Origin of the sequence: Cyanobacterium sp. uoEpiScrs1, from assembly GCF_947331815.1 — a bacterium.
Taxonomy (GTDB): domain Bacteria; phylum Cyanobacteriota; class Cyanobacteriia; order Cyanobacteriales; family Microcystaceae; genus Rippkaea.
Genome location: NZ_OX373462.1, coordinates 749,727 through 807,397 on the forward strand (window position 1 = coordinate 749,727; position 57,671 = coordinate 807,397).

The following is a 57,671-nucleotide window of genomic DNA, read 5'->3' on the forward strand; positions in this document are numbered from 1 at the left end:
TGAATTGCCTCAGCCACTTCTTGAGTGGTAACAGTACCGAAAATAGCTTCTCCTTCCCCAACTTGTTTACGGATGGTAAAACGTCCAATAGTTGCCAGGGCTGTTTTACGTGCTTCGGCTGTTTGTTTTTCAGCTAGCAGACGTTGTCTTTCTTTTTCTTTGCGTTGTTCTACCTGTCTGAGAATACCTGATGTTGCTCTAATTCCCAGTCCCTTGGGAATTAGATAATTGCGAGCATATCCTGGGGCAACTTCTACGAGATCACCCGTATTTCCCAATTTATTGATGGATTGATTCAATACAATTTGAATGCGTTTGGCCATGGTTCCCTCTATGTCTTGAGCAAAATTTATTTAGTAACCATAACCCATCATTATACAACTAATTGGTTACTAATTACAAGTTAGATACTAGTCTCCAAGACAAATTTGCCCTAATCTCTCACGAACTTTGATTTTCTCTTTGTATTACTAAATAATTGTATACTTTAAAAAGGTTTTGACAATCTAACCCCCTTAACAAGTTATGCTATTTCGTCAACTCTTTGATGGGGAGTCCTCGACTTATACTTACCTCATTGCTGATCACACTACAAAAGAAGCGTTGCTGGTTGATCCAGTATTAGAACAAATTGAACGCGATCATCAACTTTTAGAAGAACTAGGATTAACCCTCAAATACTGTTTAGAGACCCATATTCATGCAGATCACATCACAGGAACGGGAAAACTAAAAGAAATAACAGGGTGTTTGGGGATTGCTCCAGATAACTCTCGAGTTGTGTGTGCTGATCGCTTTTTAAAAGACCAAGAGACATTACAAGTTGGCGATATTATCCTAGAGGCAATCGCCACTCCTGGACACACAGATAGTCATTTAGCACATCTAGTCAATAAAACTCACTTATTGACAGGAGATTCTTTATTCATTAGGGGATGCGGACGCACTGACTTTCAAAGTGGAGATGCCGCAACTCTTTATGACTCAGTAACTCAGCGACTCTTTACTTTATCTGATGACACATTAGTCTATCCTGGTCACGACTATCGGGGTCATACCGTTTCTACTATTGGAGAGGAAAAAAAATGGAACTCTCGTTTTGTAGGACGGGATAAAACCAACTTTATTGCCTTTATGAATAATCTTAATTTACCCAATCCTAAAAAGATAATGGAAGCTATTCCTGCCAATAAAAATTGTGGAAAAATTCCATAAAAAAACTAGTTTTCTAGATTTCTCTAAAAAATAAAGTTTATCCTCAAAATTATAGAAGCAGATTTACATATAAAACATTCTACTACTTTATGTTTTTTTGTTTGGTTTAAGAATTGTTTTGTAATTAAATATTATTCTGCTAACCAATACAACAAGTTTACGCAACTATCTTTATATCATAAAGTCTGTGTTTTTGAGTTGTAGTACTTATATAAATTACAATATTTTTATAGCAGCTAATTGTTTAGTTAATAAAAAATTTTTAGAAAGAATTATCAAATAATCATAAAATCAGAAAAATGAATCACATTATTATTACTAAATAATATTTTGTAAAAAAACAAAAATTCAGAAGATAATAAACACAAAATCAATTGCTTATAATCTCAATTATTACACTCCTAATATTTTAATGAATGATATTTAACCCTTTTTTTATTTAATACAATGTAACTGTAGTTTAAGTTTATTGCCTAATAAGTTAAAATCTATTAGCCTGTATTCTATTAGTAAATAAATACTAATAGAATGTATACTGATTATCTTAATAAATTTCTTGTAAAAATTACAATATTTTTTGTTAACACTAAATAAATTTATTTTCTAAAATTGTGTTTATTGATAAAGAAATAAAACCAGCAAACTAAAATAACTGATTATAACAACTATATAAGATACTTAAAGGTTTAACTTATTATTATAATTTTTCTACAAAGCTACCTATATTACAAATATCATACGATTAAATCTTAGCTTTTTTGCTAAACATAAACAGGTAATTTTCATAAAATAAACAATAGTTATTTTGATAAAAACTACTTGTATTTGATAAGGGTTTATATTTAAAAACCAACTTAAAATATACACTATACAAGAATATAAAAAGCATATAAAGTACTACAAAGACAATTTTGCAGTACTTTATTAGTGACTAACTATTTATATGCATTTATTCAACAAATAATCTTTCAACATAGATATAAAAAGTATACTATTCTCGTATTTTACTGTATCTAATATATTTATTGAGGTCTTGATTATTAGTAGTTATTAGGTCAGGTAATTACTTACCTATTATCTTTTAAATCAGAGATTGAATATAACGATCATATTTTTATATATTGTCAAAATTATGTTAGTTAATATCGAACGAAGTTAAGATTAAAATCAAGAAGAGAACTCTAATTATTACTTTATACTTTTTGCTTTCTAAGAGTTAAATATATGAGAAAATAACTATCTATGTATCGATACAAATCGTTGAATATCTGTTAGCTAGTTTAATTGCAATTAGGTTAAGAATATTAGGAGGAGGTTCAATTATTACTCTATCCATTTTAATTTACATTATGGTGATTACTCCCAAAAATTCTATTGCTATGATCATAGTTATTGTGGGAAATATTAGCGTAATTGGTAAAATTAATCACTAGTATTAAGCTAGTTTTAATCTGGAAAAACTGTTGATTGGGAGAATGTACCATGCTGGAAATTTTTTAGAAATTTAACTTAGCTAATATTCCCACTATTACAGAAAAAACTAAACTGCTACTATTTGAAGTAATGATGATCTTAACAGCTATTTTAATAATTCGGAAAAACTTCTTATCCTCTTCATCTCTTTTCAAGAAAGACATTGAATCTAATTTAAAGGTTTAATCTGCCTATCGAGACTCTGATTTAACTTATGGGAGTTAGCGGAGAAGAGTCCATTGTTCCAGCTTTAAAATACCCCAGTGAAAGAGGCTATTAGAAGCTCTTTTATAATTATTTCCTTAAAAGCTATATTTTTAGAACATATAAGTATAGTGCCTCTTGACTGAAGTTTAATAGACTCATCTATTCTACCTAAGTAACAAGTTTTGAAACCTTTTCAGGAGCTGATTTATTCCGATACGTCCAAGCCAGATAACTAGAAAAAGAATTCGATTATTTTTAAATTATCGTAGCAGTCTTTATTTTTATTCAACAATGGAGTATTTTGCTCTGTCGATTGGCTTCAAGTGAAATCCCAACTCGGATTATGATATAAGTAGCGAACTCTAATATTTGGGACCGCTACAATCAAAGATAACACCCTTGCAATAGTATAGTTAATTAACATAAATAATCCTATGACATCCTACGTAGCTTCATCTGCCAGGGCAGAAATGAGTGAACTTCGACGGCTTAAGACCTTATTACCACCGGAATTACAAAGTTGGGTCATGGTTGAAGGTAGCACCGAAGTTAATCCTTCTCTGCTTCGCTGCGAAGAACTTGGAAAAGACGAAGTTGAGATACAAGTTGATCTAACTCAATGGGAAAACTTTTCTATTGACCAGCGTAATCTGCTTTTTTGGCATGAAGTTGCCCACATTCAAAATGACACAATTCCTAGAGAAGGGTGGGAAATGGCTGCCCTGGCTATTGGTCTAGGAGGAGCAGTTGGAGAACTCTGGGTACAAGATGGTTTATTACTTTTGTTAGCTCTTGCTTTATGTGGAATTTCCGGCTATCGACTCTGGCACAAAAATAACGGTGAACGAAAACTCCGAGAATCTCTTAATGCAGACGAAAAAGCTATTACCCTAGCCACCCGTTTCGGGTATTCTCTCCCTAATGCCTATAAAAGTCTTGGTAGTGCTTTTAAAACTTTAATTGAACAGACCCCAAATCGTCGCCAACGCAAACGGTATGAAACTCGTCTCCAAGCTCTCAGAAAAAGTGCAGCCAAAGCTAAAGCCAAAATGCAGAAAGAGCCAGTTCAACGTCCTCGTCTTTAGTAAAAGATTGTTAATAAATAATATAGAGATTTTTATCTTGATAGCTTGACAATAAAGACAAAAATTGAGCTAATTCTTACTTTCATAGCTTTATAAAGGCGTAAAATAATGTAATTAAACTAAAGCCACTAACACGATTGCAAATTCATTTTCAGAAAAATTTTAATTGTGTTCTCTGAAAATAGAGCTAGCTCTTAAATTATCTAGCAAATAAAAATTACTATGAAAGAATAATTGAGTATCATTTTTTAAAAAATCTTAAATAAAGATAATGCAAACTATCTTTAATAAGACAATCAACTGATAACTTACAATATTTTTCATATAGTTTATTAGTGAAACTTCTTCGTGATTTAACTATAGACAATATTCTAGTTTCTTTTACACAAGAAACACCAAACAATAAACTCATAACTGCTAAAACTCTTATTGTTGCTATATTCTAGAACTATGAAAACTAATGCAAAGTTTTCATAGTTCTAGAAGCCTTATAAAAAAGTGTTTTAAACTCTTCTCTTTGTTGTTAAGCACAGTATTCATCAAAAATATATTAATCTTGAATAGAGTTAGGATAAAAAATGAATTAATTTCAAAATATATTATACATTGACAATAAAAAGCTAAACTTTAATGTCATTTCCTATCCCAATTTATGGAAAGAAAAATCTTATTTTGTTCCTTCTTGTAGCTGTACTCCCATTTCAGTAACCCATTGTTTTAAGGTAACTACAATTTTCTCAATAGGTATCTCTTGAGAGTGTTTACTTCCCCTTTCTACTACTTCTACCTTATCTGATTTAAGTGATCGCCCTGTCACAACACGATAGGGAATACCAATTAAATCTGCATCCTTAAATTTGACTCCGGCTCTTTCATCTCTATCATCTAAGAGTGTTTCTACCCCGGACTGGTTCAACTTATTATAAAGTTTCTCAGCTGCTTCCACTTGTTTTAAATCATTAATATTGGGGATAATTATGATCACATGGTAGGGAGCGATTGTTACCGGCCAGACAATTCCGTTCTTATCATAAGACTGTTCTACAGCAGCTTGAGCTAAACGTGATACTCCTAATCCGTAACATCCCATAACTAAGGGCTGTTCTTCTCCTATTTCGTTAGTAAAAGTTGCTCCCATTGCTTGAGAATATTTCGTTCCTAATTGAAAAATATGTCCAACTTCGATTCCTTTAGCGGTCTCTAAAGTTTGTTTCGGGTCATGAACTGCACGATCACCTATCATAACTGTCTTCACATCCACTACTAATTTCGGTAACTGAAAGTCTTGATTCCAATTAGCTCCTGTTGTGTGATATCCATCTTCATTCGCCCCTGTTATAAAGTTTTTTAGCTCTACAACAGTTTTGTCAACTATTCTCAGAAATTTGGGGGCGTAATCTTTATCATGCCTAATATAATCATCCTCTATGTCAGGGCCAATATATCCTAACGGTAAGGGTTTTATCGCCCATTTTTGTTGTGATATTTTATTGGAAGTTTTTACATCTAAAACTTTACTTCCTTGATACTGAGGGGAAAATATTGCTAACTCATTTTTTAATTTTACTTCGTTGACATCATGATCTCCACGGATTGAAATCAATACCATGACAGTCTTTCCACTATCATACAAAATTTCATAGAGAACATTTTTGACAACCACTGTAGGTGAACATTTCAAGAATTTACAGAGCTTCTCTATAGTATCAGTTGCTGGTGTTTCCAATTTCTCCAACTTTGTAAAAGGAGATTGATCTGGATCACAAGGCAAAGATACCGCTTTTTCCGCATTAGCTGCATATTTTCCATCCTTAGTATAGAAGATTTGATCTTCTCCCGATTCGGCAAGGATCATGAACTCCTGAGATGCTGATCCACCAATCGCGCCTGAATCTGCTTGTACAGCTCTAAATGCCAACCCACAGCGACAGATTATGTTTCGATAAGCTTGCTCCATAGCTTCGTAGGTTTTCTGAAGATTTTCAGAGGAAGTATGGAAGGAATATGCGTCCTTCATAATAAATTCTCGCCCCCGCATCAACCCAAAACGGGGACGAATTTCGTCACGGAACTTGGTTTGAATTTGGTATAAATTGACAGGTAATTGACGATAAGAGTATATCATGTCCTTAGCAAGAGCAGTAATAACCTCTTCATGGGTAGGTCCCAATCCTAACTGTGTTTGTCGTCTATCATTCAAAGAAAACATAATTCCTTCTACTTTAGTGTAGGCTTCCCATCGACCTGACTCTCTCCATAGATCTGCCGGTTGTAGTTGAGGCAGTAAACATTCCTGAGCCTTGACAACATCCATTTCTTCACGGACAATTTGGGATACCTTTTGTAAAACTCGCCACATTAATGGCAAATAAATATAAATTCCACTACCAATACGACGAATGTACCCCGCTCTTAATAATAGTTTATGACTAGGAATCTCTGCCTCAGCAGGATCTTCCCTTAGGGTGACAAAAAGCATTTGAGACAGTCGCATAGCTAGTTTCCTCTTAATTTACCCAGGGTCCATTATGGCATTTTTTTGTAATCTTCAAATCTTACAAGAGGACTGCTATTAAGCATACCCAGGTTGTATCTGTTTATAGCATGCTTTTCATATTTGCTAATTTATAAAAAAAGAACAAGTATTCCCCCAAGTTAATATAAACTTATATACGTTTAGCAAGCTGCTATTACATTGTATTAAACAGAATTAAATATTAAAATAATTCTACTAATTTTAGAAATCAAATAATAGGCATATTCTTCAATTGTGTTAACAATTTTCTTAAATATTTTAACTATTTATTAAATTTGCTTACTCCTGTATGCTTCTGATATTATACCAATTTTATAAAAGACTTTAATTTATAGTAAAAGACTATTAAATGCATTGAATATGTCAACATTAATTCTGTCTGATAATCTTTTAATTATTGTTTAGTGAATAAGACAATAGGACAGCAAAAGTATACAGTACTTGTACGTCAATAACTTATATTTATATAATTTTAGTTAATTGGTTCATTTCAAAAATAAATGGAAACAAAGAATATTAAATTACTTTATATAAATAAATGTAACAAAAGTTAAATAGCCTCATCTTTTATTGGTGCTAATAAAAGATGAGGTCGGAGTTTATTCAACGCTTATAAAACTATAAGCATTAAATTAATAAGAATGAAAGTTGTAACTAAAAAATCATAAAACTAGAAAAATACCAATAAATAACACAGTTTATCGAAAATCAAATCAATATATAACCAAGAACTAACAGTTGGATTAAAAAGAATAAATTTTACTCAAGTAAAAGGAAGAATATTCGGCGTATATAATATACTCTAAGGAGTACTATAAAATATAGATTGTTCTTATACTTTTTAAAAATTGATACTTATACAAAGCCGATCAAATAACAGAGTTATAAAATAATAAGATTATTAAACTATGTCTGTTAAACAGAAGTAATATCTTACTTTTATAGAGTACATTTTTGTAGTATAAAATAGTTTAGAAGTAAAGACATTTGTTATTAATAATAATAAAGTCAAGAAAGTTGATGAATTAAAGAATAAATAGAAAATTCTGACTTTTATTTAAAAAGGCTAAAAATTAGTAAAAGAGTTATAGTAACTAATACATCTATTAGTTTCAAAGCTTTATTTTAACTTATTAGGCTAGAGGACTTTATATTTGTTGGTATGAGTTAACAGTTCGTCTATTCCTTGATAATTATTACTTTAACATTGTGTTGTCTATTAATCTCTCGATTTCTTAGCAAATAATAACCAACATAGAAAATTATTTTAGTGGGTTATAAAAGAAAAACGGAGAAACACTACAAAAATTTTACTTTAGGAACAATATCCAAGTCTAGTTTTTGTAGCTATGGATCTCCTTCTAAACTTCAATTACTTATTACTCAAATATTCAGCTACCGTCTGTACATCTTTATCCCCTCTTCCCGAACAGTTAATAACAATACGAGGACTACCTTCTAATTGAAGACAAAGGGTTTCCAAATAGGCGATCGCATGAGAAGTTTCCAGAGCGGGGATAATACCTTCTAATTGAGACAACTGTTGAAAAGATGCTACCGCTTCCGTATCAGTAACACTATAATACTCTGCGCGATGGCTATCTTTAAGATAACTATGTTCTGGTCCGACACCAGGGTAATCTAATCCTGCGCTAATAGAGTGGGCTTCAATCACTTGGCCATCTTCATCTTGTAAAAGATAACTCATTGCTCCATGTAAGACTCCTGGACTACCTTTTGTTAAAGTTGCAGCATGTTTTCCTGATACAATGCTTTCCCCTGCGGCTTCGATTCCAATTAACCGAACGGAGGGGTCATCTACAAATTCATAAAACAGTCCTATAGCATTAGATCCCCCTCCCACACAAGCTAAAAGAATATCGGGTAAACCGCCCCATTTTTCTAAACTTTGACGACGGGTTTCTTCTCCAATAATTTTATGAAAATCACGTACCATCATAGGATAGGGATGGGGTCCAGCTACTGAACCAAGAATATAATGGGTTGTCTCCACATTTGTTACCCAATCCTTAATAGCTTGTGAGGTAGCATCCTTAAGGGTTCCTGTTCCCACTTCGACAGGTTTTACGGTAGCTCCCAATAATTTCATGCGGAAAACATTCAATTTTTGACGTTCCATGTCGCGAATACCCATGTAAATCACGCATTCTAAACCAAAACGGGCGCAAACAGTTGCGGTTGCCACTCCGTGCTGACCTGCCCCTGTTTCAGCAATAATACGCCTTTTATTCATTTGTTTAGCTAATAGTACTTGTCCCAAAGCATTATTAATTTTGTGCGCCCCAGTATGATTTAAGTCCTCTCTTTTAAGATAGATTTGAGGTCCATTCCCACTAGAATCGCTATAATGAGCGGTTAGACGTTCAGCAAAGTAGAGGGGACTAGGTCTTCCTACATAGTCTCGTAATAATTGATTTAACTCTTCTTGAAAGTCGTGATCGTCTTTGTATTGATTATACGCAGTTTCTAGTTCGCTTAAGGCTGGCATTAAAGTTTCGGGAACATACTTTCCGCCATAACGGCCAAAACGTCCTAAAGTATCAGGAAATCGGCGTTGTGTGGCTGAAGTGGAAGAAATAGGGATTATGGTCATTACAGTTTCGTGATCTATGGATCCATTCAAGATGGTGACACTCTCGGTGTTAATTCTATCGAATTTGATGGGAAATTCTTTTTTTCATTCTTACCAATCTGGTTAAATGTTGAATTTATTTGAGAAATTTCTCAGAAAATGCCATAAATCAAACTATAATCCCCTTACTCTATTACAAGACACCCAGGTGAAAAATACTGATTTAAAAGGACAGGAATTGAGTTACAACACAGCAAACCTATCCCAAAAGTCCCCCTTTTGGGTTAACCATTAACTTCAGCTTTAAACTTTATAGGATTCTCATGCTTAAATCTAACCAGGGTGATCGCGTAATAAGCGCACTACTTGAAATATAATCAACTCCTGTTTCTGCTACGGCTCGAATGGTTGTTAAGGTTACATTACCCGATGCTTCAATTTTTACCTTAACGTTATGATTGCGGATAAGTTGCACTGCCTGTTTCATTAAGGCTAACTCCATGTTATCCAACATAATAATATCAGCAGAACTTTTCAGTGCTTGGTTTACTTCTTGCAGAGTGGTGGTTTCTACTTCTATCGTGAGAGGATAGGGTATAGTCTGACGGATCCTCTTAATAGCTGGCTGAATACCTCCTGCTGCTTTGATATGATTATCTTTTATCATCACTGCATCATCTAACCCCATACGATGATTAATTGCTCCTCCAACCTGGGTGGCATACTTTTCTAAAACTCTTAAGCCAGGGGTTGTTTTACGAGTATCTACTAATTGGGTGGGAAGGTCTGCGATAACCTCTGTGTATTTTTTTGTGGCTGTGGCAATTCCACTCAGGCGCATTGCTAAATTTAAGGCTACTCTTTCCCCCATCAACAATACATCCAACGGACCATTAAACGTGGCAATTATTTGTGACGGTTGTACCTGCTTCCCCTCAGCGATCTCATAGTTAACTTGTACTTGGTCGCTCAATAATTCAAATACCCTAGCAGCTATGGGTATCCCTGCAATAACCCCTGTTTCTTTGGCTAACCATTGAGCTTGTCCCCATTCTTGTAAAGATAAACCTTGAGTGGTACGGTCACCTCGCCCCACGTCTTCTCGCAACCATGTATTAAGTAATGGATCTAAAATTAGCCGATGGGGTAAAATGTTCATAATCTAAATTAGTAATTGAAACTAAAAAAATAGGGGTGATAGATACGAGGAGCTGACAGTTTTTATAGATTTAGACTATTTTTTAGTTTAAATACAAAATGGCTCGGTATGGTAGCACCACTAATAAGTTAATTTTTTGCTTAATTGTTGAAAATTAATTTTTTATAATAAATTTTCTTAAATTTACTTTACAATCAACTCGGAGTAATTGGCAAGAGTATTTATCCAATCTATCATTGAATCTTACGTAAATAGGTTAGGCACTAAAAAAGGAAGGGTCGCTCTATAATCTTAGATTGAGTTAAAAATTCAAACCCAACATATTGTAATTCAAATACAATACCTTCTATTAAATTATTCATAGTAATGATGATGAATTTTAATATACTTTTCTTCTTAAATAAATTTGATTTTTATAATTTTATTCCTTATATATTTCTCTTAAGAAGAAACGATTTTTTTCTATTTTATATCTAGCAATCACTATATTTTAACTAAATTTCTATGTCTTGCCTATTCAAATTAACTTATTTAGCATATATGTTTGCGTATCTCTTCTAGACTAACTTATTAAAAATAATATAGACTCTCTTTTATTAAAATAACTTAAATTGTAGAATACATTCAGGAAAATATTCTGAAAACTAGTTAATTATTAATCTAAGTATATCTAGTGTATAACAGCCGTTACTGATGATTTTATATACAACACAAAATAATTGCATATTTAGAACAGAATTAGATAATAGATGATATACTTCAATAGATTTAGAGCATACATAATTTATAAAAAAGCATATATGATCCATAAATAGGGAATTATCATACAATGTTCATTATAAACAGAATGTGGCTCATCTTATAAATAACATTGGGAACAGGAGTAGTTTCACTGTACGGTATGAATGGGGAATAAAGTGAACTTTTAGGATTGCATATGTCTTTGGTTAAATGGATTGTTATGCTCCTTGATGTTGTTCACTAATTACCTAAAATGACTGTACTCAGCGATTGTGGTGGTCGCTTTATAGTTTTTTTGATTGTAATAGATTGGCTCATCGGTTTCTGGTTATTAGAATCAGGGGATAATCTCCTAAGTATAGAATTATAGGGTGATTTTCTGGTTGGTATATGAGTATATTATGTCAACCAAACTAGATAAGCAAAATTGATGTTATGTCACATTCATCTTAGATTTAAGATGCTAATTTTTTTACAAATTACAATTCTGCAGAAAGTACTATGTCCTATACAATTGCTAACAGTTGTCCAAGCTGTACTCCTTGTCAAATTAAATGTCCTACTGGGGCAATCCAAATCAAGAATGGAGAGTATCTAATTGATCAAGGACTATGTAACAATTGTGAAGGCTACTTCTCGGAACCTCAATGTATTGTTCAATGTCCTATCAGTAGTCCTCTTCCTGTTCAAGCAAAAAAAGGTAGATATAAAAGTGTTTCAAGAATAGAAACTTCTGATGAGCTTTTTGTCAATGGAAATAATACCCCGTTTGCATCATCAATGGTTATTTGGGAGGGATGTAATGTATTAACTAGTGCAGCGGTTTTACCTTGGGAAAAAGACAATGATGGGGCATTATTTTATCAGCGAGAGGTTAAACAAGGCCGTGGGACAATGATCTTCCGATTAAATGACAGTTTAGAATCGGCTTCCCCTGAAGAGTGTAACTATGCATCCAATATCTCTGACTTAAAAACAATTGATATTCGTTCTGCAAGTTTACACCTTATTTTTGCGGCTTATGCAACTACATTAGATAAACCTTGGGAGCAAAAGTTTATTATTAGTGACCAACAAATTGAAGATTATTTAGGTTTAGATAAGCGAAAAGATCTTAGTAAAGCGACAAAACTATCGTTAATCAAAACATTAGTACAACAGCCAAGTCAACTTAGAGTCGCAGTTAATTGGCCAAAACAGGGAAAAGTTGAGGGATTTACGGTTTCTGAAAGTCCCCTATGGCATATTTTAGATATTCAACACCATTTCCAGCAAGACGATTTAGGATGTCAACATTTAATTGGACTAACCTTTACTATAAAACCGGGACTATGGGCAAAATATTTTTTAAATAAACAAGGTTACAAACGGCGAATTGCTTTTTATCAATATGGGTCTTTACCTAAGTTTCTTTTAACAACAGTAATGAGTATTTGGCAGCAACATCAAGGAGCAGTTCGGATCATGTTGTGGTTGCTATTTAAAAGCAAAATGGGTAGAAAACAATGTTTAACAGTCTCTACCTTAATGCGAGTAGCTTATGGCCAAGGAAAAATCAATCAGTCAAACTTACAACGGGAACACAGAAAGCGACTTATCCGTTCTTTCGAAAGTGACCTCGAAGTGCTAAACCATTATGGTATTAAAGCCGTTTTCGATCCTGTTTCGTATCCTGAAACTATTCGGCCTATGTGGGTTAAATTGGCGGACTTACCCGATGATGCTGATGAGGCCTTAGACTTTTGGATTAATGACGGTTCCCAAGAAAATCGTGTTACTGATGCTGGTCGTCGTGGTAAATGGAATCAGTTAATGAAAGCGCGCATTCGTAATTTTGAATTACCTTTGGAATGGGAAGAGCAACTAGCTAAATTTGAACGCAAAAAACAACAACTTACCAATCGGAAAAGCCGTTCTAAAAAATTATCCGATCTTACAGCTGAACAAATTCTGGCTGCCAGACAGCGTCAGGGAATGAGTCAAAGGGCTTTAGCGGAGAAATTGGGCAAAAGTCAAAGTTGGATTCGAGATTTAGAAAGAGGACGTTTTTCTGCAAAACCTGATGATAGAGCTATCTTACAGAATGTGTTGGGATTAAGGTAAAAATTAAAATAATGGGCATATTTATGCGACAGTTTCTATCAAGAAATGTCAGTGTTATTTAATACTTTGTTATTCAACAATAATATCGCCAGCGATTATCGTTCGTAAGTTAAAGTTATTTCAGTGGTATTTTATATAATTACAAATCAATAGCTCAAAAACAATCAATGAAAAATCCCACTAGTTTACACGGAAGGATTACTTGAGAATATTGCTTGTCTATAATTTTTATGAAGCCATCACCCGTGGTGGTTTAGTAAAAATAATTCATCTAGCAGAGATTTGTCATGCCCAAGTCACAACCAATCGTATTTTATCCCTCAGATATATACTCTTTTTCCTGTCTGAGTATTTTAAGTTTGGCGGATATTTAAAGCAATATCATTAGCATTGATAATAATCACTTTTTGTAAATTAGCGACTTTACTTAGTAATTAATAAACTAATTATTAGCCTCATAGCCAGTGTCAAAATGATTTCAATGGAGGTGCTACTAATTCTATGTTCTAAACGACAATAAGTAATTTAAGTGGCTAAGTCAGAGGCTGGTTCAATAATTAAGGCAAAACCTATCTATTAACTAGCTTAAATTTTCTAAATTATAGACTTGATTTTAAACAACCTATGGTAGCGACGCAATATTATCAAAACTAATTTTTGCGGTTATCAGGATAAATATAAAGACAATAATGGTATCAAGTATAATCATTATCTTACAGTCATTAATATATTAGCAGTTTAAGTAATAAAGTAAAAATATTTTTCTAAAAGTATATAAAAATAAATTAATTAACCTATAATATTATATTATCTTCAGGTTTAATAAAATTTTAAAAATAGCTAACCTATCAAAGATTTTTATCAATATTTGTATTTTAGTATTTAAATTAGTTAGACAAATGAAACTAATTAATCTTCCAAAGTCTGCTTATATCCATATTCCTTTTTGTCGTCGCCGTTGCTATTATTGTGACTTTCCAATATCGGTATTGGGAAACAAAACCGATATTTATCAATCTTCTTCTATTGTTGAATACGTGGAAGTATTATGTAAAGAAATTGCAGTTACCCCCTATCAAAATAGTCCTCTAGAAACTGTTTTTTTTGGAGGAGGAACTCCATCTTTATTGCCTCCATTTTGTTTGGAAAAAATTTTAACTATTTTGGATAAATATTTAGGGATTATTCCTGACGCAGAAATTTCTTTAGAGATAGATCCTGGAACTTTTAGTCTTAAACAATTACAAAATTATCAAAGTGCGGGAGTTAATAGAGTCAGTTTAGGTTGTCAATCTTTTCAAGATAAATTTTTAGAAAATTGTGGAAGAATTCATCGAGTTGATGATATTTACAGAGCTGTAGATTGGATAAATCAAGTTAATTTTAAGAATTTTAATCTTGACCTGATATCAGGGTTACCTTATCAGACTTTAGAAGATTGGCAACTTTCTTTAGAAACTGCGATAAGAATTAAACCATCCCATTTATCTTGTTATGATTTGGTTCTTGAACCAGTTACTGTGTTTGGGAAACGATATCAAGCTGGAAAATATCCATTGCCTGCTGATGAAACAACTGCAGCAATGTATCGTCTTGGTCAACAATTATTAACTGAAGCAGGATATCAACATTATGAAATTTCTAATTATGCTAAGCCAGGGTATCAGTGTCGTCATAACTGTGTTTATTGGAAAAACATGTCTTATTATGGCTTTGGAATGGGGGCAGCAAGTTATATAAATAGACAACGCTTTACTCGCCCTCATACCCGAAAAAATTATTATTCATGGGTAAATCAGCTGTCACAATCAGATGGTTTTATTGATTGTCCTCAATTATCTAAAATAGACATCTTGCTAGAAAGTTTAATGCTAAGATTGAGGTTGTCTGAGGGAATAAATTTATCTTTAATAAGAGTAAATTTTGGAGAAGAGATAACTGCTAAGATAGTATCTTGTCTATTTACTTATTATCAAGATAACTTAATTAGTTTTACTGACGAGCAAAAAAATAAGATAGTTTTAAAGGATTTTAATACAATACCAGAGAATACTAATTTAAAATTAAATGATCCTGAAGGCTTTTTATTTTCTAATACTATTCTAGCAACTTTATTCTATCAACTAAAAAGTAATCTTGACTAGTAAGTTTTTATTTTCATAACTTAAATGTCTTACTATCGATAAACTGGAAGGTTCTGTTGTTATTTGTTCTTAAACTACTGGACATATAATTGCTTAACTATGATGTTAATCATAACTAAACCACAATTTTTGATATCATATAAACAGAGATGTACAAGTTATGGAGATAAGGATCCTTGTTAGACAAACAAGCTAAAAAAACTATGTTACGCAAAATACCCCACGGACTTTATGTCTGTGGGGTTAAGGATGGAGAAGAATTGAATGGATTTACTGCAAGTTGGGTAATGCAAAGTTCATTTGAGCCTCCTTTAGTAATTAACTGCGTCAACAATAATTCTGGATCTCATGAAATACTGCAAAAAAGTGGGGTTTTTGCCCTAAGTTTTCTTGAAGATGGACAGAAAGAATTAGCTGCTAAATTTTTTAAACCTAAACGTCGTGTTGGCAATAAACTCGAAGACGTAGAATTCATTGAGGGACCTCAAACTGGATGTCCTATTATTAAAGACTCTCTTGGATATCTAGAATGTAAAGTGGTTGGTTGTGTAGAAAAAGGAGATCATACTATCTTTGTTGGGGAAGTTATTAGTGCAGGGATTTATCGTGAAGGAAAACCATTATTATTAGAAAGTACTGGTTGGCAATACGGCGGTTAAATTGATTAATAATCAATACTAATTAGTAAACAATTAATTAATATGTTTATTTTTAATCAGGTTAATTCATATTGTTTTATTACTTTTCTTTAACGAAAGATAAAAATTACAAACTTACATAAAGTATTCTTAATAGTTTTTTAATTTATTTAGATATAAGTAGATACAACAGTATAGCTCTATCTTACAATTTTAATTGTAAGATAGAGCTATACTGTTGTTAAAATAACTATTAACTATTTATAGTAGTAACTCAAAGCGACTATAAAAAGCTATGGGTTAACCTAACCTTACTTTTTTGTAAAATTATTAGTAATTTACTTATAGGAGATATTTACAAATAAATTCACCATTCTTATTTATCAATTAGTGAAAGAATATAAGCTTTTTCATAAAAAATTAAGATTGATTTATTAAAAGATTATTCTTTTGAGAAAAAATTGTAATAATAGTTGACTTACTGTCACAAATGTATTGTCTATCATTACGGCTGCTTAACAAGCGTATTATAATTCAGTTTTTTCTACAGACAACATAGGCAGTAGCTATGATTTAAAATTACTTCAACAAGATTGAAAAATATGATTTTTATTCTCAATAAAATGATTTATATTAAAATGCAATAGCGGATAAAAAAACTGTCTTTGGACCCTAACCCAAGAAAAAATTTTTTAGGTGAAGAAGGATAAGCTATTAGTCTAGTACAAAAGTTAACAAAATAAAACTATTGATAGAATACAGTAAAAGAGTAAAAATTTAACTTTGAGTAATTCACCAAAAATTATCATCATTGGAGGGGGAGCAGCTGGATTTTTTGCTGCTATCACTTGCGCGAGGACTCATCTCCATAGTCAAGTAACTTTACTAGAATCAACTGCCATAGTATTAGCAAAAGTTCGTATTTCTGGGGGAGGACGTTGCAATGTTACTCACCATTGTTTTGAGCCTGCACAATTAGTCACTAATTATCCCAGAGGAGGGAGGGAATTACGAGGAGCATTTGCCCGCTTTCAACCTAAAGATCTAATTGAGTGGTTTGAATCTCAAGGAGTGGCTTTAAAAAAAGAAACTGATGGTCGTGTTTTTCCCATGACTGATACTTCGGAAACTATTATTACTAGTTTACTTAAAACAGCAAAAAAAGCAAATATTAATATTAATATCCATTCAGAAGTTATTAATATAATTAAAAAAGAGAATCTCTTTAGAGTAAAGCTAAAAACAGGAAAAATTCTAGAAGCTAATCGTATTTTAATTGCAACAGGAAGTAATACGACTGGCTATCAATTAGCAAAATCTTTAGGACATAAAATTACTCCGCTTATTCCATCTTTATTTACCTTTAAAATTAAAGATTCTCGCCTTCAAGGATTAGAAGGAATTAGTGTAGCTAAAGTAGGGTTAAGATTAGTAGGAGTGGACAAAAAGCAACAATATCAACAATCAGGATCTCTTCTGATTACCCATTGGGGAATTAGTGGATTTGGCGTTCTTAAATTATCTGCTTTTGGAGCAAAAATATTACACAAAAAAGAATATAATATGTCTTTAGTAATTAATTTTTTGTTTCCAGATAACCTTGAAGAAGTTAAACAAAAATTATTGAATTTTAAAGCACAAAACTTGAAATTAAATAAGTTGATTTCAAGTTTTTCTCCTTTTAATTTACCCAGAAGACTATGGCAAAAACTGCTGGCTCATGTTAATGTAGAACAAAAAAAAACCTGGAAAGAACTATCTCAAAAAGAAATAATTAAGTTAGCACAAGAACTTGTTCAAGGACAATATAAAATTTCCGGAAGAGGAGTTTTCAAAGAAGAATTTGTTACTTGTGGGGGTGTTAATTTAAAAGAAATTAATTTTAAAACGATGGAAAGTAAGATTTGCCCTGATTTATACTTTGCTGGAGAGGTTTTAGATGTTGACGGGGTAACAGGCGGATTCAATCTACAAAGTGCTTGGACTACAGGATGGTTAGCAGGAAGAGCAATGGGAAACAAACAATAATCTAAAATATACTTTCCCATCAACTATTAAAGGAAATTCTGCAAAAGTAAACAAAAGATCTTGTCTGTGTACTCTATGTTAAACTTTCCATCTTGTAATAAATAGTAGAGCAGACATACACCATATCATCAGTAATATAAGATTGTCTAAAGATACCATTTTACTTTTAGAGTGACTGTTAAGTATCTGGCTATTATGTGTTTTGTGTCGACTATAAATTAAAAAATATAAAACATAATGTTATTAACGTATAGAATAAATATCATCATAATTAACGGCATGAAATTTTCTACTAAAGCATAAGTGATTGCTATAACAGACCATTAATGGTCATTATCATGATTTGAAGTAAGAGAATTTGTCATATCAATATGACATTAATGAAGGATGAACAACACGATAATTAGAACGGCAATTGAACAATCACATAAAAACAGTCTTATGTATAGTTTGTAGAAACTATACATAAGACTGTTTTTATTAACCTCAAAAATTAATTCAATAGATATTTAATTCATTGGATTTAGCATAAAAGAACTTTTAGGATAAAGTGCGGTAAGTTTTATTATGTTGTGCTAATGAGCCAACACTTGAGAACAGTTGACTTCTGAATCTATCAAAATTCGTGGAAGTCGATATTTAAAACCACAAATAATTTCCCAGGAAATAGTCCCTAAAGAGTGTGCCCAATCATCTGCTGTAATTTCTTCTGTTTTATCTTTGCCAATTAAAGTAACTACTTCTCCAACTCTAATATCTGTGATAGAACTAACATCCAACATTAACTGATCCATAGTAATTGCTCCAATTTGACGTACCCGTTGACCTCGGATTAAAACTTCTAATTTATTGGAAAGATTACGGGGAACCCCGTCCGCATAGCCAATACCTACAACGGCAATATTCATTGGGCGACTGCTGACAAATTGATATCCATAACTAACCCCTGTCCCTGAGGGAATCATTTTGACCTGAGTTATTTTGGCTTTAACTTGTAATACAGGTTTTAAGGTAGTGATCCAACGCAGATGAGGGGCAGGATATAATCCATATAAGGCTAGTCCAACTCTAACTAAATCGTAGTGTAAATTTGGGTGAATCAAAGTTGCTGCCGAATTTGCTAAGTGTAGAGGCGGTAATTTAAATAAATAAGTTTTTAATTGAGCGATTATCTGCTCAAACCGTTGGTGTTGTTCGTGCATTACTGTGGTGTCAGGGTTATCTGCCGTAGCAAGATGAGAATATAAACTAGCGACTTTGAGATAAGGCAACCGACTCACTAACCGCACGAACTCTTTAGCTTGATGCCAAGGTGTCCCTAGACGGGACATTCCCGTATCAAGTTTAAGATGAACAGGTAACGACTCTCCCAGGCGACTAAGAGTATCAGAAAAAATTAAAGCTTGCTGAGGGTTACAAAGGGTCGGTTGTAAGTGCCAGTGAGTTACCGCAGTGACTTCTTTAGGGGTATTAATTGCTCCTAGAATCAGGATTGGGGCTGTAATTCCTGCTTCTCGAAGTTCAATTCCTTCTGTCAAGGTAGCTGTTGCTAAACTATTAGCCCCTGCTTGTAAAGCTATCTTGGCAACTTTAATAGCACCGTGCCCATAAGCATCAGCCTTAACTACAGCCATTAATGATGTTTTTGGTGATAATAATCCTTTTATTTTCTTAACATTATGAATTAAGGCTTCTGTATTAATTTCTACCCAAGCCCGTTGACGGATAATATCTGATGGATGGTAATCGTAGAGACTTCTTTTAGTAATCTTACATGTTGACTTTTGTCTTAACATCACCCCTCACTTCACTCTTGAATCCATTAAGTCTTTCCTCGAAGCTCTTGATAGACTTAGAGATATGCTCAATCTAACAAAAGTTTCTGAAAAGTCAAGGTATCTATCTCAAAATGTAAAAATATATGGGGGTAGATTAATCTACCCTCATATAGGCATTAGTAAAGACTGGATAAATGTTTGCGATAACATATTGGGTGCAACCTGGTACTAGACAGACAGCAAATTAAAGTAATTGACTATACACTAAGTATTTGCCATTCATTCTGAATATATATTTTGAAAAAAAGTAAAGATTTATTAATCTCTAATGAATTGCTTTTTGATGTTTATTATTCCAAATGAGAGTATATAAGTTCATCTTGTTGCTTGAACATTATCTATACTAAATTAGAGTATACAATTTAAAAAGCTAATAAAAATTTAAAATCTTAATAAGATCCCCAATATAAATATTGCTCGAGTTCTAAAATAAATTTTGATAGTTTCAGTCCAAGTCTTTGTCGATCTACAGTCCAAAAAATTATATTTTCCTTATTCCAAAAATAAACATAGTATGCGTTCCCATAAAAATACTCAGATACTCGAAAATCGTTTTGAGGTTAATCAGATAAAATTACTCAAATCAGAGAAAATCAAGATCAGGAAGTCTGAAAACATAGCATAGCTTGACAGTGAGAAGATATCAAAGGCCGAATTAACTTTCAACCATGTATTAATCAATGAAACAAACTCTTGTTGTTAAAGTTGGAACATCGAGTTTAACTCAATCCTCAAGTGGACAATTGGCTTTGTCAACCATTGCTACTTTAGTAGAAACCTTAACTCAGTTACAACAATTAGGCTATCGGGTAGTGTTAGTTTCTTCTGGGGCTGTAGGAGTAGGATGCGTCCGTCTGAATTTGAAAGAACGCCCGAAAAAAATAGCTTTTAAACAGGCGATCGCTGCTGTTGGTCAAGGTCGTCTAATACGCATCTATGATGATCTATTTACCACTATTGGGCAGCCTATTGCTCAAGTTTTGCTGACACGACGAGAACTAATCGAACGTAGCTGTTATGTTAATGCCCATAACACTTTCCGATCACTATTCGAGTTAGGGGTTATTCCTATTGTTAACGAGAACGACACAGTAGCTACCGAAGAGTTAAAATTTGGCGATAATGACACCCTATCAGCCCTTTTAGCTAGTGTTATCCGTGCCGATTGGTTATTCTTACTAACAGATGTTGATCAACTTTATTCAGCCGATCCTCGATTAGTTCAGGATGCTCAACCCATTACTCTTGTCAATGCTAAAGAAATTGATCTACTAAAAGTCAATGCAGGGAATAAGGGTTCTCAATGGGGAACAGGAGGCATGGCAACAAAACTAATGGCTGCACGACTAGCCACTAGTGCAGGGGTGAGAACGGTAATTACCCATGGTAAAAACCCAGGTAACTTGCTCAAAATTTTGGAAGGGAAGGCGATTGGAACTCAATTTGAACCCCAACTGCGTAATGAGAACGCCCGTAAACGCTGGATTGCTTATGGTTTGGTTCCTAGTGGCCAACTTTATCTCGATCAAGGAGCAGTTCAAGCTATTTGTCACCAAGGAAAGTCTTTATTGGCAGTGGGAATTATCAAAGTTAAGGGACACTTTGAAGCATCTGATGCAATTCAATTGTATGATGAACAAGGACAAGAACTAGCTAGGGGAATTGTAAATTATAGCAGTTTAGAAATCAAAAAGATTAAAGGACATCATTCTGACAAATTTGCTGACATTTTAGGTTATGAAGGTCCATCAACCATGATACATCGAGATAATTTAGTTATCCAAGATAGTCGTAAATTAAATAAATTTGATATAAACTCTCAATAAGGTTAGAGAAACTAGAGACCATCAATCTCATCTTAGTATTTAGTTTCAATTGTCAGATTAAAATGCGGGTAAGAAATACCTAAAAAGCGGGTCTTTTTCTTTGAAGTTCGGAAGATCCCCCCTTATTTTGTCCTGCCGTTTCTTCTAGAGACCATGTAGCTCAGGTAGTCAAAACTCCTACACCACAAGATGTGAGTCAATCCAGTCTTGTCTCTTCTTGATCTACATCGATAAAATTCTCCGATCTTTAGCAAATTCAACGAATAATAAAATTATAAGTTATCATCTACTCTAAACTCCATCATTAGGAAAGTAGTCTTTCATCAAACGTCACATTCTCCCTGTCAAGAATTATCTTTAAAGGTTTCTTTTCAAAGCAAAGAGCAACGGTTAACTAAAAAATTAAAGTACAGAGCTGCTTCGCGCAACTGGGAGGGTATTTAATATAGGATTGAACTCCTATACTAATGGTACTAAGATTTCTTCAAAACTTATAGAATTGATTAATCTTTTATAAGGAATGAAAGTACTTCAAGCAATTCATAAAAGAAAACAGAGTGTTAAAAAAAGATGGTAGGTGTTCGTTGTTAATCACAACGAGATTTCAAAAATATTTTTTTTGAGTAAATTATCCTTCTCCACTGATAATAAGGTATGAGCGACAAATAACCGGAAAAATTGGTCAGCTAACGCAGAGGAATCATCGTGCGATTATCCAAAGGACTCGAAATTGAAATATACACAGGGACATCCGATGGGCAAATTGTAGGATTGTCTGAGCGTATTATTAAAGACTTACAAGGGTTTGTCCGGGAACCTGATTCGCGGAATATAGAATATACCACAGCCCCTTTGTCTTACTATGACCGATTATTGTGTTCTATAATCCGCCCCCGACACAACTTAAGAAAATATCTACAACGCATTGGCAATTTTACCTTAATTCCGGGCAGTACCCTTTCACTGGGAGGTAGCAATCAGTTCTATCGGTCCGATCTTAATAATCCCTACCATAATTATATTGAGAAAACTTATGGAACGAGAGTTGTGACTGCTAGTGTTCATATTAATATTGGAATCAATGACCCGGATACTTTAATACGAGCTTGTCGTCTTGCTCGTCTAGAGGCCCCTCTTTATTTGGCATTAAGTGCATCTTCTCCTTTTCTTGATGGGCAACTTACAGGCTATCATTCTACCCGTTGGCATTTATTTCCCTACACTCCTGACCATGTTCCTCTGTTTATAAACCATAGTCACTTCATTCATTGGACCGAAGAACAGTTAGCCCACCAAACTATGCAAAACGTTCGTCATCTCTGGACATCAGTACGTCCTAATGGAGATAATCGTCCCTATAGTCTTAATCGTTTAGAATTAAGAATTTGTGATTTAATAATTGAGCCGATCACTTTATTGTCAGTCGTGGCACTGTTAGAAGCTCGTTTAATTCAAGTCATTAATGATACCAGTCTTGATCCTCTACTTTATAGTCAATTTTCCCCAGATGAATTATTGACTATTACTGCCCATAACGAAAAAGCTGTTGCGAAACACAGCTTAACTGCTAAGTTGACCCACTGGCAAGATGGCCGTAAGATAGATGCACAAAGTTGGATTCAAGAATTATATCAAGAAACATTGCCAATAGCTAAACAGAGAGGCTTCAGTTGTTTTCTCAATCCCATAAAAAGAATTTTACAAGATGGCAACTTAGCACAACAATGGCTCAGAAAATACCAATCAGGCTGTTCCATTACCTCAATCTTGACTCAAGAGATCGAAGCTGTTGCCCAACTTGAAAGAGAATTAGAAAACAAATTATGTCGGTCCTGGCTAGTTGCCTAAAAGTGAATGTTAGCTGTAAAAATATATTTTTAGTTTATTAAAACTGATGGTTTTGTAAATTTTAAATTAAAAATCAATTTAAATTAAACAAGAACTATAAATTTATATGCCCAGTATTATTTTAGTTAACCCGCAAATTCCACCAAATACTGGCAACATTGCTAGAACTTGTGCAGCTACAAATACAGAATTACATCTGGTCGGTCCATTAGGATTTGAGTTAAGTAATCGTTATTTAAAACGTGCTGGTTTAGATTACTGGCCATATGTTGATCTCAACTACCATAATAGTTTAGAAGATTTTTTAGTCTGGCATAAGCAACAAGGAGGGCGTTTACTTGGCTTTAGTACTCGGGGTCGTCGTTCTTATCTTGAATGGACATTTCAGGATAGTGATTGGTTATTATTTGGGAGTGAAACCGAAGGACTACCCCAGTCTATTTTAGCCAGTTGTCAGGAAACCTTATATATTCCGATGAATAACCCTCAAGTGCGTAGTTTAAACTTATCGGTGAGCGTTACAGTAGGTTTATTTGAAGCACAACGACAATTGAAGATGATCTGAGTGTGTTAATAAATAGTTTATATTTATGCTCCAAGAATACCTGAGAAATCCATCTTATAGAGTTAAGAAATTGACTATGTCAGATTCACACACTCAAAATATCCCAAATTAGAGCTCTTGAACGTCAGGCACTATTTTATCGAGAAACCTTCAATCAACTTCTATCGTCTAAAAACTTGACATCATACAAAAAAAGATTAAATGTAATGGTCCCTCATTGAAATTCGAATCGGACTATACTTGTCTAAAATAAATCAGCAAAGAAAATAAGTTGAATTTAATGCTTAATCAATCAAATGATATTTGAGTATATTGACTTATTAATATATCTCTATTAAGATATTCCCCTGTAAAATCAGGTATCTATTACATTTCGATAAATCAACGGAATCCATAGATTTTTAACAATATCTCATTCATAATATTTTAGGAGGTTTTTTTGAAAAATATATTTATGCGCAAAGTGACGCTTATATCTTCTTGCCTAGCTGATTATCCTGACACATCAGTTATTCCTTCAGCTGATTTTCCTTTAAGGAATTCGACTCCTAATAACAATCATAGTCAAGTAGGTCGCTCTACGGCCATGATTGGCTTAGCCATTTCTATGGGGGCTACAGGATTGTTGCTGACTCAAAATAAAGTAGCAGTGGCAGCCAACTCGCGAACTGTTACTACAGTTACAAATTTTACCAATTTTTCAACCTCGTTTGGCTCAACTGACACTACCAGCTCAACTAAAAGTAAATTAGCTCCCCTGACCCTTAAGCGTAAAATTAGGCATGGAGAATCTATCACACAACTAGCCCAAGAGTATCAAGTGGAAGCAGCTGAGATCGCTACACTCAATAAACTTCCTATTGAAGCCGACTTAGTTTCCGGACAAATTTTAAAAATTCCTTCTCTAGAAAAATCTAAGCTTCAGACTTCACCACGCAAACTTAGAACAGTAACCTCCGAATACCAAGAATTATCCTCTAAATCTGTTAATACTTCTCTCGATCACCTTAGAGAGACACGTAAACGTTTACAAGATAGTTTGGCTGAATTAAAAGCAGAAAAGTCTAATCTAAAGCCTGATATTAGTTCCTTACTAGCGGATGTCTCTGATGTTAGCCAACCTTTAAGACCTATTAGCAGTAGGTTTCAAGATAATGAATCTGCAAGAGAAACAGCCACTCAAGTGATTACATCACAAAAGACTGAGTTAGTTTCAACTTCAAGTTTAACCACGCTTGTAGAGACCGCCGGATCTTTGTCCTCTGGTTTGTCGAATAACCATGTTTCTCCTACCTCTACGTTAAAAAAAACTGATAAAAATCGCCTCTCAGCTTTAGCAAAACTCTCTTCAGTTCCTTTGGCAAAGATAGAATACGAAGAAATTCCTCAATTTAATGAGCCTATTCCTATTCCAGTTTCTACACGAGAAAACAATTTAGCCTCAACCGCAGTTCTTTCTTCCTACTCTTCAACCCTTAGCAAATCAACTTTTGAGCCATCTAAAATTGGACTCTCTATAGGATCCACTTCAACTGATCAGATTGTGCCTAAACCAGAAGCAAAATTAGTGAACACTAAGAAATCCTATCGTGTTCAGCCGGGGGATACCCTTAATAGTATTGCTCGTAATCATGGCTTAACCCTTTCAGATTTAATTAGAGCTAATGGTATTACCAATCCAAATTTAATTAAAGTTCATCAAAGTTTAGTTCTTCCTGAATATGCAACAAAGGCACAATACAAAAATCGACATCAAGGTTTAGTAGCTTCATCTCCCAATCAATTTTTCGATTCTCCTCTTCCAGTTTATGATAGTGGATTGTCCTCGGCTTTTCCTGCTAATGTAAATCGACGAGAGAAACAGCTATCTAGGAATAAAAATCTAAAGCATTTCGAGACTTATATTAAAAATAGTCAAGATTTCCATACAGAACAACTCAAAACAGATATTGCTAACCTTGAACAGGAATATACAGTTGAGGCTGAACCTGATACTCCAAGGAAATCTGAAACTCCTATACTAGGACAAATTCTAAATCCTGAGTGGGCCAGCAATCACCGTAGTTCCCCTTCTTCTCGACAACAAGTTGCCCAACAGCAATCTAAATTCCGTTCTAGATTAATGGGAGTGGCTCCTAACGATGCAGAACAGTATAATGACGCTTTCCGTATCCCTGTGGGGACAAATGTAGGACCTGAGTTACCACCCTTATCTGTTCCCGATAATTACCTTCCTAATGCTCCTATGCAGTTTACTGGTTATATTTGGCCAAGTAAAGGGGTATTAACTTCTGGCTATGGACAACGCTGGGGTAGAATGCATAGGGGAATTGATATTGCCGCTCCCATTGGAACTCCTATTATTGCTGCAGCCCCTGGCGAAGTGATTACAGCAGGATGGAATTCGGGAGGCTACGGAAAACTAGTTAAAGTTCGTCACCCTGATGGCAGTATTACTCTCTATGCCCATAATAACCGTCTGCTGGTCCGTCGTGGACAAAAAGTCGAGCAGGGGCAACAAATTGCTGAAATGGGAAGTACTGGATACAGTACTGGACCTCATCTTCACTTTGAGGTTCATCCAAGTGGCACGGGTGCAGTTAATCCTGTGGCCTTATTACCCAAGAAAAGGAAATAATTGATAAATTTTTTAGTTTAGTTCTTTTTCAGGGGAAGGTCGGACTTCCTCTGACTTTTTTGTCCACTTGGGTTAATATCTCTGTTTTGTGCTATGCTATTCATGATGGAAAAATATGGCTCAGTAGCTCAGTAGGTTAGAGCAGGGGACTCATAAGCCCAAGGTCGGCAGTTCAAATCTGCCTTGAGCCATCTAATATGAGTTATTTACTCATAGTCATAAAGTCTATTTAGGTTGCTTGTTCTAGAGTTATTTAGTTTTTATCATAAAACGAGATGAATAGCACACTCGTAAGTATGAATGGGAGATATTTTCTATTTTTAGCTAAAGACTATCTTGTGTCCGTATATGACCTGGACTTTTGTATTAACACCTTTGGTGTGATTAAGAATACAGGCTCAATTCAGACAAATAAACGGTTGTTATAACAATAATTCAGACAAATAGAATACCTTTTAGGGCATATTGAGTTTTGCTATTAACGTGATACTAAATTTTGGTATCTAAGAAGATAAAATAGCTATATAGACTGCTCCAACACTATTGGAATAAAAATCCCTGCATTGTTGTAACTATAAAAAATTGAGTATTCTTCCTAAAAGTAAAAAATTAGTCTAAGCTAAACTGGTAATAAATTTACAATCAATTAAATTGTCAAGAGTAATCAGCACAGTTATGAGCAAACAAGGAGGACAAACCCAACCAATACGGTCACTAGAAGATGCCCTGAACCTTTGTCAGGCATTGGGAATGCGGGTTAGTCGTCAACGTCGCTTCATCTTAGAATTACTTTGGAAAGCTAAGGGACATTTATCTGCTAGGGAAATTTATAAGTATCTCTCTCAAGAGGGCAAAGAGATCGGCCACACCTCGGTGTATCAAAATCTAGATGCTCTTTCAAGCCAAGGAATCATTGAATGTATTGAACGATCTGATGGTAGGCTATATGGTCATATTAGTGACTCTCACAGTCATGTTAACTGCCTAGATACACGACAAATCATGGATATTCACCTGGAATTACCCCCAGAATTACTTGAACAAGTGGAACAGCAAACAGGGGTAAAGATAACCGACTATCGAATCGATTTTTTTGGTTATAAGCAATCAGACAAACCTGAACTAAACTAAAGATAGTGTTATCATTTTTTCCTAAGCATCGTGAGCGATCGCCCGATTAATCTACTGCTAATTGATAATGATGCTATTTTTCGCTTAGGACTGTCTAATGTCTTAAGCAACTATTCGAATTTTTGTGTTGTCGTTCAAACAGACTTTTCCCAGCCCGTCCAAGAAACTTTAGTTGGACAGTCAATAGATTTAATTATTTTAGATCCAGATACTCCAAATAATGTCTCAGAGGGGTGGAGATTTCTTAAAGAAATTAGACAAACCTACCGCAACTTTAAAATATGCTTGTTAAGTCGTTTGACTGACCCTTTATTACTACAAACTGCTAAACAAGCTGGTGTTGAAGGTTACTGTCTAAAGGGAATAACAATAGAATGTTTAGTCGAACAACTACAGAAAATAGCTCAGGGTCAGACGGTTTGGCCAACGTTAGCCCTCCCTTCGTCTGATGTCATCTTAGAACAACCTAAATCTCCTCAGGCATGGCTTTTACAGGGTAAACAATTAGGCTTAGAACAAATTAATAAAACCGTTGCCAAAATTAATCTACGGCTCAACCAAAACCAATTATCGTGGATTAACAAAGAATTTTTAAAAGTGAGAAAACGAGAGTTATTAGCTGCAAAATGGTTAGTTAATAAATTAATCCCCATTAGTATTACTATGGCTAACCAGATTTCACAATCAAAGTTTTCCTCAATAGGCTCTAAAGATGATAACTATTCTTCTGAATTCCTATCTGAGTCTTCAACAAATATTCTAGGATTAAAGTCAATAAATAGTTTAGTCATCATTAAAAATACACTTAAAAAAATAGCGATCAATTCTAATAATTTAACATCAACTCCTTTCGAAATAGATATTCTCAAAGATGATAAAAAAGAAGAGTTAATGACTATTGTTATTCATCAGCTTGGGAGAGTATTAGAAGACTTAGATTTTATCAAAACAGATACTTCAAAATTACCAAAAGATACTGTTATGATTACCCAGAAAATTTGGAAAGAATCAGCAGTTAGCTTTTTATGTAAGTATTGTATTTTAGAACCAACAATAACTTTAAACTATGTTGAGAATATTATTGATGATAATGTCAGCTTAGTCAAGGAAGAACTTATAAAAAAGACACCTTTTTTTGATGAGTTATTAAAATACTTGCTTTTTGATCAAGGACTAAAAATTAAGGGTACTTTGTACTGTGCTAAAACCCCTGAAGCTTATCATCAAGCTGAGATTCTTTTCGAAAACTTTATTATTCATATAGCTAATGGAATCACCTTTTTAATTTTAAATAATTTTTCAGACACCGAAGTAATTAGTCGGAAATTATTTTTAGATAAAATGGGTTGCTATAGAGAAATTACTAAATTTCGTAACAACCTATCCTGGGTTTATCGTCAAGAAAAATTTTGGGAAGAACCAAGTAATATTTTTGAAAGTAAATACAGACTATTATTTTGGGGTAAAAAAGGAATTGAAACCACTTATATCTATGCCTCACGACAACATGAACTTAGACAGCTTAAAGGGGTTCGTTGGGTAGTTACCATGATGTTAGAATCTCGTGATGCTTTTGCCCCTATATTGCGTTCTATAGTTAGATTGATTGGAAACAGTTTAGTTTATCTACTAACTCAGCTTATTGGTAGAGGATTAGGACTAATTGTCCGTGGAATCATTCAAGGAATTGGCAATGGTCTACAGGAAACTCGCTATAGAAAAAGTAGAGAACGACGAGATTCCTAGCCTTATGGGATGAGAGGGGGAGAGTTAAGGAGAACAACAGCTAGTACTTAACTGTCAACAAACATGCTACCTTGACGATTGTCTCTCATCAATTCTTTGACATCATCGTTCATAATAAAAATAAAACAACTTCTTTATGGACAACTATCTTAAGTTGGCCTCAGGGCAAAATCAAACTCAACAAGCTATGATAAAACAGAGTACAGCAATCCCCAAGGTTCAGCAACAAAAGAAACAGAAAATCTTTTCAAAAAAATGGGATTGGTTTATTACTGGTTTGATGCTCATTCAATCATTACTAATTGCCACACCCAGTTTGGGACAAACGAAAACAGACACCAAAATTGAGCAAGGTAGTTACACCCAACTAATTGAGAACGTTAAATCGAATCAAGTAGTAAACGTAGAAATTGATCCCAAACGACAAAAAGCCAAAGTCACCTTAAAGGACCAAGATAGAAAAGAACGATACCAAGAAATTTCAATATTTAAAAATCATTTTAATACTGAATTGATCACTAAACTTCGAGATCACGAAGTACCATTTACAATTCGTCCCTCTACTGATAATTCAGCTACAATTGGGCTAGTCACCAATTTAATTGTTCTTTTTTTGTTATTTGCAATTTTTCTGGTAATCCTACGACGTTCGGCCAATGTGTCTGGTCAAGCTATGAATTTTGGGAAATCTCGCGCCCGCTTTCAGATGGAAGCCAAAACAGGAATTACCTTTGATATAGTGGCTGGTATTGACGAAGCTAAAGATGAATTGCAAGAAGTAGTAACTTTCCTCAAACAACCTGAAAAATTTACTGCAATTGGTGCAAAAATCCCCAAAGGCGTATTATTAGTTGGACCTCCAGGAACGGGTAAAACCTTACTCGCTAAAGCCATTGCGGGAGAAGCGGCTGTCCCCTTCTTTAGTATGTCAGGCTCAGAATTTGTGGAGATGTTTGTTGGTGTCGGTGCTTCACGAGTACGAGATTTATTCAGGAAAGCTAAAGAAAACGCTCCCTGTCTAATCTTTATTGACGAAATTGATGCAGTAGGTCGGCAACGAGGAGTAGGTTATGGGGGAGGAAATGATGAACGAGAACAAACTCTTAACCAATTGTTAACCGAAATGGATGGCTTTGAGGGTAATCAGGGAATTATTGTGATTGCAGCAACCAACCGTTCTCATGTTCTCGATAAAGCATTGTTACGCCCTGGACGTTTTGACCGACAGTTAATGGTAGATTATCCTGATTTAAAGGGTCGTCAAAGCATTTTGGAAGTTCACGCCAGGGATAAAAAAGTTGACAAAAAAGTGTCCTTGGAGGCGATTGCTCGACGGACTCCAGGATTCACAGGGGCAGATTTAGCCAATGTTCTCAACGAAGCAGCAATTTTCACTGCACGGCGACGAAAAGAAGCAATTACCATGACAGAAGTTAACGACGCTATTGATCGGGTTGTAGCTGGGATGGAAGGAACTCCTTTGGTCGACAATAAGAGTAAACGGTTAATTGCCTATCATGAAGTGGGTCATGCAATTGTAGGAACTTTATGTAGTGGGCATGATCTAGTGGAAAAAGTTACTTTAATTCCCAGAGGACAAGTTAAAGGTTTAACTTGGTTCACCCCAGATGAAGAATATAAACTAACAACCAGAAATCAATTGTTGGCTAGAATTGCTGGTTTATTAGGAGGTAGAGCTGCCGAAGAAGAAATTTTTGGCGAGGATGAGGTCACAACTGGAGCTGGGAACGATATTGAAAAGGTAACTCACCTAGCTCGACAAATGGTAACTCGCTTCGGAATGTCTGAGTTAGGATTAGTTGCCTTAGAAAATGATGATCACAATGATTCTGATTATTCTCAAGAGATTGCCGGCAAAATTGACCATCAAGTGCGACATATTATAAATTATTGCCATAATAAAGCTCGGAATATAATTCAAGATAATCGTAATGCCATTGATTACTTAGTAGATGTTCTTATTGACCAAGAGACCATTGAAGGAGAACAATTCCGCCAATTGTTAGAAAGATTCGAGGTTTCTTTTCAGCAGTCATTAGAATATTCAATTAAATTATTGTAAGTTCGTATAATTACAGAGTTAACTATATATCTTGTTATTTTCGTCTTTAAGCTACTGAAGCATTATTTCAATCACTTTTACTTACTAATAAGTAAATAGCTTAATTATGACTTATATATCGAAAGTCAAAGAACTTTCTTGTATTTTATATGGCATCCAAATTTATATTCTTGACGGAGCAATTATTTTTAATTTTAAATTATTACTTTTGTCAAAAGTATAAGTTTGGGAGTATTAGTAATGTCGTTAAAGAGAGCAAAACTATCATAAACCAAGTTATTTATCTGTTTGATAAATGGATGAATTTGAATTAACTTTTAAACTAATTTAAGTAAAATTAACTGTAGGTAAGTGTTGTATGCACATTGTAAAAATTTATCAAAAGTTTCATCACTTACTATTTAAGTTTTAACAATATTTTCTAATTTATGATTTTCTACTTTATTTAATACATTTTTCTAAGACTGATAATATTTTTGATTCTCTTTATCCTAGTCTTTTCTTTTTTTGTTACTTAAGTTCTCTTTGCTCTCGAGTAATAGATATTTACTATAGATTATACTGGCCAGTTTTTATATATTTTTATCTTTAAGTTTTTTTGTTACGATTTTTTAGCATACTACTATTATTCTGGCATTAGAAAATATTTTTTGATAACTATATCTAGATAGTCTTATTAGACTTTTATTTGAATAAAAAATGATAAATTTTAATAAAAAAGTATATTATTTACAAAATATAGAAACATTTTTTGTTTATACATAAAACCTAAATTAAAATAGAATATACTCTGGTAATCTTAGCAGATTTATTTAGGATAATTATTTTTGTTAAATCTCATCATTATAATAGATTTTTATCAATAGTTCTTAAAAAATATTATTATTATATTTACTAGATTATAATACTTGATTATTTTAAATAATTAATATTGATATTATACTTTGTATAAAGTAACAATTTAGTTTCTATTTAGTTTCTATTTATTATTATTTTGCCTTAAATAAGCTCTAACAGTAGAAAGATATCATACTTTTTATATTTTGTTGTAATCAATAATAGATATTGCTTTATTAAGAATCAAATTTTAATAATTAATATTTATTTATATTTCACTTCAAAATATAAATCCTTATACTCCTTTTAAGAGTTTATTATCTTAATATAAACTAAATTTATCGTAAACTATCATTACTTACATAAAATATTTGTTTTTTAGATTTATCTAAAAAAGTAGTGTAAATTAGCTATTTATTCAATACATAATAGTGTTTTTAGTACATATATATTTTTACGATACTATACTATTGTAGTTTAGTTGTTGCTCTTGAATAGTCTAAAATCTATTTTTTATGATTATTATCATTAATAGTATTGCTATTGAGGGTAAATGAGCTAATTAATTATTTCACTAGCAATATCGAAGTATAATTAGTTAACTGTAAAAGTGAATTACCGACAATTATAGTTATTGATTATATTTAATTATTAAATAAACTCTCCTGTAGGATTATCAAAAGATATAAAAAATTACCATTTGTTTCAGTTTGATATTAATTTTTTATGTTAATTTATTCTCTTTAAAATTAAATCCAGTATAGTAAAACAATTTAGGTTCTTTTTCAGTGGTTTAAGAAAAGTCTTAGATAGTTATATCCTTAGTATTCTATCAATGGTTAAAGATTTTTACTTAAATAAAAATATTTATTTGGAAGTATTTTTATCATCTACTTCTACATCAAAGACTTATACTTTCTATTTAAGTTCTCTATTATAACAAAGGGGAAACTTTTAAGGTAAGATTTTAATTAAGTAAGATTGCTTAACTAGACTATTAAGCTAAAAGATTAAATTTTATTTCTAAATTATCTTAGGTTTTAATTTCATGGATGTTGCAAATATTTGTATTCTTCAGAAAGAACGCGTTTCTATATTTGTCGATGGTAATAATATGTTTTATGCACAACAAAAAAACAGCTGGTTTTTTGACCCTAGAAGAGTTCTAGAACATTTTACTAAAGATCCTATAGTTAGTTTGGTGAATGCTTTTTGGTACACTGGACTGAAAGATTCTCAAGATCAAAGAGGATTTCGAGACGCTTTAATAAGTTTAGGATATACAGTAAGAACTAAAATTCTTAAAGAATATTATGATGATACATCAGGTCGTTATTCACAAAAAGCTAATCTTGATATTGAAATTGTAGTTGATATGTTTAATACAGTAGATCAATACGATAGAGTAATACTTTTTAGTGGTGATGGAGATTTTGAAAGAGCGATTGAACTATTACGTTCTAAGAATACCCATATTACAGTTGTCTCTACAGAGGGGATGATTGCTAGGGAATTAAGAAATGCTACTGATCGCTATATTGATCTTAATGATATTCGCCAAGATATTGAAAAACTTGATTGTCAAAGTTAAGCAACATTAAAACTGTATTATATAATGGGGAAGGACTAATGGTCCGTAATCCCCTATCTTAGTTAAATCGCTTCAATATCGCTTTCTCCAGTGCGAATACGGATAATTTGATCTACGGGAGAGACAAATATTTTTCCGTCTCCAATCTCTCCGGTGCGTGCCGCAGCGATCAATTTTTTGATCACCATATCTACCTGAGGATCTTCGACTACAATTTCTATCTTAAGTTTTTGCAGAAACTCCACTGTATATTCTGATCCACGATACCGTTCTGTTTGACCTTTTTGTCTCCCAAATCCTCGCACCTCAGAGACCGTCATTCCGACAATTCCTGCATTGACGAGAGCAATTTTAACATCGTCTAATTTAAAAGGGCGAATGATCGCTTCTACTTTTTTCAAATTAATTACTCCTAAAGATGTCCCTTAGCTTTTAGTTATAATGCCAGTTCCTAAGCTTATGTTATCTAGAATCCAAAAATTTTTCTAAGAGCCACTGTCCCTAAAGCAATGGAGTGTATTTTTTTTAATGCAAGTTTAGATAACACATATTTTACTTAAATTTGCAGTATTTTATAGATATGTGTTAATAAACATTAAATAGTTTTTTCTAAAAACCCAGCAATTCTCTCAACTGCTACTTCTAACACATCAGAGTTATGAACTAAAGCAAATCTAACATAACCCTCTCCCTGTTTTCCAAAACCTGCTCCAGGAGAAACTGCAACTCCTGTTTTTAATACTAATTGTTGACAAAAATCAATTGATTTATTTTGCCATGATCGTGGCAATTTTGCCCAAACATACATAGTTGATTTAGGAGATTCAACTAACCAATTAATATTATTTAATGCTTCGATAAAAGCATCCCTGCGTTTTTGTAATTCAGCAACAGTTTGTTTAACAGTTTCTTGAGAGCTCTCCAGAACAGCAATTGCTCCCTTTAAAATTCCTCTATATTGATTAAAATCAACAATTGTTTTAATTTTTTTTAATGCCGTAACGAGTTCAGCATTTCCAATAGCAAATCCGATTCTAAATCCACCCATGTTATAGGACTTAGAAAACGTAAAAAACTCGATTGAACTAGATTTATTTGGATCTGCTTGTAAAATAGATGGCGGTATTTCTATACCATCAAAAACAATGTCAGCGTAAGGAAAATCATGAACTAAAACTAAACTATTTTTTTGACAAAATTTGACTGTTTCCTCAAAAAAAGACAAGGAAGCCATGGCCGTCGTAGGATTATGAGGATAGTTCAATACCATTAAACGAGCCTTAGCCAGAACAGAAGTGGGAATATCTGCTAGGATGGGTAAAAATTTATTTTCTGCTAACAAGGGCATTGTATAAATCTGTCCCCCTGCCAAGTAGACGCCACCTGCATGAGAAGGATAACCAGGATCACATAATAAAGCTATTTCCCCAGGATTGAGAATTGCTAATGGAAAATGACCTGTTCCTTCTTGAGAGCCAATCAAGGGTAATACTTCTGTCTGAGGATCAATCTCAACATTGAAACGCTTAGTATACCATCTGGCCACAGCTTCCCGAAAAGGGAGTGTTCCATGATGCAACAGATAACCATGGGTGATGGGATCGTGCAAAGAGTTTTCAATAGTAGCAATCGCTACATTTGGGGCCGACAAGTCAGACGATCCCAATGATAAGTCTATGATAGTTTTCCCTGCTGATATAGCCTCAGCTTTTGATTTATCCATATCGGCGAAGACATTGCTTGACAGATAATTGAGACGGTTAGCAAAGCGCATAGTCTTTACAAGAGGGGTATCAATGACTTATTTGAACAATTTTACAAACAGTCATTAACGAATAGTTAATGACTTACTATCTAACTTAAATGAGGATCTAGAATGTCCCCAATAAGTTTTTGTTTTGTGATGGCCCCTTCATGGGAAGCTAAAAGTTTTTTGTCTTTATAGAGTCTCAAAGCTGGAACTCCTTTTACTTGACACTCAGCAGTTGCCTTAGGATTAGGATCAACTTCTAATTTAACAACTTTAAGGCGATCACTATAAGTTTGGGCTATCGCATTGATGGAAGGAGAAACTAATTGGCATGGACCGCACCAAGAAGCCCAAAAGTAAACTAGAACCGGTTGCTTCGTGTGAAAAATTTCTTCCTCAAAGTTGGGATCAGTAATTTCTAGAACACTACTCATAATTGCTTTTTAATTGGTTGTTTAATAATTGAGTTGTCGATTATCTAGGTTACAGGGTTGTCAGTTATTTTGCTTATCTTTTATTCATATCAATCCTGGAGTAAAGCGAGCTGAATTTGGCTAGCTGAGGAGATGCAGCAAAATACGCCCCTAAAAAGTAAAAGGTGATTTTCGGTAACGTATTTTAGTCCACTTCTTTAGAGATTGTCCAATTGTTTACGTAAGTCTTCTAGTTCCGTATCCACTGCTGAATCTTTTCGAGATAATTGGGGATCAGAGGCTTCAGGTAATTTCTTTGGTTCGGGAATTCCACTGATTTGTGCTTTGAGCATAGCTAATTCGTCATCTACACCACTTGCAGACTCTAATTTAGCAAATTGTTCTTCAATACCAGTATCGCTTAACTCTCCAAAGGCTTGGGAACGGGCTTCCATATCCAATACTTTGGATTCCATACGCTCAAAGGCTGCCATTGAGCCACTAGTATCAACACCACTTAAAGTTTGCTGAATTTCTGCGTTAGCCTTAGCTGCTTTAGACCGAGCGATAAGCATATTTTTCTTAGTTTTAGCTTCGGAAATTTTACTTTCTAAAGCTATTAGATTACGCTTGAGGGTATTGACTTGGCTATTTTGTTGTTCCAGCTGTTGTTTAAGAGTTACAGAAGTATCAGTATGAGTTTTTTTACGGACTAAGGCTTCTCTAGCTAGACTTTCATCTCCTTGAGAGAGGGCAAGTTTAGCCCGTTGCTCCCATTTATTAGCTTCTGATAGATCCTGATTGTACCGTTGCTCAGTACGCTTTTGTTCGGCAATAGCACGGGCGACTGCTTGACGTACTTGTATTAAGTCTTCTCCCATATCATTGAGGGTTTGTTCTAATACTTTTTCGGGGTCTTCTGCTTTGCTGACGAGATCGTTTAAGTTAGCTCGGACAACTCGGCTTAGGCGATCAAATAATCCCATGATGCTGTTTATCCTCCGGTGTGTATACTGGGGTAAGTAAAATTTTAAAGTTAAAATTAATTTTTTTATGCCACTGAGTATGGCTTGCCCATTTCTAGTTTGGCATATGAAAGGTCATGGAGGGAAAGTAAGGAAACCAGAGATAGAAAACAATTTTGGAATACTCCTGAATAAAATTACCCTTTTTTTCTCAATAATTATGTTTTAAAAATTAATCGGGCTTAGCCTTAATTGTATCTATTTTCGAAGAAGAGTCTGATGATTGATTAGACTGGCGTGAGGTCATTTTTTTTCCTTTGAGGTTAACAATTTCTGTATCGATGATTTTATCCATTTCTAAGTCTATGAATTGCTGTTCTAAGGAATCAGCACTCAAACTTTGGGTTATTTCTGATTCAACTTCTAGTTTCAAAATTTTCGATTCTATCTGCTCCAAAATGCTGTTAGAATCACCCGAATTTAGATTTCCAACAATTTCCTGTAGTCTTTGGGAAGCTATAGCTGATCGTAGTCTAGCTAGGTTAAGGTTTTTCTTTGCTTTAGCTTCAACGTACTTTTGTTCTAGAGTTCTTAAATTTTGCTTAACCTTCCCAATTACTTGATTTTGTTGTTTTAGTTGATTTTCTATTTCTTGAGACTGTATTTGATAAGATTGACGGTTAATAAGGGACTCCCTAGCTAGCGGTTCATTCCCTTTATCAATAGCCATGACTGCTTGTTTGTACCATTTTTCTGCCGCTTTTTGGTGGTGAACTAACTGCCGTTGTGCGTTTTTGTTAGTAGCGATTGCTTCTGCTAACGCTCGTCGCATGGTAATCAATTCCTGTTCTATTTTTATGATCGCCGTTTCTAAGATTTTTTCGGGATCCTCTTCTTCTTTGATTAAGCCATTAATATGTGATCGAACAACTCGATGAATTCTTTCTAACCATTCCATAACCATCTTCAATTTTTTCAGTCCACTCATCCATGTTAACTTGAGTTTGAGTTTAGGAGGGAGACATAGTCATTGGATGTAAGTGGAACATTCTTGTACTTCTTGATTTATATAAAAACAAGCTAGCGTAGCCCATTCTAATCTACTTTCATCTTTGTTCATAAATTTTCTATTATTAGATCAAAAATTGTGTTGGACACGATTAATATTGGTTAGAATTATTGATTTAATTTAGTTTAGTTTGTTGCTTATTTATATTAATACTTTGTTGCTATTTACATAAATTAAAATCATAATCATGATACCATATATATGGTAAATTTTTAACAAACAAATAAGCAGCATTTTTAAGTATTCAGCTACTTATTTATTATACCGATGTAAATGAAATAAAGGCAATTAAAAATTAAACTAACAAATTGTATAATTTATTGACTTGTTTTTAAAGAAAAATACGATTAAGTTATATCCGATAGCATTAAGACTAATAAACAAATACAAAAAACAACGCTATTTTATATATGCTAATTTAAATTACTGTTAAATATAAACGATTCAAGCAAATTAAAACACTAAAAATATGTCATATTAGTTTACTATATAATATGCTTATTTTTTTGAAGGCTTAATGACATATTTTAAATTAATTAAAAGATATAAAGTTAAAGTATTTAAGCTCAATAACTAGGTATTTCCTAAAATACAGAAAAAACTGTAAACTGATATCTATTGAGTTGAGTTATTTACTGACTCAATTAAATAAAACTGCCAATTATAAAAATATATTTACGAAATACAATTGAATATATTGTTATTGTAAATATATTTCAACTCCTTTAACTTAGCCATCACATAAAAAATAATCATTTTATATACTAAAAGCGTTTATATTTTTTGTCTTTACTCTTTTTTCATAAGTTTTCACACAAAAATTATAATTTATTACTTTTTAGTTGAAATAATTTTTTCATACATTAAACAATATTTAATCAGTTTAATGCTATTTATCCCTAGTATTTATTATTAATCAAATTATTTTATATAAAGATATAATATCATACTTTTAATCAATGTATAACAGCTTAACTGCTAGAATTACTATTTTATATTAGATAACTAAATTAACTATCCTAGCAATATAATAACAATTTTTTTGCACTATAAACTATGTCTTATATGATTTATAGCTTTAATATAAACTTACTATAACTTTACATTATATGCTTATATAAATTAAGTAGCAATAAGCTATAAATATGATAATAATTTTTTTGCAGATGATTATACTATCGTCATATTCTAATAAGTAAATTGATTTTGTATATAGTATGCTACATTAAAAAATGAAGCTATATCAGTTTCTTACTAAAGAATAATCCCTAATTCTTATTCATTAATCTCAAAAAAACTTTTTTTATGTTTTTTATAAAGAATTTTACTGGAGCTAAATAAAATTTAATTATTTATTTAAATTAATTGTCCCTAAAATTTTGTGATAGTAATAACTATGAAAACTATATTAATTGATAATTACGATTCCTATACTTTCAATCTTTATCAAATGATTGCACAGGTAAATGGAGAACCTCCAATTGTTATACACAATGACCAATTTACTTATTCTGAACTACAGGCTTTATCATTTGACAATATAGTCATCTCTCCTGGACCAGGTCGTCCAGAAAATCAGAAAGATTTTGGAATTTGTCAACAAGTAATTAAAAAAATAGGGGTTCCCTTACTAGGCATTTGTTTAGGTCATCAGGGTATTGGTTATGTTTTTGGAGGCCAAGTTATCTATGCTCCTGAAGCAATGCATGGACGATTGAGTCGTGTCTATCATGACAACTCTGAAATATTTGCTGATATTCCTCAAAACTTCTGTGTTGTTCGCTATCATTCTTTAATTGTTGCCCCAATATTACCTGAGAGTCTAAAAATAACTGCTTGGACAGCAGATGGAATTATCATGGGGTTACGCCACCAATCAAGACCAATTTGGGGGGTACAGTTTCACCCTGAGTCTATCAGTACTGAGTATGGATATACCTTATTAGAAAATTTTAGAAATATTACTAAGCAATATTTTACCGAGAAAGACAGAAGACAAAGTGTGATGGATCAAGAGTTTTCTATTGTTCCAACCGGTTATTTTCACCAATTCCATAATCTTGATTACCAAGTTTATAGTCGTCAACTTAATATTGATCGAGATCCAGAACAAGTTTTTGTTCATCTATTTGGAGACAAAACCCCTGCTTTTTGGCTTGACAGCAGTCTAGCCGATTCAAATCTTTCGCGTTTCTCTTTTATGGGAGACGGTTGTGGTCCCAACAGTAGATTGATTCAATATAATGTTCAGACTAGAGAAGTATCTGTCACTCAAGGAAACGAATTGAATGTGTATAAAGAGAGTATATTGGACTATCTCAAGCGAGAACTTGAATTGCTTAACTGCTACTGTGATAGTTTACCTTTTGACTTTAATTGTGGTTTTGCTGGTTATTTTGGTTATGAAATTAAGGCCGAATGCGGCAGCACATTAGAAAATCCTTCATCATTGCCTGACTCTAGCTTTATCTTAGCTGATCGATTAATTGTCTTTGATCATCAAGAACTAACAACCTACGTATTGTGTCTAATGAAAAAGGAGCAAGAAAGTGAAGCTGAGGCTTGGTTTGACACCATAGAGCAAAAACTATCGACGTTACCATTATTAGAACCACCTACTCCCAAAAATAGTAACAAACCAGTCACTTTTCGCTTTAGCCGCTCTTACCAAACTTACTTAGATAATATCCAACATTGTCTCTATGAAATTTCTGAAGGAGAAAGCTATGAAGTCTGTTTAACTAATAAGATTTCTACTGATAGTAAACCTGATCCTCTAACACTTTATCGAATATTAAGGAAAACTAATCCAGCACCCTACTCAGCATTTTTTCGATTTGAAGATCTCGTCGTTCTTAGTTCTTCCCCAGAGCGTTTTCTAAAAATTGATCGTAATAATAAAGTCGAATCCAAGCCGATTAAAGGAACCAAAGCAAGAGGGATTAATATTCAAGAAGACCAGGAAATACAAAAAAGTTTAAAAAATGGGGAGAAAGATCGTGCTGAAAACTTAATGATTGTGGACTTGCTACGAAATGATCTAGGACATGTATGCGAAATAGGCAGTGTTCATGTTCCTAAATTAATGGATATCGAAACTTATGCTACTGTGCATCAATTAGTCAGTACTATTTGCGGACACCTTCGTAAAGATCTCAGAGCCACCGATTGTATCCGCGTAGCTTTTCCTGGTGGATCAATGACTGGTGCTCCTAAATTGAGAACCATGGAAATTATTGACAGGCTTGAAGGAGAAGCACGGGGTATTTACTCAGGGGCAATTGGTTTTCTAGGACTCAATGGTACAGCTGATTTGAACATTGTCATACGTACAATTGTAATGACCCCAACTGAAACGACTATTGGTGTAGGAGGAGCAATTGTTGCTCTATCAGATCCCCAGATAGAATTTGATGAAATACTTCTCAAGGCACAAGCTTTAATTAGAGCTATTCTACTCACCGTTCATGGGGAAATTAATCCTAACTTGTACCATATTATGGATATTCCATTAGTCAAACAAACCGTTAAAATTTAAGAGTAGATTCAATATGTTGTTAACAATAAATTTTCACAGATATCTTTTCTGATAATTTTTTTCATTACATGGATGTAGTTAATATAAAGAGCATTCAAAAGATCATAAAGAATTATCTTGATATTTTAATATTAAGTAATTAATTCATAGAATGGATAATAACAGACTAAGTTATTTGTCAGTTGCATATATATTTTCTATTAAAATAGAAGTTTATTTGTTTGAATTGTCATTATTTTATCTCGCTGCTACTTCGATATAATCTGTTTATTTGCTTAATTTATCCTATCTTGCCCTTGATAGAATTCTGTATTCAATGAACATAATTCTGCTATTTAACTACATTTTTAAAATATTATTATCCTTCAAAAATTATATATAAAAAGAAATATAAGCCATGAAAATATTTTTTAATTTTTTATAAAAAATAGCAAAATAAAACTTCAAGTTAAAAAATAAATTAATTCGATCAAGGAACAAAAATAAAAAATGATATAGTAATTATTATCGATAGGAACTTAGTATAGGTAAGTAACTTAATTAAAATAAAACCAAAAAACAAAAAAAAGAGTATTTATATTTATTCCTAAATACTTAGTGTCTTTAATATCTAATTAAGGTTGAATATTTCACTTTAGCTAATATTGTTTATTAGAGATTTATAGTACCATCAACAAATTAAGTACAACAAGCTAATAAGTACTGTTACACTGTTACGAAGATAAAATGTAGATACTAAAGATGATATTTGCATAAATTTAAAAAGGGTAACTTTACTTAAGCTTAATTTATATACCAACAGTTCATATATTTAAAATTATGAACTTAGCTTCTTATTTTTAAGATATCTTGAGTAGGTTGATTGATAAAAATTATCAAGTTCTTCGAATGGCAATATTGCGGTATGTTTAGAAGTATGTAAAATTTGTTATTATCTATCGCGGGACACATAATAACGTGATAGTTTCGTAGAACGGTCAATCAACCAAATCATATAGCTCAATTTTAGGAAGGTATCTTGAAAGTGGAAACGACTTCAATCAATACAGAGTCCATGCAGGAAAACATACAGGATTACGTGGCTCAACTGCAACTCTACATGGCATTACATGCTCGTAATCTTGTTCCCTCTTTAACCCAAGTTAAAGATCCTCGCCACCAACTATTCCAAGAAACCCAGGCAACTATTGAAAAGTTAGCATCTCGTCAAACTCGTTAATATCTTACTCTTTTATTTATTAAAAAAGACCTTCACTGTCATCTAATTTACATGGATGATAGTGGGGGTGTCATGTGAGTTAAAAAATAACTTTAAACCATGTCCTTAGCCCAAATAAAAATTGTTTTAGTTGAACCTGCTGGACCGTTGAATGTGGGATCAGTAGCGCGAGTTATGAAAAACATGGGATTACAACAGCTTATTTTAGTTCGTCCGAACTGTGATCCTTTGGGTCCGGAGGCACGATTGATGGCTGTTCATGGACTGGACATTTTAAGAAAAGTTCAGAAAGTAGGCAGTTTATCTGAAGCATTGCAAGGATGTCAGGAAATAATAGCTACAACAGCCCGCCCTCGTAGCCTTCTGACTCCCTTAGAAACTCCCCATCAAGCTCTCCCTGGGCTATTAGCCTCTAACTTCCCCAGTGCCTTAATTTTTGGACCAGAAGATCGAGGATTAAGTAATGAGGAACTTAATTATGCCCAACGTTTTATCTGTATTCCGACTAACCAAGCTTATCCATCTTTAAATCTTGCCCAATCCGTTACTATCTGCGCCTATGAACTCTACCAAGCTGCTCAAATTCCGAGAGAATTACCTTCAACTTCGCCTAAAAAACTAGCATCTTTTGATATAGTTGAAGGTTATTATCAACACCTCGAAACAGTTTTGTTAAAGATTGGTTATCTTTTTCCCCATACGGCTAAGGCTAAAATGAAAAAACTCCGCCGCCTTTATAACCGCTCAAAGTTAAGTGCCGAGGAAGTAGCTTTACTGCGAGGAGTTCTTGGACATATCAATTCTATATGGCAACATTTACACGACAATTACAGTCACAAAAATTAATCATCATGATTCATGATTAAAATTAATTGGCGTCGCAAGCGTTATTTTAACTTATTCCTTTTAACGGATATATATTGCAAGGATTCCTAAACTATGTCCCGTCGAATGATTAATTCTTCCTATAATCCTCAAAATAGTGTAAATAACAATAACTATTCAGGTCATTCGACTGATGGCAAGAGTACTTCTCGTCGTCAACATATAAATAGTATTTCCAGGATGGGACGTCCAACTAAACAACTTTCTCGCCAAAGTCAAAGGAAATCAACTCCAATAGTTTCTACTAGACTTCCTGATCGACGCAGGAAAAAGTCTTCTCCCAATTTGATGAACGTCGTATTTCTCTATATTCTGCGTTTAGGTATTATGGGAGTGGGAGTAAGTGCAATTGTTGGAACGATTTTAACTGTATTCGACCCCACTGGTTTGTTCGCTGCCTACTTTAATTCTTCCAAATCTACTACTTCTGAACAATCTGTGCAGTCTGAAAAAAAAATCCCTACAAAGACTGTTAATAATACAACAACTATTCCTCTAGGAAAAGAATTAATTAATCTCAAAACTAAGTTAGAAAAAATAGCCAGCCAAGAGAAATACATTAAAGTCAGTCCTCGGGGTTGGTTTATTGATTTGGATAACGGGAATTATGTAAATTTAAATGGAGAGAATTACCTTTCTGCTGCTAGTACAATTAAAATTCCTGTCCTTGTTGCTTTTTTTGAAGAAGTAGATGCTGGAAGAATCTATCTAGACGAAATGTTAACCATGGACAAGGAAATTATCACTGGAGGATCAGGAAGTATGCAATATCAGAAACCTGGAACTAAGTTCAGTGCGTTAGAAACTGCAACTAAAATGATTGTTATCAGTGATAATACAGCCACGGATATGTTAATCCGTCGTCTGGGAGGCAAAGAAATTCTTAATAAACGTTTTAAAGAATGGGGGTTAACCAAGACGGAAATTAATAATCGTTTGCCGGATTTAGAAGGGACCAATATCACTAGTCCTAAAGATCTAGTCAAATTATTGGTTCGCGTTGAACGTGGAGATCTATTGACAGTACGATCACGTGATCGCATGTTAGGAATTATGAAAAAAACACGCACTAAAACCTTATTACCCCAAGGATTAGAACGGGACGCGATTATTTCTCATAAAACAGGGGACATTGGTACAATTTTGGGGGATGCTGGTATCATTGATATTCCTACAGGTAAGCGTTATATTGGAGCTGTCTTTGCGGAACGTTCCTATAATGATGTCATGGGGAGAATGATTATTCAAGATTTCTCTCACACAGTTTATCAACATTTTAAATGGTATAAACCTAATCAAAGTATTAAGCATGAAAAACCGGTTCAATCGGTTCAAGAGGCTACTGTCGAGACCGAACACTGACGAAATTGATAATATGTGCAAAATCTGCTACGAGTTTGTTTCAGTATAAGTCTAAAAATTGCTATTATCTAACTCGAAGATCTCTCAATTCTTATAAAGAAGTAATTTTCATCGCCTAGGAAGAAGCTGAGCTAATCAGTCTAATTTGCTTTGCTCATCCGCATCTATTCCTTATTCTCTTGATGATCAATAATTTTATCTTCAATAATTCCGGCACTTGACTCTTCCAGGCGATGGAGACGAATTTGCAATAAGCGAGGTGGTTCAACCATGATCACTGTAAATTCCAAATTGCCATAGAATAAAGTTTCCCCTACAGAAGGAATTTTTTGCCATTGATAGAGTAAGAATCCTCCCAAAGTTTGATATTCATCTGTTAGCGGTAAGTCTAGGTCTAAAACTTTATTAAGTTCTTCAAGATTGATTTGAGCTTTCACTAGAAACGTTTGAGCATCCAACATTTGTAGGGAAATGTCTTCCATCCTGGTTTCTTCTAAATCATTATCAAGAATTTCCGCAATTAGATCTTGAAGAGTAATTAATCCAGAGGTTCCTCCAAACTCATCCACAACAATCACTATCTTTAACTGAGATCTCTGCATCACAGTTAACAATTCATCCAATGGCATAGATTCAGAGACAAATTTAATTGGTTTTAGCCAACGAGACAAAGAAGATTCCTTTGTTAATTCTCCTTTAGCTAACGGAGGTGCTAAATCTTTAAAATCAATGAAGCCTAATATATCATCAAGAGAATCTCCTTTAACTGGATAACGAGAATGACCGGTAATAGCGACCTCTTCGAGTAAATCACCGAAAGTTGCCTCCTCAGAAATGGCAATTAACTGAGTACGGGGAACCATTACCTCAACAGCCATTACTTCACCAAATTCAAACACATTTTTCAGTAGTGCTCTTTCTTTAGCCTCTAAACCAGTTGATTCTCCTTCGGTAGCAATAATCAATTGAAGTTCTTCTGGAGTAACTTGATTGTATCGTGTATCTCCCATGTATTTAATTCCAACACTGCATAATAGATAGCGAGTTGATTGATTTAAAATCCAGATAAAAGGATTAAAAATCTGGGCAATTACCCCAATGGGAGGACCAAAAAATCGAGCTAACTTCTCTGAATAAATCAAAGCAACAGATTTAGGACAGAGTTCTCCTAGCACGATTTGTAAATAAGCAACTAGCAGAAAAGCAACTGGGACAACAAGACTATAGGATAAGGACTGGGTCAATTTAGGAGTAAAAGGCAGATTTCTCAAAAGAGGATTAACCAGAACTGCCATGGTTCCTTCTCCAATCCAACCGAGAGCTAAACTAGAAAGAGTAATACCTAATTGAGTGGTTGACAGAAGACGATCAATACTACGTTGTAAGGATTGGACGGTTTGAGCTTGAAGATCACCAGCTTCTACTAATTGACTAATACGTGACCGTCGTACCGATACCATGGCAAATTCGGCAGTGACAAAAAAGGCATTAATGGCAATCAATAATAAGACTAATAAAAGACGTAGTAAGATTTCACTAAAACTCAAACTATCCATTGAAAAATAAAACTTTTAATCATTTTTAAGAACCTCGAAACTTTGCAAATCAAGTCTTTTGTTGTTTAAATCCAGCAATTTCTAATTTTGAATTAACCATAAAGCTTTAAGACTTTTTAGGATGAAACAACTCTATCATAGATCTTAAAAATCAATTTATATCATTAGATCAATATAGTTAATGCTCATTAATGTCATAATTTATGATGTATTATAAACTTATTTAAGAATCGTTTAACTCCCGATCTATATCTTTGACAGACTTGAATACTATTAAATACTAGAAACTGTAGTAGAGGAAAGAAAAAGTTCATTAAATTGCAAAAAGATAATCGCATAAGAGATTTACTCTTAAAAAGTCTCCTTAGTCATTGTCTTCATTGTTAGAAAAGAAAGTGTTGAGAAAACTTTTTTAGGGTATATCATTGTTCTTATATTAACTGGACGGAGATTATACCGATTATTGATATCATCTTTACTGCATGATAAAAGAGTTATTAACAACGTCGTCTTAAAAAATTTTTACAGTCTTCAATAAAACCATAATTTAACAAATCAGATTTTACTTTACAGTTGTTTGTAGTCAACCTAAACACGACTTTGATATCTAACAAGGATAGAATTTGAGGAGCAGTAGGGTCAACAGTTGTCGAGCCCTACTTTCTACTTAGATAAACAATAGAACTAGGCTTATCTTGCTTAATATTTAAACAGGGATAATCTGTTCCAATAGTGTTCTTGACTGAAAAAAAATTAACCTAGCATTGCAGGATTATAATCTTCGATGTTGATAGTGACAGGATTAACATCCCAAATTTCTCTGCAATATTCTCTGATTGTGCGATCGCTGGAAAACTTACCCATTCTTGCAGAATTAAGAATAGACATATCTGTCCATTTTTCATAATCACGATAAGCATGGCTAACGGCTTCTTGGGCATCAATATAAGATTGATAATCAGCCATCAACATATAAGGATCATGAGACATCAAAGGACCAACAATGGGGTGGAACAATTCCCCATTTCCATGACTAAAGTAGCCACTGGCAATACGATCAATCACACCCTGTAATTCTTCATTGTTATGATAATAATCCATAGGATTATATCCATTGGCCTTCAGTTCGTAAACCTCTTCAGCTGTTAAGCCAAACAAAAAGAAGTTTTCAGCCCCAGCTGCTTCACGAATTTCGATATTTGCTCCATCTAAAGTTCCAATGGTTAATGCTCCATTCATAGCAAATTTCATGTTACCAGTCCCAGAAGCTTCTTTACCGGCAGTAGAAACCTGTTCAGACAAATCGGCAGCTGGATAAATCCGTTGCCCCAAAGAAACGTTGAAGTTAGGCAAGAAGACAACTTTTAATCGTCCTCGAACGTCGGGATCTTTATTAACAACTTCGGCAACAGCGTTAACTAATTTAATAACTAACTTAGCTAAAAAGTAGCCAGGAGCAGCTTTACCACCAAAAATAAAAGTTCTAGGTAGAATATCAATGTGAGGGTTCTGTTTAATGCGATTGTATAAGGTAATGATATGTAGAACCATTAAATGTTGCCGCTTGTACTCATGAATTCGCTTAACCTGAACATCGAATAGAGAATTAGGATCAACTTGAATATTTCTGTGTTTAAGGATATAAGTCGCTAAGCTACGTTTATTGTTTTGTTTAATTTCACGCCAACGATGACGAAAGTCAGGATCATGAACAACAGCCTCTATATTGCGCATTTCATCCAAATTCTTAAGCCAACCATCCCCAATTTTTTCATTGATTAAAGTAGCTAGTTCTGGATTAGATAATAAAATCCAACGGCGTGGTGTCACACCGTTGGTTTTGTTATAAAACTTCTCAGGCCATAGCTTAGCAAAATCCTTGAGGGTATCTTTTTTCAAAAGTTCCGTATGTAAAGCTGCTACCCCATTAATTGCATGAGAACCAACACAAGCTAAATTAGCCATGCGAATTAGCTTTTCCTCTCGTTCTTCGACTAAGGATAGGCTAGATATCAACTGCTCATCTCCTGGGAACCAGGTTCTTACATCTTCAAGGAAACGATGGTTGATTTCGTAAATAATTTCTAGATGCCGGGGGAGAAGACTAGCAAATAATCCTGCAGGCCAACGCTCTAAAGCTTCTGGCAATAAGGTATGATTAGTGTAAGCGAGAGTTTTTTGCGTTATGTCCCAGGCTTTCTCCCAAGGATAATTATGTTTATCAACTAATAACCGCATCAATTCAGCAACGGACACTGCAGGATGAGTATCGTTAAGTTGGACTGCAACCTTTTCATGAAAATCATCTAGACTTTTGTGAGTTCTTAGGTGAATACGAATTAGATCCTGTAAGGAAGCAGAAACAAAAAAGTATTGCTGCGCCAAACGTAATTGTCGTCCCGCAGGTGTATTATCGTTAGGGTAGAGAACCTTAGAAATGGTCTCTGCATCCATTTTCTCTGCTACTGCTTGGTCATATTGTCCAGCGTTGAAGGCATCAAAATTAAAGGCTTCACTGGCTTCTGCCTTCCACAAACGTAGCGGGTTGACAGTATTAGTCTGATAGCCCGGAACTGGTGTATCATAGGGAACAGCAAGGATAGTACGGGATGGAATCCATACCATTCTCATGTTACCTGCCTCATCGTGGACCATTTCGGTATGCCCCCCTAATTTAACCTCTACGCTTTCGGTGGGATGGGGTAATTCCCAAGGGTTACCAAATCGTAGCCAGTTATCAGGAATTTCTGCTTGCCATCCATCTCTGAGAGTTTGATGGAAAATTCCGAATTCGTAACGTATACCATAGCCGATAGCTGGAATTTCTAGAGAAGCAAGAGAATCGAGAAAACATGCAGCTAAACGACCTAAACCTCCATTACCTAGTCCAGGATCTGGTTCTTGTTCGATAATTTCGTCAAAGTCCAGACCTAATTCTTCGACTATTTGACGCATCTTGTCGTATATGTCTAAATTGATTAGGTTGTTTCCTAGGTGACGACCCATAAGGAATTCGGCAGAAAGATAAGATACAATTTTTACTTTTTCTTTTTTATAGGTTTCTATAGTTTTAAGGAAGCGATGCAGAAGGCGATCACGAACAGTATAAGCAATAGCTACATAATAGTTATACAAAGAGGCATTGGAGCGATCAATGCCTTGGAGGTAGAAAAGATTGTCTAGGAAAGCACGTTTCAGTGTTTCCGCACTCATTCCAGTGCGATCATCTTCCACTTTAATATTCGATTGAGGGGTAAAAGTATCCATATGAAAGTTGTAATTTTTCTCCGTGCATTGATCATCCTGTCAAACTGAATCAGGATAATGCTGATAAAGATTAAGTAATTACTAGCCAGCATAAGCGATTATTCTTGAAACTACAGTTTTTTAGTTAAGTTTTGCTAACAAACTTATTCAAAATTAATTGCTTTAAATAAGTAAATGATATACGTTAGGGTTGGTATATAATATTTTTTTATTTTTATAAATTTATTCAAAACATCAAACAATCTGCTCGGTTCAATATTAATGAATTAAATAACTATTACCTATAAAACTTTACTTTGAGAAAAAGCAAGAAAAAAACTGATAATCAATGTACTTATTCTATCTAGATATCAATATGGTTGCGAAACTACTCAATATGTTTTTAGTGAGTTAACAATTAAGTTATATGAATAAAAGTAAACACTATTTTATTGCAACTAATGATATAAATCATACGTCAAAAAATAAAGGGTATCAAAATTGTTCTTAAAATCTTGATAATATTAACCGTCATTGGTATAGTCTTAATTTAAATTTATTAAACCTAAAAAATAATAGTAGAAAAACATCAAGTAAATTAAAAATATTTTTTATATTTAATCTTTTAAAAATTGCTTATCAATCCAGTTTGTAAAGCGTTTACAAGCAAAATACAAAATAAATATATATAGTATACTCATTAATTTTTTTATATTTATAGTTTTGTGCTAAACAAAAACATTTTAGTTTACTTAACAAAAAAGACTATGAACTAATTTAGGAACATTAATTAATTTTAAGTAAACTAATTGAAATAAAATTTAAAATAAAACAATAAAAAGTAAAATAGTTATATATATCTGTCAAACAAAGTTGTTGTTTAACATAGTATTTTTTAAACAACAACTTATGATTCCTCTAAAATCTTAATATTTTTTACCCATTATAACAACATAATTATTCTTTTTTAAAAAGTTGGTTTTAATATTAAATAGTTTTTTAATTTATTATTTTATAGCTTTAATTTTATAAAATTAATCCTAGTTTTTTAGTGATTAAAAATTAATTAATGATATATTAAAACATAAAAAGTAGATTTTTAACTCTAAGACAATTCTTAGTAAGTAACTGATTTCGTATTGATATACTTTTGTTGATAAAGTAAAATTTATATTGCTTATTCACTATCTTATTTCTAAGGTATTCTGTTCTAAACTATATTAGTATTTATTTAAAATAAATTTAATTATCCAGTATTGCACTCTATTGTTACCTGACCACAATTATAAAATAAGAATAATTTAACTTAGGACCTCGGATAGATAGTCTGCCGTCGATTCTACTAAGGGAATTGTATTCTCGTAGACCATACGAGTTGGACCAATAACACCAACACTTCCTACTGGAACATCTTTTTGTTTATAGACAGCGGAGATTAAAGTACAAGGATGCATTGACTCCAGGGGGTTTTCTGAACCAATTCTAATTGTAACTCGTTGAGTTGTTAAAGATTTAACTTTAGGAACTTCAAAAATTAATGGCAATAGCTGATCTTGCTGTTCTTCTAATAAATAGAGAAGTGTTTGCACTTGTTTTAATTGAGAAAATTCTGGTTGATGTAATACTTCTGAAAATCCACGTATTATGATTGGAGTCGAAATAGATGATTTTAAATGATTTGATATCTGTTGTAATAGAGTTTTGAAAAAATCTGCATAATGAATAAGTTTCTTGTCAAGACTACGCCAATTTAAAGCTACTAAATCCAACAAACTTTTATTTCTTAAATGACTATTTAAAAAATTAGAGATAACTTGCAACTCTTGTGCTAGTAAATTTTCATCATTAAGCTCTTCAATGAGGATAGCTTTTGGAACATCAATTAAAATAGATTGAGTTTGATAACTATCTGTAACAATTATTAAAATAACTTGGTTTAATGAAGCAGGTATTAACTGTAAATGACGTAATCGATTTAGAGAACTTTGTGGAAGTGTGATTAAGGCAATATAGCCACTAAAATTCGCTAGAATTTGAGTTGATCTCTGTAATAGCATTTCACAGTTAAATATCTTTTTTTGTAATTTTTCATTTAAATATTTTTCAATTTTTTGCCGTATATAGTTGTCGGGTGTAATTAAATCGTCAACGTAGATTCGATAACCACAGTCAGAAGGAATCCTCCCGGCAGAAGTGTGGGGTTGATATAGAAAACCAGCCCTTTCTAATTTTCCTAAAGCTTTTCTAATGGTAGCCGAACTTACACTCAGATTATATTCTTGAACTAATGTTTCTGAGCCTACCGGTTCAGCAGTAGCAATGTAATGTTGAATTGTTCTTCGTAGAATGTTTTGATAACGTTTAGTTAAAGTGGATTTAACGGTCATAATGGTAAAAACTAAAATTTGATTAAAGCACTTATAGAAACTAAAAAGTGTAAAGCTCTCCCAGTATCGTAAATTATTATAAGAATCCACTATAATAAAATAGTTCTGCTAAACAGTAATTTTTATACTGAACATTCACGAAAAAATTCTGTTGAGCGGGGATTGTAATTTTATAAAAATTTAGTTTCTATAAACAAAGAACTTTTGGGGGTACAGAACAAAAACATAATAAGAAGTTTCGAATTTATGAGCTACTGATTGATAATACTCAGTCCAGACAATACATCAAATAAAAATACTTTCAATGGCATTTAACTCATAATAATTATGCCAAAGTATTAGTAACGGGGAATGGTTGGATCAACATGGAGAGCATAAGCATCAATGCCACCAATAATATTTTTAACATTAGTGAAACCATTATTCAGTAGCCAGTGGCACATTTGAGCTGAACGTATACCATGATGACAAATAACAAAAGTTTCCATATTGGGATTTAAGTCTGTTGTTATTTTATCCGACCATAGCTCAAATTCACTTAGAGAAAGTACTCTGAAACCATCAATATTGGCAATCATAACTTCATGTAGCTCTCGGACATCTATTAGTTGTAATTTATTATTGGGTTGAGCCAGTCGTTCAGCTAGTTCTATGACAGTGATTTGAGAAATATATAAATTTTGAGACATATAGTACTAAAAAAATTATTTGATGGTCTATCATAACAATTGTGAGAATAAAGGGTAAAAATACTTTGGGATGTTTAGCTCAAGATTAGGGTTTTCTTAAAAATTTTGTCCTCAAATGACGACTACAATCAAGAGTAATCATTAATCACAAACGATGAATTATTGTGAAGCTTCGTTCTTTTTTCATCATTCTAGCTATTAGTGTCCTCATTCTTTTATCTGGGGCTATCAGCAGTCTGTATTGGATTCTCGGACAAAGCCCCCTTGAGCTCGTATCAGGAGGCATTTTCAAAGAACCCATCACTGCGGTTTTTGTACCGAAACAAGCTCCATTCATGGTATCGTTGCTCGTCAATCCTGACCGTCTAGAATCCTTAGCCCAGTATATTGCTTTTCCTCATAATAGACGTCGGTCGCATCGGGAATTCCTTTCCATTGAAAAGCAACTTTTGTCTAAGACAGGGCTCGATTATCAAACTCAGATTCGACCTTGGTTAGGAGAAGAAATTACCTTAGCTGTAACTTCTCTAGATTTTGATCACAACCCAGGTAATGGAATTCAACCTGGTTACTTATTAGCTGTGACTACTAAAGATAAAGAATCGGCAAAAGTATTCCTTCAGAGTTCCTATTCCAAAGAGATAATATCTGGTACCTCGGATCTAATTTTTGAATCCTATAAAGGGGTCAATTTAATCTATCAACGTCATCATGATAGCTCTGTTAATGCTCGTTTTTCTGCCACGGCAATCCTCGACAATCTAGTGTTATTTGCCAATGATCCCAAAATATTGAGAGATGCTATCAATAATGTTCAAGTTAAAACATCAAATCTGAGAAATTATCCTAACTATCAAAAAGCCTTAAAAACAATTACCGAACCTCATATCGGTATCATTTATGCTAATTTTCCAGCCCTATCTGCTTGGTTCGGTAATTTACCCATCCCTGAAATTCCTGAAATAACTCAGACCTTGACAGTTGCTTTTTCTGTCAAATCCGAAGGGCTAGTTGCCCAGACAGCACTGATCGGAGGGGCAGAACAGGGAGAAGAACCTCCAGCCTTATCCCAACCCGTAGGTGCATTAGCCTATATACCCGTTAATAGCATCTTAACAGCTGCGGGAACTGACTTGAACCAATTATGGAATCAAATTGAGACAGGATTGGCTAAGGAAAGTCCCCTACAACAGTTATTAAATCGTATTCTAATCTCTGTTCAAGACCATTTAGGGCTAAATTTATCTGAAAGAGTGTTTCCGTCTATTCAAGGAGAATTTAGCTTAGCCATTATCCCCAATGTGGATAATAGTGAACTCGACGCGATTTTTGTTGCTAAAAAAATACCAGATATTAATTTTTCCGGTTGGGTGGACAACTTTGATCAGTTAGCACAGAAAAGGGGGTATAGCGTGGGAAAATTGCCACTACGGGACAATACTGTGACTGTTTGGACAGAACTTAGCACAATAACTAGAAATAATGGCAATTTGACTTCTTTGGACGCGAGAGTTAGTGGTGTTCATACAGATGTAGACGATTATGTGGTTTTCGCCACTTCAGTAGACGCTATGTCTCAGGCTCTGTCGACATCACAAATATCTTTAATTCGTAGTAATAAATTACAACAAGCTGTTGAAGCATTAAACCCAGAAAATGATGGTTATTTTTATTTGGATTGGAGTCAAGGAAAAAAAATATTAGAACAAAAATTTCCGATTATTAAGGTGCTTGAATTATCTATTAAACCTTTATTAGATAATGTACAGTCTCTCACAGTAAGTAGTCAAGGAAAAGAAAATGGTGTTCGCCGTGCAACTATTTTTCTGAATGTAGGAGTTCCTTAAGTTATTTAATTAAATAGTTATTTTTGAAGGTACAACATGTTAGTCTTTATCTGGAATCTTATCTTTATGTAATAATTGACATCTTATATTACAGTAATAACCTTTTAAGATTTTATAAATTATTCAAAACTAAAAAGTTTTTGACTTAACTAATTTAATAAATCTAAATAGGGACAATATACAGTTGAGAACAAATAACTATTGAATACTAGAACGCATAAAAATTTAGTTAATAATATTTTGTCAAATTATACTTAACTTGGCATTAGCTATCAATTATTACCTCTCCAATTCCTTTTACAACTTGACCAATCTGATAAGCAGTAATTTTTTGGTTTTTAAAGAAACTCAGAGTCAATTCAGCCTTTTGAGATGGCACAATCACCACAAAACCAATTCCCATATTAAACGTTTCAAACAGATTATACTGAGAAATGTGTCCATTCTGAGCGATCCAACTAAAAATCGGGGGAATTTTCCAGTTTTTAGTATTAATGATAGCGGATTGCTCTTTATTTAAACAGCGAGGTAGGTTTTCTGGGAATCCTCCTCCCGTAATATGTGCCATGGCGTGAATCTCTATTCCTAACTTTAATGCTTCAAGAATAGGTTTAACATAGAGCTGGGTGGGGGTTAAGAGAACATCCCCAATGGTTTGTCCCTCAAATGTTTCACATCCATCGCTCCAACTAAAACCATTGCTCTCTAGCACTTTATGGATCAGACTAAAGCCGTTACTATGTACTCCACTACTGGCAAGTCCGATAACGATATCTCCAATCTGAACTTGGGAACCGTCAAGAATCTTATTTTTTTCTACGATTCCTACACAAAATCCTGCCACGTCATATTCTCCGACTTGGTAAAAGCCTGGCATTTCTGCAGTTTCCCCTCCTAGTAAAGCACAATTGCTTGAACGACATCCTTCAACAATTCCCTCGACGACCTGACTAAGTTGTTGAAGATTTAGTTTACCAGTAGCCAAATAGTCTAGAAAAAATAAAGGCTTGGCACCACAGGTTAAGACATCATTAACACACATGGCTACTAAGTCAATACCAATTGTATGATGTCGATTCAATGCTTGGGCTATTTTCAATTTGGTTCCTACACCATCGGTTCCCGAAACCAAGACAGGGTTTTGATAGCCTTGGGGTAACTCGAAGTAGCCCCCAAACCCACCAAGTCCTCCCAAGACTTCCCCCGAATAGGTACTCTCAACTTTTTGGCGAATTTTTTCAACGAATGCTCGTCCTGCTTGTGTGTCTACCCCTGCTTCTCGATAATCCATAGATATCTTATAACGGTTTTTCAAGTTACATCTTAAACTGTATTTATCCACTTATGTTTATTCTTTCTTTTTTAAACTTGGATAATTTATCCAAGTTTAAAAAAGAAAGAATAAACAAATCAACATACTATATTTGTAATAATTTAAGAACATGATACGTTGATTTGTTGACTTTAAAAGCATAAACTAACTTTTACTACAGACAAAAATACTATAGGTTGTTGATATTTACCCTGCTAACCAATCTTTTATAAAAGATAATATTTAGTTGATAAGTATTATTTTAATTCTATTTTTGCAACATCTATAAAAATAAGAATAGCGGAGTGCATAATCCCTTTTGATTGTAATTTTACCTAGTTAGAATATAAGTGTTCTAAAATTGTTTCTTTATATCTCAATATATTATTGATTTACTATGTAGTAATTACTCTGATTTTAAAGTTTCACAAAATAGAGATATTTATCATGATAAATATCTCTGGATATTAATACTAAGCTCTGAGTTAATTGTAGACTAAACTTTATATCTTAAATAGTTATGGACTAATATCAATACTATAGAGCATTTAATTACAGTCTAACTTACTTTTGATTTGGGATAAAAATAGAAAAGAAAAAACTATAAAAATATAAACAAACTCTCAAAAGCATTTATCTTATCATATAAGAAGTTTAACTAGATAAATTATTTTAGATTTCTAAATCTAAATAATTGAAGTTGCATTTATTTTGCTTTAATTATTGTTTCTTATAATGGTTATTTTTATCGCTAAATTTAGTAATAAATTGCGTTTAGATTATTTCTATATTTAAATATATTTTCAAAAATTTTGCAGACTTTTATTTGAGATTTTTTATTATACCTAAGTATAATTTACTTACCAAAAATAAGCTGTAAAAGATGTTTATCTTATAAATAAATGAGTTTTATTAATTCAATATTGTTTCTTCTTTTTAGAGTATTTATTGAGTTATTGTGTAAAATAAATTTATTTAAGTTCAACAAAAAAAATAGTTTATTGTATAAACCAAAAATAGTTTATACAATAAAAGTGTCGGCAATAAAATATTATATTGTCATCTCTTAAAAAGAGATTTTATCTAAGTTTTTAATGCATTAAAAACTTAGATAAAATTATTAACTAGTCAAATACTATATAGAATTTATGAACAATTAATCTAAGATTATAAATATTTAAAAATACTTAAATTTAAATTAAACAGAGACGTTTGTTAGAAGCGTCTTCTCTCAAAACTAATTAACCTAATTATAATCTCTAACTAAATTGTTCTTCTATTTCTAAATCGAATAACATTTGCAGAGATTGAAGACAACGTTTTCGAGCTTCAATATCCTGTTGAGTTCGTAATTGCACCATTGGTTCGTGCAGAATTTTGTTAACTATTCCTCGTGTTAAAGCTTCAA

The 57,671-nt window shown here is 33.4% G+C and carries 35 protein-coding genes and 1 tRNA gene (2 of these 36 cut by a window edge); 20 read left to right on the forward strand and 16 right to left on the reverse strand.

The annotated features are described in order from the left end of the window. Positions 1-323 carry the 5' portion of a 50S ribosomal protein L9 gene (gene rplI, locus OXU93_RS02630; protein WP_267384317.1) on the reverse strand. It extends 136 nt beyond the left edge of the window, so 323 of the gene's 459 nt are visible here — the first part of the coding sequence; its start codon is at positions 321-323; its stop codon lies beyond the left edge, outside the window. A gap of 202 nt (positions 324-525) precedes the next feature. Between rplI and OXU93_RS02635 the strand changes: the two genes are divergently transcribed. Beyond that, a complete protein-coding gene (locus OXU93_RS02635; RefSeq protein ID WP_267384319.1) occupies positions 526-1,215 on the forward strand; it encodes an MBL fold metallo-hydrolase in 690 nt (229 codons plus the stop codon). A gap of 2,114 nt (positions 1,216-3,329) precedes the next feature. Next, positions 3,330-3,980: a DUF3318 domain-containing protein gene (locus OXU93_RS02640; RefSeq protein WP_267384320.1), complete on the forward strand. Its 651-nt coding sequence runs from the start codon at positions 3,330-3,332 to the stop codon at positions 3,978-3,980. Between the two features lie 667 nt (positions 3,981-4,647). Here OXU93_RS02640 and proS read toward each other — a convergent pair. The 3 genes from proS to nadC form a co-directional block, all read right to left on the reverse strand. Further along, entirely contained in the window at positions 4,648-6,474 is a 1,827-nt protein-coding gene (gene proS, locus OXU93_RS02645; protein ID WP_267384321.1) for a proline--tRNA ligase, read from the reverse strand. A gap of 1,414 nt (positions 6,475-7,888) precedes the next feature. After that, positions 7,889-9,130, reverse strand: coding sequence for a tryptophan synthase subunit beta (gene trpB, locus OXU93_RS02650; protein ID WP_267384756.1), 1,242 nt, complete (start codon positions 9,128-9,130; stop codon positions 7,889-7,891). A 289-nt stretch (positions 9,131-9,419) separates the two neighbouring features. Continuing rightward, positions 9,420-10,262, reverse strand: coding sequence for a carboxylating nicotinate-nucleotide diphosphorylase (gene nadC, locus OXU93_RS02655; protein ID WP_267384757.1), 843 nt, complete (start codon positions 10,260-10,262; stop codon positions 9,420-9,422). Positions 10,263-11,510: 1,248 nt separating this feature from the next. Here nadC and OXU93_RS02660 point away from each other — a divergent pair. The 4 genes from OXU93_RS02660 to OXU93_RS02675 all read left to right on the forward strand — a co-directional run bounded on the left by OXU93_RS02660 (position 11,511) and on the right by OXU93_RS02675 (position 17,922). Then, positions 11,511-13,112, forward strand: a complete 1,602-nt coding sequence (locus tag OXU93_RS02660; protein ID WP_267384322.1) for a helix-turn-helix domain-containing protein — start codon at positions 11,511-11,513, stop codon at positions 13,110-13,112. 899 nt (positions 13,113-14,011) lie between these two features. Then, on the forward strand, positions 14,012-15,256 hold the full coding sequence (hemW, locus tag OXU93_RS02665) for a radical SAM family heme chaperone HemW (RefSeq protein ID WP_267384323.1): 1,245 nt from the start codon (positions 14,012-14,014) through the stop codon (positions 15,254-15,256). 176 nt (positions 15,257-15,432) lie between these two features. After that, positions 15,433-15,915, forward strand: coding sequence for a flavin reductase family protein (locus tag OXU93_RS02670; RefSeq protein ID WP_267384324.1), 483 nt, complete (start codon positions 15,433-15,435; stop codon positions 15,913-15,915). Between the two features lie 762 nt (positions 15,916-16,677). Further along, positions 16,678-17,922: an NAD(P)/FAD-dependent oxidoreductase gene (locus OXU93_RS02675; protein WP_267384326.1), complete on the forward strand. Its 1,245-nt coding sequence runs from the start codon at positions 16,678-16,680 to the stop codon at positions 17,920-17,922. Positions 17,923-18,497: 575 nt separating this feature from the next. Here OXU93_RS02675 and alr read toward each other — a convergent pair. Then, positions 18,498-19,718 (reverse strand): alanine racemase, encoded by a 1,221-nt coding sequence (gene alr / locus OXU93_RS02680; protein WP_267384327.1) that lies wholly within the window; start codon positions 19,716-19,718, stop codon positions 18,498-18,500. A gap of 722 nt (positions 19,719-20,440) precedes the next feature. On the opposite strand from alr, the gene proB reads away from it, so the two are divergent. The 9 genes from proB (at position 20,441) to OXU93_RS02725 (ending at position 34,025) form a co-directional block, all read left to right on the forward strand. Then, the gene (gene proB / locus OXU93_RS02685) at positions 20,441-21,586 is read left to right on the forward strand and encodes a glutamate 5-kinase (RefSeq protein ID WP_267384329.1); all 1,146 of its coding nucleotides are present in this window, start codon (positions 20,441-20,443) and stop codon (positions 21,584-21,586) included. A gap of 705 nt (positions 21,587-22,291) precedes the next feature. Next, complete coding sequence (gshA, locus tag OXU93_RS02690) at positions 22,292-23,434, forward strand: glutamate--cysteine ligase (RefSeq protein ID WP_267384331.1); 1,143 nt, start codon at positions 22,292-22,294, stop codon at positions 23,432-23,434. Positions 23,435-23,540: 106 nt separating this feature from the next. Further along, positions 23,541-23,999, forward strand: coding sequence for a tRNA (cytidine(34)-2'-O)-methyltransferase (locus OXU93_RS02695; RefSeq protein ID WP_267384333.1), 459 nt, complete (start codon positions 23,541-23,543; stop codon positions 23,997-23,999). 454 nt (positions 24,000-24,453) lie between these two features. After that, on the forward strand, positions 24,454-26,637 hold the full coding sequence (locus OXU93_RS02700; protein WP_267384335.1) for a peptidoglycan DD-metalloendopeptidase family protein: 2,184 nt from the start codon (positions 24,454-24,456) through the stop codon (positions 26,635-26,637). Positions 26,638-26,754: 117 nt separating this feature from the next. Continuing rightward, positions 26,755-26,828 (forward strand) — tRNA-Met (locus OXU93_RS02705). 484 nt (positions 26,829-27,312) lie between these two features. Next, positions 27,313-27,768 (forward strand): Fur family transcriptional regulator, encoded by a 456-nt coding sequence (locus OXU93_RS02710; RefSeq protein ID WP_267384338.1) that lies wholly within the window; start codon positions 27,313-27,315, stop codon positions 27,766-27,768. A 30-nt stretch (positions 27,769-27,798) separates the two neighbouring features. After that, complete coding sequence (locus OXU93_RS02715; RefSeq protein ID WP_267384339.1) at positions 27,799-29,514, forward strand: DUF3685 domain-containing protein; 1,716 nt, start codon at positions 27,799-27,801, stop codon at positions 29,512-29,514. 136 nt (positions 29,515-29,650) lie between these two features. Then, entirely contained in the window at positions 29,651-31,597 is a 1,947-nt protein-coding gene (ftsH, locus tag OXU93_RS02720; protein WP_324127347.1) for an ATP-dependent zinc metalloprotease FtsH, read from the forward strand. 1,885 nt (positions 31,598-33,482) lie between these two features. Next, positions 33,483-34,025 carry an NYN domain-containing protein gene (locus tag OXU93_RS02725; RefSeq protein ID WP_267384341.1) on the forward strand — a complete coding sequence of 181 codons (543 nt, stop codon included), beginning with the start codon at positions 33,483-33,485 and terminating at the stop codon, positions 34,023-34,025. 62 nt (positions 34,026-34,087) lie between these two features. Here the strand turns inward: OXU93_RS02725 and OXU93_RS02730 are convergent, their stop codons facing one another. The 5 genes from OXU93_RS02730 to OXU93_RS02750 all read right to left on the reverse strand — a co-directional run bounded on the left by OXU93_RS02730 (position 34,088) and on the right by OXU93_RS02750 (position 38,141). Then, positions 34,088-34,426, reverse strand: a complete 339-nt coding sequence (locus OXU93_RS02730) for a P-II family nitrogen regulator (RefSeq protein ID WP_267384343.1) — start codon at positions 34,424-34,426, stop codon at positions 34,088-34,090. A gap of 194 nt (positions 34,427-34,620) precedes the next feature. Continuing rightward, a complete protein-coding gene (locus tag OXU93_RS02735) occupies positions 34,621-35,799 on the reverse strand; it encodes an LL-diaminopimelate aminotransferase (protein ID WP_267384344.1) in 1,179 nt (392 codons plus the stop codon). 80 nt (positions 35,800-35,879) lie between these two features. Then, complete coding sequence (locus tag OXU93_RS02740) at positions 35,880-36,209, reverse strand: thioredoxin family protein (RefSeq protein ID WP_267384346.1); 330 nt, start codon at positions 36,207-36,209, stop codon at positions 35,880-35,882. Positions 36,210-36,406: 197 nt separating this feature from the next. After that, a complete protein-coding gene (locus OXU93_RS02745) occupies positions 36,407-37,174 on the reverse strand; it encodes a PspA/IM30 family protein (protein WP_267384348.1) in 768 nt (255 codons plus the stop codon). 211 nt (positions 37,175-37,385) lie between these two features. After that, the gene (locus OXU93_RS02750; protein WP_267384349.1) at positions 37,386-38,141 is read right to left on the reverse strand and encodes a PspA/IM30 family protein; all 756 of its coding nucleotides are present in this window, start codon (positions 38,139-38,141) and stop codon (positions 37,386-37,388) included. A gap of 1,477 nt (positions 38,142-39,618) precedes the next feature. On the opposite strand from OXU93_RS02750, the gene pabB reads away from it, so the two are divergent. From pabB to OXU93_RS02770, 4 genes are all read left to right on the forward strand, one after another. Then, positions 39,619-41,760, forward strand: coding sequence for an aminodeoxychorismate synthase component I (gene pabB, locus OXU93_RS02755; protein WP_267384351.1), 2,142 nt, complete (start codon positions 39,619-39,621; stop codon positions 41,758-41,760). Between the two features lie 1,024 nt (positions 41,761-42,784). Then, the gene (locus tag OXU93_RS02760; protein WP_267384893.1) at positions 42,785-42,979 is read left to right on the forward strand and encodes a hypothetical protein; all 195 of its coding nucleotides are present in this window, start codon (positions 42,785-42,787) and stop codon (positions 42,977-42,979) included. A gap of 99 nt (positions 42,980-43,078) precedes the next feature. Further along, on the forward strand, positions 43,079-43,825 hold the full coding sequence (locus OXU93_RS02765; protein WP_267384353.1) for an RNA methyltransferase: 747 nt from the start codon (positions 43,079-43,081) through the stop codon (positions 43,823-43,825). 93 nt (positions 43,826-43,918) lie between these two features. Next, positions 43,919-45,226, forward strand: a complete 1,308-nt coding sequence (locus OXU93_RS02770) for a serine hydrolase (protein WP_267384355.1) — start codon at positions 43,919-43,921, stop codon at positions 45,224-45,226. 164 nt (positions 45,227-45,390) lie between these two features. On the opposite strand, the gene OXU93_RS02775 is transcribed toward OXU93_RS02770, so the two are convergent. The 4 genes from OXU93_RS02775 to OXU93_RS02790 all read right to left on the reverse strand — a co-directional run bounded on the left by OXU93_RS02775 (position 45,391) and on the right by OXU93_RS02790 (position 53,104). Beyond that, positions 45,391-46,773, reverse strand: coding sequence for a hemolysin family protein (locus tag OXU93_RS02775; RefSeq protein WP_267384759.1), 1,383 nt, complete (start codon positions 46,771-46,773; stop codon positions 45,391-45,393). A gap of 762 nt (positions 46,774-47,535) precedes the next feature. After that, positions 47,536-50,049, reverse strand: coding sequence for a glycogen/starch/alpha-glucan phosphorylase (locus tag OXU93_RS02780; protein ID WP_267384356.1), 2,514 nt, complete (start codon positions 50,047-50,049; stop codon positions 47,536-47,538). 1,280 nt (positions 50,050-51,329) lie between these two features. Beyond that, complete coding sequence (gene hrcA / locus OXU93_RS02785) at positions 51,330-52,415, reverse strand: heat-inducible transcriptional repressor HrcA (protein WP_267384357.1); 1,086 nt, start codon at positions 52,413-52,415, stop codon at positions 51,330-51,332. A gap of 338 nt (positions 52,416-52,753) precedes the next feature. Beyond that, positions 52,754-53,104 carry a rhodanese-like domain-containing protein gene (locus OXU93_RS02790; protein WP_267384358.1) on the reverse strand — a complete coding sequence of 117 codons (351 nt, stop codon included), beginning with the start codon at positions 53,102-53,104 and terminating at the stop codon, positions 52,754-52,756. A 164-nt stretch (positions 53,105-53,268) separates the two neighbouring features. Here OXU93_RS02790 and OXU93_RS02795 point away from each other — a divergent pair, with 164 nt between their 5' ends. Beyond that, positions 53,269-54,951: a DUF3352 domain-containing protein gene (locus OXU93_RS02795; protein ID WP_267384360.1), complete on the forward strand. Its 1,683-nt coding sequence runs from the start codon at positions 53,269-53,271 to the stop codon at positions 54,949-54,951. Positions 54,952-55,216: 265 nt separating this feature from the next. Here OXU93_RS02795 and purM read toward each other — a convergent pair whose 3' ends face one another. Both purM and OXU93_RS02805 read right to left on the reverse strand, forming a co-directional pair. Continuing rightward, complete coding sequence (gene purM, locus OXU93_RS02800; RefSeq protein WP_267384363.1) at positions 55,217-56,242, reverse strand: phosphoribosylformylglycinamidine cyclo-ligase; 1,026 nt, start codon at positions 56,240-56,242, stop codon at positions 55,217-55,219. Positions 56,243-57,522: 1,280 nt separating this feature from the next. Next, positions 57,523-57,671, reverse strand: partial view of a glutamyl-tRNA reductase gene (locus tag OXU93_RS02805; RefSeq protein ID WP_267384364.1) — the 3' portion only. The gene runs 1,138 nt beyond the window's last position; only the last 149 of its 1,287 coding nucleotides appear in the window; its start codon lies off the right edge, out of view; it ends in the stop codon at positions 57,523-57,525.

Excerpts from the sequence above, each read along its gene's own strand:
- OXU93_RS02635 (WP_267384319.1), top strand. The coding sequence starts at position 526 with ATGCTATTTCGTCAACTCTTTGATGGGGAGTCCTCGACTTATACTTAC.
- OXU93_RS02640 (WP_267384320.1), top strand. The coding sequence starts at position 3,330 with ATGACATCCTACGTAGCTTCATCTGCCAGGGCAGAAATGAGTGAACTT.
- proS (WP_267384321.1), bottom strand. The coding sequence starts at position 6,474 with ATGCGACTGTCTCAAATGCTTTTTGTCACCCTAAGGGAAGATCCTGCT.
- trpB (WP_267384756.1), bottom strand. The coding sequence starts at position 9,130 with ATGACCATAATCCCTATTTCTTCCACTTCAGCCACACAACGCCGATTT.
- OXU93_RS02660 (WP_267384322.1), top strand. The coding sequence starts at position 11,511 with ATGTCCTATACAATTGCTAACAGTTGTCCAAGCTGTACTCCTTGTCAA.
- hemW (WP_267384323.1), top strand. The coding sequence starts at position 14,012 with ATGAAACTAATTAATCTTCCAAAGTCTGCTTATATCCATATTCCTTTT.
- alr (WP_267384327.1), bottom strand. The coding sequence starts at position 19,718 with ATGTTAAGACAAAAGTCAACATGTAAGATTACTAAAAGAAGTCTCTAC.
- proB (WP_267384329.1), top strand. The coding sequence starts at position 20,441 with ATGAAACAAACTCTTGTTGTTAAAGTTGGAACATCGAGTTTAACTCAA.
- OXU93_RS02695 (WP_267384333.1), top strand. The coding sequence starts at position 23,541 with ATGCCCAGTATTATTTTAGTTAACCCGCAAATTCCACCAAATACTGGC.
- OXU93_RS02700 (WP_267384335.1), top strand. The coding sequence starts at position 24,454 with ATGCGCAAAGTGACGCTTATATCTTCTTGCCTAGCTGATTATCCTGAC.
- OXU93_RS02710 (WP_267384338.1), top strand. The coding sequence starts at position 27,313 with ATGAGCAAACAAGGAGGACAAACCCAACCAATACGGTCACTAGAAGAT.
- ftsH (WP_324127347.1), top strand. The coding sequence starts at position 29,651 with ATGGACAACTATCTTAAGTTGGCCTCAGGGCAAAATCAAACTCAACAA.
- OXU93_RS02725 (WP_267384341.1), top strand. The coding sequence starts at position 33,483 with ATGGATGTTGCAAATATTTGTATTCTTCAGAAAGAACGCGTTTCTATA.
- OXU93_RS02735 (WP_267384344.1), bottom strand. The coding sequence starts at position 35,799 with ATGCGCTTTGCTAACCGTCTCAATTATCTGTCAAGCAATGTCTTCGCC.
- OXU93_RS02740 (WP_267384346.1), bottom strand. The coding sequence starts at position 36,209 with ATGAGTAGTGTTCTAGAAATTACTGATCCCAACTTTGAGGAAGAAATT.
- OXU93_RS02745 (WP_267384348.1), bottom strand. The coding sequence starts at position 37,174 with ATGGGATTATTTGATCGCCTAAGCCGAGTTGTCCGAGCTAACTTAAAC.
- OXU93_RS02750 (WP_267384349.1), bottom strand. The coding sequence starts at position 38,141 with ATGAGTGGACTGAAAAAATTGAAGATGGTTATGGAATGGTTAGAAAGA.
- pabB (WP_267384351.1), top strand. The coding sequence starts at position 39,619 with ATGAAAACTATATTAATTGATAATTACGATTCCTATACTTTCAATCTT.
- OXU93_RS02765 (WP_267384353.1), top strand. The coding sequence starts at position 43,079 with ATGTCCTTAGCCCAAATAAAAATTGTTTTAGTTGAACCTGCTGGACCG.
- OXU93_RS02770 (WP_267384355.1), top strand. The coding sequence starts at position 43,919 with ATGTCCCGTCGAATGATTAATTCTTCCTATAATCCTCAAAATAGTGTA.
- OXU93_RS02780 (WP_267384356.1), bottom strand. The coding sequence starts at position 50,049 with ATGGATACTTTTACCCCTCAATCGAATATTAAAGTGGAAGATGATCGC.
- hrcA (WP_267384357.1), bottom strand. The coding sequence starts at position 52,415 with ATGACCGTTAAATCCACTTTAACTAAACGTTATCAAAACATTCTACGA.
- OXU93_RS02790 (WP_267384358.1), bottom strand. The coding sequence starts at position 53,104 with ATGTCTCAAAATTTATATATTTCTCAAATCACTGTCATAGAACTAGCT.
- purM (WP_267384363.1), bottom strand. The coding sequence starts at position 56,242 with ATGGATTATCGAGAAGCAGGGGTAGACACACAAGCAGGACGAGCATTC.